Here is a 54,900-nt window from a genome sequence, read left to right on the forward strand (position 1 = left end):
AAAACGCCTATATCTCTTCCCTGATCTTTGCAGTCCTCACCAGCCTCTCCGTAGCAACCACCGCAGCCCCCTCCATCAAACCCGAAGCCCCGGCGCCTATCACGGCCCAGATGGCTAACGTCGAGCAATCCACCAAGGTCAATCTCAACACCGCCGACGCTGAAGTCCTGCGCCGCGACCTGTTCGGTATTGGCGCCGCCAAGGCCAAGGCGATTATCGCCTATCGCGACAGCAACGGGCCTTTCACGGCGGTAGACGAGTTGCTGGAAGTCAAAGGCATCGGTAAGGCGTTGCTGGAGAAAAACCGCGACAGGCTGGCAATCAACTAAGGGTGTAAATCCTGGGCAAGAGGCCGGTCATTGACCGGCCTTCTGTTTGTCCGAGACCTGTTCTTTCAAACACCCGCGTACCACTTCCATGATATGGGCTGCCAGTTCCGGGTTTTCGACGCTTCTGGCCAACACCAATGCGCCCACCAATGTCGACATCAGTACCAGGCTCTCGTGTTCCCCCTTTGGGTGCTCCAATGCTGAGTCGATCTGCGTCAACCTGGCTTCAAGTACCGCATCCGTTACCGGACTATGCTGCCCTCGCAGGCCCAGCTCCGACGACATCGTGGGCAGCGGGCAGCCTTCACCCGGCGAGGTCTGGTGCCATTGCGAAAGGTAGCTGTCGATGAACGCATCCAGCGGCCGTTTCTGGCTGAACAACATTGCGCAATGGGCATCCAGCTCTGCGGCGGCGGCCAGAAGGGCTTTGTCCACCAGTTCATCCTTGGACTTGAAATGCGCGTAGAACCCGCCGTGTGTCAGGTTCAACGCTTTCATCAAGGGCTGCAGGCCGGTGGCGCCAATACCATCGCGGCGAAATCGTACGGAGGCTTCCTTGATGATGCGTTGGTGAGTCTGGGCTTTGTGGTCTGTTGAATAACGCATAGGACGGCCTCGAGAACGAGTGCGCATTTTAGCGGAGTCGAACCTGTTTACCCATAGAGACGGCATTCAGCGGGCTTGGCATGAAAAGTGATTACATCCGTTGCATGAATTGTTCAACAATCGAGGTGCCATGATGACGCTCAGCTTGTCTCTAGCCGATCAGATTGCCCTTGAACTGCGCGCCGACATCATGAGTGGGCGGCTGCTGCCAGGTGTGGCGCTGGTCGAAGTGGACCTGGTCAAGCGCTACAACGCCTCGCGCAATACCATTCGCGAAGCGTTACACCGTTTGGGGCAGGAGGGGCTCACCCGTTATGTGCGCAACAAGGGCGTGATGGTCCGGCGTGTGGCGCGCGACGACGTGCGTGACCTGTTTGTGGTCCGCCGTACCCTTGAGCTGCAGGCCATCGCCCAGAGTGGCACGCTGACGGGCGACCACGACGTGCGTATGCAAAATGCCATCGACGCCACCACGCTGGCGCGAGAGCGCGAAGATTGGCGCGCCGTTGCCACTCATAGCCTGGTGTTCCACCAGCACATTGTCGGGTTGATGCGCAGCCCTTTATTCGATGAGTTTTTCGCCCAAGTGATTGCTCAGTTGCGCCTGGTGTTTTGTGCGGCGCCCGATGAACAACGTTTTCAGTCGCCCTGGCTGGAGCGTGATCGTGAGATCTACACCTTGCTGGCGCAGGGCAATAAACCAGCTGCGCAGGAGGCGATGAGCCTCTATCTGCACGATTCTGAACGCCTGTCCCTGGCGCTGTTTGATTACCCTTGATGGAGGATTGCACCCATGTACAAAGATTATCCGGCTGCCTATCAGGTCAGCAAAGGCTCGGCGCTGCAAGTGGACAAGGCCTTCTACGCACGTATTCGCGACCAGGCGGGTAAACGCACATTGATCGAGCAGTTCGAAGTGCCGATTCGCACGGGCAGGGCGTGGAAAGTGCCGGCCGGGCATGTGTTTCGCGTGACAACGCCGGTAGGGCCACAGGTCGGCGATTTCAACGTGTGGAACGCCAATGACCCGCGCGAACGCCTATGGGCGGCACGCACGCGGCAGTTGCAGGGCGCCCATGTCAGTACCCATGACCGGCTATGGTCGAACCTGCCGTTTCTGCGCCCCTTGGTAACCATCACCGATGACAGCCTGGCGGGCTATGGCATCGATGAACACGGTGGGCGCCTGCACGATTTGCTCGGCACTCGCTGTGACCCGTATGTGAACCGCATGCTTACCGGCGAAGACTTCCACCACCATTGCCATTCCAACTTGACCCGCGCCGTTTTGCCCCATGGCCTGACCGAATTTGACGTGCACGATGTGCTGAATATTTTCCAGTGCACCGGTCTTAATCATGACGACATGTACTTCATGAAAGCCTGCCCGGCGCAGAAGGGCGATTACCTGGAGTTTTTTGCAGAGATTGATTTGCTCTGCGCATTGTCGACGTGCCCGGGTGGGGACTTGTCGCTACCGATGTGGGGGCCGGACGCACAAGACCCATTGACCGTGTGCCGCCCGCTGGGCGTAGAGATCTATCGCTTGGAGGCGGAGTTGCTCAACGGCTGGAGCCAGCCTGAGCGTGCTGCCTACAAGGGGCAGCACGGCTTGCATATTGCCAAGGCAGCCTGGGAATAACCTGCTTCAGCGGTCCTGCGCATCCTTGGCGTCCGCCTGGGCGTTGCGCTCGACCACGCGTTTGCGTTGTTCGTCGGTGAGTTCCACCTTGTTGGCGCTGTCACGCAGCATCAGCAGCCCACCGACGATCGACCCGATCGCTACCACTAAAATCAACCACGCATACCACGGCATAAGGCTCTCCTTGAGGCGGACCAGCGTCGGAGGATGTTCCCACGCTAATAACGGCTTTGAGTAACAGGCGTTCTGAGTAGTTCATTGTAGGCCTGTTCCGCCTCGTTAACCTTAGCGCCCGGTCAACATCGCATCAGCCGGTGCGTCGGCACGGTCTTGGGCGGTCAGCTGGAAGTAGATGAACCCCGCCAGCATAAAGCCCAGGAATATCAAGCCGATCAGCGCATTGAACCAGGCCATGGCCACCAGGCACACCAGCGCCAATACCAGCGCAATAGCCGGCACGATCGGATAGCCCGGTGCGCGGAATGTGCGTTCCAGCAGCGGTTCGGTCTTACGCAGCTTGAACAGGCTGAGCATGCTCATGATGTACATCACAATGGCGCCGAATACCGCCATGGTGATCATCGCTGCGGTCAGCGTCATGCCACCCAGGTTGATCAGGCCGTCGCTGTAGATCGCGGCGATACCGACCACACCGCCGGCGATAATGGCCCGGTGCGGTGTCTGAAAACGCGACAGTTTGGCCAGGAACGGCGGCAAGTAACCAGCACGGGCCAGGGCAAAGAACTGCCGCGAATAGCCGAGGATGATGCCGTGAAAGCTTGCCACCAAGCCAAACAGACCAATCCACACCAGCATGTGCAGCCAGCCGGAGCCGGTGCCCACCACGCTTTTCATCGCCTGCGGCAGCGGGTCGTTGATGTTCGACAGGGTGCGCCAGTCGCCCACGCCACCGGCGAAGAACATCACGCCCATGGCCAGGATCACCAAGGTCAGGATGCCGCTGATGTAGGCTTTTGGAATAGTGCGCTTGGGATCTTTCGCCTCTTCAGCTGCCATGGCTGCGCCCTCGATGGCGAGGAAGAACCAGATGGCGAAAGGAATGGCCGCAAACATCCCGGCAATGGCCGGTGCGCCAAAGGTGTCGGAACCCGCCCAGCCGTTCAGGGCAAAGTTGCTGAAGCTGAACGCCGGCGCGACCACGCCCATGAACACCAGCAATTCAGCGACGGCGAGCACGCACACCACCAGTTCAAAGGTCGCGGCGAGCTTCACCCCCAGGATATTCAGGCCCATGAACACGATGTAGGCCCCCACAGCCGCGTGTTTCGGATCGAGTGCCGGGAACTGCACGTTCAGGTAAGCGCCGATGGCCAAGGCAATCGCGGGTGGTGCGAAGACAAATTCGATCAAGGTCGCCAGGCCCGCGATCAAACCGCCTTTCTCGCCAAAGGCGCGACGGCTGTAGGCGAACGGCCCGCCCGCGTGAGGAATCGCGGTGGTCAGTTCGGTGAAACTGAATATAAAGCAGGTGTACATGGCGGCGACCATCAACGAGGTCACCAAAAAGCCCAGCGTGCCGGCCACGCCCCAGCCATAGCTCCAGCCAAAGTATTCGCCGGAAATCACCAGCCCGACGGCAATGCCCCATAAATGCAGGGTGCCCAAGGTGGGTTTGAGTTGTGTGTTCATCGTGTGGCGCTCCCTGAACGGGTTGGAATGATTACTGGGTGTTGCAGCGGCCATGCCATTGCGCGAACTCATGTCGTAAAGGCGCCGAACTGTCGCCATGGGGACGGTTTGGCGTTTGAATTTTTTCGGCGTCGCACCAGATGGGTGCGGTGGTGGCCTCACCGACGCCATCGCGGGCAAGCCCGGCTCCCACAGGGAATGCATTTCAATGGTGGGAGCGGGGCATGCCCGCGATGAGGCCCGCCCAGGCGCTGAAAATCCCCCTGTAAACCCCGCATAAACCCACTCTTTACGCCGTCTTTACGCCCCGCCCATACCCTCGCTCTCGTTCCTTTACGCCACTCCTGCCGACAATTGCCCCACACGCGGCAATCGCCGCAAAACGGAGAGACTTCCATGAGCGTTCTGGACGGGGTGTCACTGCTATTGGCCGTGGCGCTGTTCATTTATCTGCTGGTTGCGCTGTTACGCGCGGATCGGAACTAGGAGCAGGCTATGCACAGTTATGACTATTGGCTGATCATCGCCTTCTTTGCCGTGGTGCTGGTGCCGGCACCGTTCCTGGGGCGGTTCTACTACAAGGTGATGGAAGGCCAGCGCACCTGGCTCTCGCCCGTGCTCGGCCCTGTCGAGCGCGCCTGTTATCGCTTGTCCGGCGTGGACGAGCACCAGGAGCAGAGCTGGCAGAAGTACACGCTGGCACTGCTGGCGTTCAACCTGGCCGGTTTTGTGTTGCTGTTTACCGTGTTGTTGTTCCAGGAATATCTCCCACTTAACCCGCAGAAATTGCCGGGTCAGGAATGGACGCTGGCCTTCAACACGGCGGTCAGTTTCATGACCAACACCAACTGGCAGAACTACAGCGGTGAAGCCTCCCTGAGCTATCTCAGCCAGATGATCGGTCTCACCGTGCAGAACTTCGTCAGCGCCGCCACTGGCCTGGCTGTGCTGGTCGCGTTGTGCCGTGGTATCGGGCGTAAATCCACCAAGACCCTGGGCAACTTCTGGGTCGACATGACCCGCGCCACCCTCTACGGCCTGCTGCCGATGTGCCTGGTGTTCGCGTTGTTCCTGGTGTGGCAGGGCGTGCCGCAAACCTTCGCGCACTATGTGAATGCCGTGACGATGCAGGGCGTGGACCAAGTGATCCCACTCGGCCCGGCAGCCAGCCAGATTGCGATCAAGCAGTTGGGCACCAACGGTGGCGGGTTCTTCGGTGTCAACTCGGCGCACCCGTTTGAAAACCCGACTGCCTGGGCCAACCTGTTCGAGTTGTCGGCGATCATCCTGATCCCGGTGGCGCTGGTGTTCACCTTCGGCCATTACGTGAAAGACCTGCGTCAGAGCCGGGCGATCCTCGGTTGTATGCTGGCCTTGTTCCTGATCGGCGGCGCGACCTCGCTGTGGGCCGAATACCAGCCCAACCCCACCCTGAACAACCCAGCTGTTGAGCAAACCGCGCCGCTGGAAGGTAAAGAGGTGCGCTTCGGTACCACTGCCACCGTGTTGTGGTCGGTCACCACTACAGCGGCGTCCAATGGTTCGGTCAACGGTATGCACGACAGCCTCAACCCGCTGAGCGGCATGGTGGCGCTGGTCAACATGATGGTCGGCGAAGTGATCTTCGGCGGCGTCGGCGCCGGTATGTACGGCATGTTGCTCAACGTGTTGATCGCGGTGTTCCTCGCCGGCCTGATGATCGGCCGCACCCCGGAATACCTGGGCAAGAAGCTGCAGGCCAAGGAAGTGCAATTGCTGGTGGTGACTTTGCTGGTGATGCCGATCGGCACCCTGGTACTGGGCGCCATCGCCGCCAGCCTGCCGGGTCCGGCGGGGGCCATCAGCAACCCCGGCCCGCACGGTTTCAGTCAATTGTTGTATGCCTACACCTCGGCCAGTGCCAACAACGGCTCGGCGTTCGGCGGCTTCAGTGCCAACACCACGTTCCACAACCTGATGATGGGCCTGGGTATGTTGATCGGCCGCTTCGGCTACATCCTCCCGGTACTGGCCCTTGCCGGCAGCCTGGCGATGAAGAAAACCGCACCGATTGGCCAGAACAGCTTCCCGACCCATGGCCCACTGTTCGTGACCCTGTTGACCGTGACCATTTTGCTGGTGGGCGGCCTGACTTTCCTGCCGACGCTGGCACTGGGCCCAATTGCTGAACACCTGAGCATGGCTGCTCCTAAATAAAGAGCTAGAGGGGATATGAAAATGAATATGCCTGCAAAAAATGCGGCCCCTGTGAGTTCTCAGGAACCGGCCAAAACCGCCATCTCCGCTCTTTGGCGTCCGGCGCTGGTCCAGGCTTTCGTCAAGCTGGACCCACGCCAACTGCAACGCTCGCCGGTGATGCTGGTGGTCGAGTTGACCGCCATCCTCACCACCGTGTTGTGCTTTGTGCCGGACACTTCGGTGCCGACCTTTGTGGCGGTACAAATCGCCGTGTGGCTGTGGTTCACCGTGCTGTTCGCCAACTTTGCCGAAGCCTTGGCCGAAGGTCGCGGCAAGGCCCGCGCCGACAGCCTCAAAGCCGGCAGCGAAGGCCTGAGCGCTCGCCGCAAAGAGGCCGACGGCAGCTTCAAGGTCGTGCCGGCCACCAGCCTGCGCAAAGGTGATGTGGTGCGCGTCGCGGCCGGGGAGATGATCCCCGGTGACGGCGAGGTCATCGAAGGTATCGCGGCCGTCAACGAGGCGGCGATCACTGGCGAATCCGCACCGGTTATCCGTGAATCCGGCGGCGACCGTTCGGCCGTCACCGGCAACACGCGGCTGGTGTCGGACTGGTTGCTGATCCGCATCACCGTCAACCCGGGCGAGTCCACGCTGGACCGCATGATCGCCCTGGTGGAAGGCGCCAAACGCCAGAAAACCCCGAATGAAGTGGCGCTGGATATCCTGCTGATCGGCCTCACGCTGATCTTCCTGCTGGTGGTGGTCACCCTGCAGCCGTTCGCCCACTTCGCCAATGGCAGCTTGCCGCTGGTGTTCCTGGTCGCGCTGCTGGTGACGCTGATTCCGACCACCATCGGCGGCCTGTTATCGGCCATTGGTATCGCCGGCATGGATCGCCTGGTACGCCTCAACGTCATCGCCAAATCCGGGCGTGCGGTGGAAGCGGCGGGTGACGTGCATGTGCTGCTGCTGGACAAGACCGGCACCATCACCTTCGGCAACCGTCGCTGTGCAGCCGTGATTGCAGCGCCTGGCGTCAGTGGTCGCGACCTGGCTGAAGGCGCGTTGCTGGCGTCCCTGGCGGACGACACGGCGGAAGGCAAATCCATCGTCGAATACCTGCGTGCTTTGCACCCTCAGGCCGAGCCAACCGTGGAGGAGCTGACCTCCGTGCCGTTCAGTGCCGAAACGCGCTTGTCCGGTGTCGACTACCAAGGCCGTGTGTTCCGCAAAGGCGCGGTCGATTCACTGCTGGCGTTCATCGGCCAACAACGCCGTGACCTGCAGCCGGCACTCTCGCGGGAAATCGACAAGATCGCCCAGAGCGGCGGCACGCCATTGCTGGTATGCGCCGATGGCAAACTGCTCGGCGCGATCCACCTCAAGGACGTGGTTAAACCCGGCATCCGCGAACGCTTCGCCGAACTGCGCAAACTGGGGATTCGCACCGTGATGGTCACCGGCGACAACCCGTTGACCGCCGCCGCGATTGCCGCTGAAGCGGGCGTGGACGACGTGCTGGCCGAAGCCACGCCAGAGAAAAAACTCGCCCGCATTCGTCACGAGCAGAACGACGGTCGCCTGGTTGCGATGTGCGGCGACGGCGCCAACGACGCTCCGGCGCTGGCCCAGGCCGACGTCGGCATGGCGATGAACGACGGCACCCAGGCCGCTCGCGAAGCGGCCAACATGGTCGACCTCGACAGCGACCCTACCAAGCTGCTGGACGTGGTGCAGATCGGCAAGGAACTGCTGGTGACCCGCGGTGCGTTGACGACCTTTTCCATCGCCAACGACGTGGCTAAATACTTCGCGATTTTGCCGGCGCTGTTTGCCTCGATCTACCCGCAGTTGGGCGTGCTCAACGTGATGCATTTGCAAAGCCCGCAGAGCGCGATTCTCTCGGCGATCGTCTTCAACGCGCTGATTATCGTGGTGTTGATTCCCCTGGCACTGCGCGGTGTGCGCGTACAGGCGGCGAGTGCGGCGGCGTTGCTGCGCCGCAACCTGCTGATCTACGGGTTGGGCGGGCTTTTGGTGCCGTTCGTGGGCATCAAGGCGATCGACATGCTCCTGACCGCGCTGCACCTGGTGTAACTGGATCGCACTTTTTGTGGAGAGGGAGCAAGCTCCCTCGCCACAGTGGTTACTCGATTTATTGAGGATTTCAAGATGACTAACATGATCCGCCCGGCCCTGAGCCTGCTGGTCCTCATGACCCTGATCACCGGCGTTGCCTACCCGCTGGTGGTCACCGGTGTCGCCCAAGTTGCGTTCCCCGACCAGGCCAACGGCAGCCTGGTGCGTGACGCCGAGGGCAAAGTGCGCGGCTCCAGCCTGATCGCCCAGGATTTTACCGGTGACAGCTGGTTCCACCCACGCCCATCGGCTGGCGCGTTTGCGACGGTCTCCAGCAGCGCCAGCAACCTGGCCCCAAGCAACCCGGCATTGGCCACGCGTATTTTTGATGACGCGAATAAACAGTTGGTGCCAGGCCAGGGGCCGGTGCCTTTGGCCTCCCTGACTACCTCCGGCAGCGGCCTTGATCCGCACTTGCCACCGGCGGCGATTGCCTATCAACTGGCGCGAGTGGCGGCGGCGCGAAATGTGCCCGTGTCTACACTGCAGCGCTTGCTCGATGAGCACATCGAAAGCCCGTTGGTGGGGCCGCCGGTGGTGAATGTGCTGGCGCTGAACATGGCGCTGGAAACGTTGTAAACCGTGGTGCCGTTATCGCGGGCAAGCCCGCTCCCACAGGGAAATGCATTCCAAATGTGGGAGCAGGCTTGCCCGCGATGACGGCCTGAAGGATTCCAAATAAACACCTGAAGGAACTCCAAAGCATGAGCGACTCCGGCCGCGCCGATGCCCTGTTAGCCGATCTGCCACGGGACGGCCGTGGCCGGCTCAAAGTCTTCCTCGGTGCGGCGCCCGGTGTGGGCAAGACCTACGCCATGCTCCAGGCCGCCCACACCCAACTGCGCCAGGGTGTGCGCCTGATCGCAGGCGTGGTGGAAACCCACGGCCGCGCCGAGACCGAAGCCTTGCTCAGCGGCCTGCCGCAGCAACCCTTGCTGCGCAGCGAATACCGTGGCGTGATGCTCGAAGAAATGGACCTCGACGGCCTGCTCGCCGCCAAGCCCAAGCTGGTGCTGGTGGATGAGCTGGCCCACAGCAACGCCCCCGGCAGCCGCCATGAAAAACGCTGGCAAGACATCCAGGAACTGCTCGCCGCCGGCATCAACGTGTTCACCACGGTCAACGTCCAGCACCTGGAAAGCTTGAACGATCAAGTGCGTGGCATCACCGGCGTGCAAGTGCGTGAAACCTTGCCCGACTGGGTGCTGCAAGAGGCCGACGAGCTGCTGCTGATCGACCTGCCGTCCCGCGAGCTGCTCGAGCGCCTGCGCGACGGCAAGGTGTATGTGCCGGAACAGGCCCGCGCCGCCATCGACGCATTCTTCACCCAGACCAACCTGATGGCCCTGCGCGAGCTGGCCATGCAAACCGCTGCTGCGCATGTCGATGACGATTTGGCCCAAGGCTACCGCCAGCTCGGCCAGGCCGCCCCGGCGGTGCGCGGGCGTTTGCTGGTGGGCGTGGACGGTGATGCGCAGGCCGAACGCCTGGTGCGTCACGCCAGCCGCGTGGCCCAGCGCCGGCATTTGCCGTGGAGCATGGTGCATATCGATAACGGCCGTGCGCACGACGAGCAATCGCGCCTGCGCCTGCAGAACGCCCAGCAGTTGGCTGAACGGCTGGGCGGCGAAGTGGTGTTGCTGCGCGCTGGCGAAGTGGCCAAGACGCTGATCCAGCATGCCGCCGAACGCCGTGCCAGCCTGCTACTCGTGGGGCAGTCGCGGATGCGCTGGCGGCGCAGGCTGTTCGGAGGGGGTTTGGCGGCACGCTTGCTGCGCAATGCGCGGGGTTTGGAGATCAACGTGCTCGACAGCGACGACATGCCCGCGCCGCCACGCCTGCCGGACGTGCGCGGGCTGGTGTGGTTCGACTATGGCCTGGCGGTGGTTGCAACCATCGTCGCGGCGGCGCTGGCCTGGGCGGTAGCCAGTGTGTTGCCGCTGCCGAATATCTCGTTGGTGTTTCTCGCTGCGGTACTGCTGGTCGGTGTGCGCAGCAGCCTGGGACCGTCGCTGGTGTGTGCGGCGCTGTCGTTCCTGAGCTACGACTTTTTGTTTATCCCGCCGAAATTCTCCTTCGCCATCCAGCGTGAAGAAGACGTGCTGACCCTGTTGTTTTTCTTGCTGATGGCGGCGCTGACCGGCAACCTCGCGGCGCGTCAGCGTCGGCAGTTGCAGGCCTTGCGCGACACCCAGGAAGAAACCAGCGAACTGCTCGACCTGTCACGCAAGCTCACTGCGGCCACCGACCGCCAGGCGGTGATCAGTGCAGCGGCCCATCATCTGGACGGCTGGAGTGATCTGGACCTGTGTCTGCTTAATCGCGACGGCCAGGGCGGCTGGAAGGTTGAAACCGGCACCGCGCTGAACCTCACCGAAGCCGAACGCGCCGCCGCCGATTGGGCCTGGCAGCATGATCAACCGGCTGGCATGGGCACCGGCACGTTGCCGTTTGGGCGTTGGTGGTGGTGGCCGCTGTCTGGCGAGGAGGGACCGTTGGGTTTGCTTGGCGTCAGCCCCAAACCCGGCCTGGAATTGAGCGGCCAACGCCGTCGCCTGCTCACTGCATTGAGCCAGCCATTGGCCCAGGCTCTGGCGCGCGCACAGCTGGCGCAGGAGCTGGAATCGGCGCGCCTGCACGGCGAAACCGAACAACTGCGCAGCGCCTTGCTGGCCTCGGTGTCCCACGATTTGCGCACGCCGTTGACCTCGATGCGCGGCAGCATCGACAGCCTGCTGGCGCTCGGTGAAGCCATCCCGCTGGAAGACCGCCGCGAATTGCTTGAAGGCACCCGCGATGAAGCCGAGCGCCTGGACCGCTATATCCAGAACCTGCTGGACATGACACGCCTGGGTCACGGCGCCCTGAAGCTGGCACGCGATTGGGTCTCGCCGGGTGATATCGTCGGCAGCGCCCTGGGCCGCTTGCGCGCGGTACTGGCGCCGTTGCAGGTACACACCGACGTGCCGGCGCAGTTGCCGTTGCTGTATGTGCACGCCGCGTTGATCGAGCAGGCCTTGGTCAATGTGCTGGAAAACGCCGCGCGTTTCTCACCGCCCCACGGCCGTTTGCAGGTGAGTGCCGGCGTGGCCAATGAGCAACTGTTTTTTTCGGTGGCCGACGAGGGGCCGGGGATTCCCGAGGACGAGCGTGCGAAGATTTTCGATATGTTCTACACCGCCGCCCGTGGTGATCGCGGTGGGCAGGGCACGGGCCTTGGCCTGGCGATCTGCCAGGGCATGGTGGGCGCTCACGGCGGGCATATCCGCGTCGAGGATGGTATAGAAGGGCGCGGCACCTGCATCAGCTTGTTCCTGCCGTTACCGACGCAACCTGGCCCGGAGCGCGAGCCTTGAGCTACCCTCTTTTCTCCACGGATTTTGATTGGACACCATGAGCCAGACCGCGACGATTTTAGTCATTGATGACGAACCGCAGATCCGCAAATTCCTGCGTATCAGCCTGGCCTCCCAGGGCTACAAGGTGATCGAGGCCGGCACCGGCAACGAGGGCCTGGCCCAAGCGGCATTGAGCAAACCGGATTTGCTGGTGCTCGACCTTGGTCTGCCCGACATGGACGGCCAGCAAGTGTTGCGCGAGTTTCGTGAGTGGTCGACGGTGCCGGTATTGGTGCTGTCGGTGCGCGCCAGCGAAGTGCAAAAAGTCGAAGCCCTGGACAGCGGCGCCAATGACTACGTGACCAAGCCCTTTGGCATCCAGGAATTTCTTGCCCGTGTGCGCGCCTTGTTGCGCCAGGCACCGGCGGGAGAGGCTCAGGAAGCGGCGTTGAGTTTCGGCCCGTTGACCGTGGACCTGGCCTATCGCCGGGTGCTGCTGGACGGTGTCGAGGTGGCCCTGACCCGCAAGGAATACGCGGTGCTGGCGCAACTGGCGCGGCATCCTGGGCGGGTGATCACCCAGCAGCAATTGCTCAAGGATATCTGGGGGCCGACCCATACTGAAGACAGCCATTACCTGCGCATTGTGGTGGGCCATCTGCGTCAGAAGTTGGCGGATGATCCGACCCAGCCACGGTTTATCGTGACCGAGGCGGGTGTGGGGTATCGGTTGTTGAATGCCTGAATGTTGCAGTGCCTGAACGGGCCTCATCGCAGGCAAGCCAGCTCCCACCTTTTGATTTGTGAATACATTCAAAGGTGGGAGCTGGCTTGCCTGCGATAGGGCCATCAGCCACATCCACACGTTCAACCCTGCTCACTCTCATACTTGTCCAAGGTATCACTGGCAATTTCCCGCCCCAACGCGATCAACTCCGGCGCCTTGTAGAACTCGAAAAACCGGCACACCCGCTTCGGCACGTTGATCAGCACGTCCGGCGGATAACCGGCAATCTTGTACTGCGCCAACGAGGTCTGCATCACTTCGAAGCTCTGGTTGATCAGGTCCAGCAGTGACGCCGGCCCGACGTTATCGATAATGAACGAGCCGGTCGCGGACTTCGGTGCGCCTTGTTTTTCCGGGGCGGCCGCAGGTTGTTGGGCCTCGGGTTCGGCCGACTCCAGCCACGGGTTGATTTCGGCGGCCTGGGACTGCAAGGCTTCCTGTTCCAGCTTCATCAGTTGCTCGGCCTGTTTGCGCCGAAACGGCAGGTGCGAACCCAGTGATTTGGCCAAGCTGTTGAAGCGGCTCTTGAACGCCGGCGGGCGCTGGATCACTGGCAGGTGGTAGTGCTTCTGGTTGGTGGCGTTGAGGTTGACTGCGATGATCAAGTCGCAATGGCTCGACACCACCGGCACGATCGGCAGCGGGTTGAGCAGGCCGCCGTCCACCAGCATGCGGTTGCCTTGCATCACCGGCGTGAACAGGCTGGGAATCGCCGCCGAAGCGCGCATGGCCTGGTGCAGGCAGCCTTCCTGGAACCAGATTTCCTGTTGGTTGGTCAGGTCGGTGGCCACGGCGGTGTAGGGAATCCGCAGTTCTTCGATATTGATCTCGCCGACGATCTTGCGGATTTGCCCGAAGACTTTTTCGCCACGAATTGCCCCCAGTCGAAAGCTCACGTCCACCAGGCGCAGCACGTCCAGGTAGTCGAGGCTCTCGATCCAGTTGCGGTATTCGTCGAGCTTGCCGGCGGCGTAGATCCCGCCGACCACGGCGCCCATGGAGCAGCCGGCGATACAGGCGATGTCGTAGCCGCGCCGTTCGATTTCCTCGATCACGCCGATGTGGGCGTAACCGCGGGCGCCGCCGGAGCCGAGCACCAAGGCAACACGTTTTTTCATGAGCTGATCCTTCGCAAAACAGTGGCCCACAATGCGCTTACCGGCCGAGGGCATCAAAATATTTTTCCAGAATAGCCATTACGCTCGGGTATGCTCTGGCGGTAGGCATTTCTGAGCAGGCACTGCTGAAAGCACTTTTGAATGGACACTTCTGATTTCAGGCGGCCCCCAAGGCACTTTTCCTTGGAGGCAACGTCTACAGCCTACGACTGTTTTTCTATATTTGAGGTGTCATTGATGAAAGCCTGGATGTGTGTGCCTGTGATCGTGTTGGCCCTGGCCGGTTGTGCCGGCAAAACCGCATACCGCGACAGCTGTGGCACGCAATTGGATGCGGCCTGGCACGAGTTGGATTTGGCCAAGGCCGAAGGCTTTGCCGGCACCGTGAGCTACTCTAAGGCTTTGTCGCTGTTGACCGGCGCCAAGACCCAGCAGCAATTCGAAGCGTTTGAAGGCTGTTCCAACAAGGCCGAGAAAGCGCGCTTCTACATTCGTGAGTCCCGCGCCGGGCGTTGATCGGTAAGCGGCGACTAGGGTTTCATCGTTAAGGGGGAAGGGATGTCAGCGCTGGTTGATCAGTTAGTCGCTCAGGTCATTGGCCTGGAAGTAGGGTTACTGAGCTGCCAGGCTCGCCTCGCCGCCGTTACCGACGATGAAGCCTTGCATGACCTGCGCACCACCGTGCGGCGCCTGCGCAGTTTGTTGCGCCCCTTGCGTGGGCTACCGGGTGTCGAGCAGCTGGAATTGGCCGCCAGCACGGTCGGCCAATTGACCACGCCGTTGCGTGACCGTGAGGTACTGGCGGCGTATTTGCAGCAGCACGGCCATCACGCGGCGGCCGACCGGCGCCTGCGTTTGCAGGCCGATGCTTACCGCCAGGTGGCGCAAAGCCCGGAACTCGCGCATTTGCTGCTGATCCTGGATGCCTTCCCGCGTTTTATCCGCGCCTCCCAACACCAGAGACTGCTCAAAGGCCTGCGCCCGCGCATCGAGAAGCGTCTGGCCAAGCAGTCGCAGAAACTCGATGACGCCCTCAAAGACCCGGATCATGACCGCCACCGTCTGCGCCTGCTGATCAAGCGCGTGCGCTACGCGGCCGAAGCCTACCCCGAACTGGACAAACTGCCGGCCAAGGCGATGCAACGCCTCAAGCAAGCGCAAGGCGCCCTCGGCGATTGGCACGATTGCTGGCAATGGCTGGCCCAGGCTGAACATCAACCCGACCTGCAGCCGTGTGTTGCGGTTTGGCAGCGCACCATGGCCATGGCTGAAGGCCAGGCGGATCGTGTGCTGGACAAGCTCAGCGCGGATTGTTTCTAAACCGGTCCGGCTTTTGGCCGGAATAGGCGCTGTGCCTGCTCAACCTGCTGGTTAAGATCCCGACATCGGTTTTCTGGATGTGAGGTTGCCATGCGCTTTTGTGATTTGCTCGATGCCGCCCGTAACAACCCGCTCGAAGTGAGCATCCCTGCCGAGTGGGCGCAGGGCCGCGCAACCTTTGGTGGCCTGGTGGCTGCCTTGCAATACGAAGCCTTGCGCGCCCAAGTGCCGGCGGATCGGCCTTTGCGCTCGCTGGCCATCACCTTTGTCGGCCCGGTAGCGCCGGATGTGCCCGCCAGTTATCAAGTCGAAGTGCTGCGCGAAGGCAAGGCGGTCAGCCAGTTGCTCGGCCGCGTGGTGCAGAACGGCGAAGTGGCGACCTTGGTACAAGCCAGCTTTGGCGCGGCCCGTGAGTCGGTAATTGATGTGTCGAGCGAAGCGCCGCCGGTGTTCAAACACTGGGATGAGTGCCAGGAACTGCCCTATATCAAGGGCGTTACCCCCGAATTCATGCGCCACCTGGCGATGCGCTGGAGTGTCGGCGGCCTGCCGTTTACCGGTAATAAATCCCGCGACATGGGCGGTTGGGTGCGTTTGCGTGGGGACGTGAAGGAAGAGCCGCTGACCGAGTCGCATATTCTTGCTCTGGTCGACGCCTGGCCACCGGCCTTGCTGCCGCACCTGACCAAGCCCGCGCCGGGCAGCACCTTGACCTGGACCATCGAGTTCATCCAGCCGCTGCAAAGCCTGACCACCCTTGACTGGTGCCAGTACTACGTCAACATCGAGCACGCCCGCGACGGCTACGGCCATGCCGCTGCCGCGCTGTGGAGCCCGAGCGGCGAGTTGATCGCCATCAGCCGCCAGACCGTGGTGGTCTTCGCCTGAGCCTCAGAAGTGCTGGCTGCCCTGGGCCTCCAGCGTGCGGCCGTGGCGTTGCAGCGCCACGCCCGCCAACACGCCGACGACGCCGATGGCAAAACTGGCCAGGCTGAAGCTGAATACGCCAGACACCATCAACAAAAAACCAATGATCAGCAAAGGCACGGCAATCAGTTGCAGGCCCAGGTTGGTGGGGTGCTGGTGAGCCTGTGGCTGAGTGCGCCATTGCCAGGCGGGGAAGTTGGGGTGACGTTTGCCCATGATGATCAATCCTCTGTCCGTTGAAACAACATGGACAAAGTTTAGGTCGCAGGCACCTGGGACGGCGAATCAAGGCTCGCTATGGAGGCCATAGCCAGCCTTGTTTGGCTTATAGCTTCAATTGCCCGATCGCCTTGCTCAACTCCCCGGCCAAGGTCGCCAGCTGATTGCTGGTGGTGGCCGACTCTACCGTCTGCTGCACGGTGTTCTCGGTGACATCGCGAATGCTCACCACCGCGCGGTTCATCTCTTCGGCCACATGGCTCTGCTGTTCGGCGGCCACGGCAATCTGGGTGTTGCTTTCGCGCATCTGGGCCACAGCACTGGTGATTTCGGCCAGTGCGGCACCGGCATCCTGGGCTTGTTGCACACAGTCGTCAGCCTTGAACGAGCTTTCCTGCATGAAGTCCACCGCGTCGCGGGTGCCGGCTTGCAGCGCCGACACCATGCGGGTGATTTCATCGGTGGAGCTTTGCACGCGCTTGGCCAGGTTGCGTACTTCGTCGGCGACCACGGCAAAACCACGGCCCATTTCGCCGGCGCGGGCGGCTTCGATGGCGGCGTTGAGGGCGAGCAGGTTGGTCTGTTCGGCAATGCTGTGGATCACGCCGACCACACCGTTGATTTTCTGACTGTCTTCGGCGAGTTTCTGGATCATTTCAGCCGTCTGCTGCACGCCGGTGGACAGGCCGGCGATAGAGCGCTGTACCCGGGTGACCACTTCCTGGCCGCTGCCGGCGAGGGTGTCGGCGGTCTGGGACAGATCGCGGGTAGCGCCGGCATGTTGAGCGATATGGTAGACGGTGGCGGTCATCTCATTGATGGCGGTAGCCGCCTGGTCGGTTTCGCTTTGCTGGCCGAGCATGCCGTGCTGTACCTCGTTCATGCTGCTGGCCAGGCGCGCGGCGCCGTCATCGAGTTGCTGGGCGGTGCGCGCCACGGTACTGACCACGCGCTGATAGCCGGCCTGCATGGCGTTGAAGGCGCTGGCCATCTGGCCCACCTCGTCCGTGCAGGCCAGGGGCACGCGGGCCGACAGGTCGCCGGTCTTCTCCACGTGCAGCATCACGTCCTTGAGGGTGTTGAGTTGGCTGAGCAGGAAGCGGATCAACAACTGCGAGGCACCGAGCATCGCCAGCATGAGGATCAACACGGCCACGGCGTAGTTGGCGAAGCGTTCGCTGAAGACCTGACTGAGGCTGCGGCCATAGGCCAACACGGCGATCTGTTGGCCATCGGCCCGTGTGACGACGTCGGCACCGATCAGTGGGTTTTCCCCGAGCAAGGGCATGTGATTGAGTTCGACCCAACCGCTGGCGGTGCTCAAGGCGGACAGATCCTGATCAGCCAACGATGGGGTTTGGCCGCGGGCAAAGGTCAGCCAATGTTCATCTTTGGGTAATGGGGTGTTGGCCGGCCAGGCACCGAGTAATCGCGCCTGGGCCTGCGCCGAGGCCCGAGATGCATCGCTGCGGGCCTGTTGCTCGAGCTGCACGGCGTAGAGCACCAGCAGTAAGGTGGTGATGAAAGCGACCGCATTCACGGCCCAGAATTTGTACTTCAGCGAGATATTGCTAAGCCAGGCACCCATGGAAGGTTTTCTCTGATAGCGGAAACAGCATTGGCAAGGTGCCATTATTGTGCCGCTACTCAGGAAAGCGTTTTTGACATGGGTCAATGCGCCGCATCATGTGTGAGCTGGCTTGCCTGCGATGGCATCAACTCGGTACACCTGACATACCAAGGTGTCTGCATCGCAGGCAAGCCAGCTCCCACATTTAATCGGGTATGGCTTCTGAGCTCACGTCGAACCCTGCGTTGCCACCGAGGGCAAACCGAAAAACGCACGGGAGCAGGCGGTGCTGTGCTCGGCCAGGTCTTCCGGCGTTTCATTGCGATGCAGTGCCACTTCACGCAGCACTTCGGGCAAATAAGCCGGTTCATTGCGGCCATTTTTCGGTTTCGGCCGCAGGGTGCGCGGTAGCAAGTACGGCGCATCGCTTTCCAGCATCAGGCGGCCACGGGGAATTTCTTTGACCAGCGGATGCAGGTGTGTGCCACGGCGCTCGTCGCAGATCCAGCCGGTGATGCCGATATGCAAGTCGAGGTCCAGGTAGCTGAACAGCGCCTGTTGCTCGCCGGTAAAGCAATGCACCACGGCGGCGCTGAGGTGGTCGCGGTAATCCTTGAGGATCTCCAGCAGGCGCTGGTTGGCGTCACGTTCGTGCAGAAACACCGGCAGTTTCAGCTCAACCGCCAGTGCCAGGTGCTCTTCAAGGACTTTTTCCTGCTGCGGACGCGGGGAAAAGTCGCGGTTGAAGTCCAGCCCGCATTCGCCCACCGCACGCACGCGGCTTTCGTTGAGCAACCCGCGCAAACGTTGGGCGCTGTCGCCGTTCCAGTCACTGGCCGAGTGCGGGTGGATGCCGGCGGTGCTGAACAGGCGTTGGCCGCTGTCATCGAGGTTTACGCACAGTTCCAGGGCTTGCTCGCTGCCTTCGACGCTGGTACCGGTGAGCACCAATTGTTGCACGCCGGCGGCGTAGGCACGGTCGAGAACGGCCTGGTGCCTCTCGTCGAAACTGGGGTTGGTCAGGTTGACGCCGATATCAATGAGTTGCATGGTGCTAGCTCCGCCTGCGGCCGGAAAGCATATCAGAGCTGTAGATTTATAAGAAAAACTAAGAACTACAACGCGTTATAGCTGTCTTTGAACGTCGCAAGTGACATTGTGGCTGGCCCGCCGCCTGCCCCGACGCCACCGTTGCGTGCCTTGCCAGCGCTTGAAGCGCTCTGTTTCTGACCTCCAGCTTCTCGTCTTTCACGAGATGGCTGGCCAGTATTCTTTCCGGAGAGCGGATGATCCGACCCTCGGCGTTGCTTATGTTGTGCCTGACGTTACTGCTGCCCATGGCGGCGGTCGCACGTCTCGACGGGCCGCTGGAAGTGACCAAGCCCGGCAAGGTTCGTGATTTGGCGCAGATCCGTTCCAGCCGCACCCTGCGTGTGCTGGTCAACCAGAGCCGTAACAGTTCCGGTGAGGTCCAGGGCCAGGCCATCGGGGTCGAATACCATCGTCTGCGAGCCTTCGAGCAATACCTGAACGGCCATGCCCGGGATGGAGAAGCAATCAACCTCAAGATCATTCCCAAGGCCAAGGACCAATTGCTCGGCGCGTTGGCCCGTGGCGAAGGCGACTTGGTGGCGCCGGGTGAATTACTCGATGTGAAGGCCGCGCACAAAATCAGCACCAGCGACCCGATTGCCAGTGGTGTGCCGCTATGGCTGGTGGGCGTGAAGGGTGAGCGGCGGTTTACCAAGCTGGAGCAATTGTCCGGGCGCACCCTGGCGTTGACCACCGGCAGTGCGGCGGCGGACGCGATCAATCAGGTCAACCAGCAACTGGCGCTGCACAAGCGCCCGCCGGTAAAGGTGGAGTGGGTTGACCCGACACTGGCCGTGGAGGATGTGTTGGAGATGGTCCAGGCCGGGATCTTCCACCTCACCATCGTTGAAAAACCAATTGCCGAGCGCTGGTCGAAAATCCTGCCCAAACTGCGTTTTGATCGGCAGGTGGTGATCAGCGAGCCGGGCGACGAATACTGGTTTGTGCGCCAGGATGCCTCGATGCTGCGGGCCAGTATCGATCGCTTCCTCAAGACTTACCATACGCCGTCCGACCAGGACGTGGCGTTCCAGCGGATCTATCGACGTCTCTACCAAGTGCGCAACCCGCTGGCCCGCGCCGACCGCCAGCGCCTGGAGAAACTGCGTCCGGTGCTGCAAAAGCACGCCCGCGAGCAGGGTATGGACTGGCTGAACCTGGCCGCGCTGGCGTTCAAGGAATCCGCACTCGACCCTGGCGCGCGCAACAGCGGCGGGCCGACCGGGCTGATGCAGATCACGCCATCGGCGGCGCAGCGGGTGGGGGTGAACAATATCGAGAGCCTGGACAGCAATGTGCAGGCCGGTGCGCGCTACCTGGCGATGATCCGCCGCAAGTTCTTCGCCAGCCCCAAACTCAACGAGCGCGAGCGCATGGCCTTTGTGCTGGCGGCTTATAACATGGGGCCGGAGCGGGTCCAGGGTATGCGTGCAGAAGCTCGCCGGCGGGGCTTGAACCCCAATCAGTGGTTCTTCCAGGTCGAACGTATTGCCATGGAACAGGTGGGAATGGGCGGCGTCAGCTATGTTAATAGCGTGAACAAGTATTACTTGGCGTTTGATCGGGAACGTGAATCCTTGGAGCCGTCGGCGCCGAAAATTGCCTCACGAAAATAATCGGTTTTATCGATAAGTATTAGGCGATTTTTGCGCTTTTATCATTGTCTGATCCGATTAATATAGCGGCCAACCAACCCCTACTTTGAAAAGGATTCTCTCCATGAGCCCACTGATCACTCGCATTCTGTCCACTCGCGCCGGTTACGGCCTGACCATCCTGCGAATTTTTGTCGGCATCGTTTTCGCCGCTCACGGTTCGCAAAAGCTCTTTGGCTGGTTTGGCGGCGGCGGCTTGGCCGGTACTGCGCAATACATGGAAAGCCTCGGCCTGACCCCAGGCACGCTGATGGCGGTGTTGTCCGGCGGTACTGAGTTCTTCGCCGGCCTGGCCTTGATCATCGGCTTGCTGGCGCGTCCAGCGGCTTTGGGCCTGACCTTCCTGTCGCTGGTGGCAATCTTCTCGGTGCATATCCATAACGGCTTGTTCATGGCCAACAACGGTTATGAGTTCGCCTTGGCCTTGCTCGGTGGTGCGTTGGCGGTACTGTTCGAAGGTGCTGGCAAACTTTCGGTCGACCGCGCCATCGCCCACTGATGACCCGCGTTACCTGCTGAAAAAGCCCGCCATGAGCGGGCTTTTTCATTGCTCGGGATTCTTGACATCGCCCCACCGGCTTCTCTAGGATGCTGCTCATGCGCCGATTTAAACAGCTAATTGCGGGGCGCCACTGGGACTCAATGCAGCCCGACAGAAGCATGCACTCATCAAGAGTCAGGTTTCGAAATACCGCTAAAGCGCTGGTTCGGTGTTGCCTCTCACCTGCCCGCAGACTTTTGAGGCAGAGACACGACACGATGAATGCACCACGCCCCCTCATACGCCTGGCTCCGATCACCGCGGACCTGACTCAACGCAACCCCAAAATCCTCTTGGGTGGCAAGCATCAGCCGACCTTGCTGCGTTACCTCGACGGATGGCCGCGCCGCACCGGGCGCCCTTCAGCATTTCTGATCCAGTTTGTGGAAGATGGCGACTCCCTGGCGCGTTTTGCCAGCAACAGCTTTGATCTTGCCGTTATCCAGGCACCCAGCGCGGGCGATGCCGAGGAAGTGATCCGCCAACTGACGCGCATCGCCCGGCAAGGGCTGATTGCGCGTCGTTGACGGCTGATCAGTGAACGACAGCCGCCGATCGACGCCGCCGATGGTAGAGGAACACTGCACAGGCGATCAGGCATAACGGCAGCGGTACTGCGCCAATCATCAGCAGCTTGAGGTTGCGTTCCGTTCGATGCACCGATGCATACGCCTGGACCTTGAGTGCCTGCAACTCCATGGGCAGCCGCAGGCGTTCCTTGTTGAGCGCCTGCAACTGGATATTGGTGTCCACTGCACGGGTGCCGAAGCCAATACTCGGTGGGTTCAGGCGTTGCCATTCTTGCTCGGTTTGCTCCAGCCGTTTTTGCAGTTCCCCGGCCTTTTGTGCATAAGCCTGTGCGGCCGCCTCGCGCAGTTGCTCCAGTGCGTGGGTGGACTGGCTGCTTGCACGGGGTTGAATGCTTGCGAGCACGTCGGGAGCCGCTAGGTTATCCAAGGTGTTCAAGACAAACATCACGTTGTTGTTGGGCGCAGAGTTGATCACAGCGTCCATCAGTAAATCGGTGTCCGCGACCACCACCACCTCGATCTGTGCGGCCTTTTGCAAGCCTGCAGGCTGCCCGTCAATGCCGTCTGGAAAGGCCGAGTAGGCGGGGCCTTCGAGGCGCGCCGCGATCACGTGGGGTTGCATGGCAGCCGGTATCCCTTCAGCCAGTAAGTCGTCTGCAGACGTTGCTGCAAAGCGGCCTGCGTCCAGCAGGGTGGAGCGCCTGGAGCTTTGTAACAGAGGCGTGAGTGTGGTGCGGCTTTTCCTCACGCGCGACAGCGCACCGCTGCTTGATACGATGACTGTATCCAGTTTCCAGGCACTCACATCGTTGGCCGCCATTGCTTGCCGTGGCAGGTTCAGCTTGGCCGGGTGCAGTACTGCTGGTGCACCTGAACCAAATGCGTGATCGACCAGCAGTTTGTCCGCCGGCATCTGTATGCCCCAAGCCGCCAGTAGCCCGTCCAGCCTTGTGTCGACGGGTTTGGCGTCTGTCTCGGCCTCGCTCACCGGGTCAATAAAGAGCATCAGTTTGCCGCCCCTCAATACAAACTGGTCAATTGCATACAGGGTTTGTTCCGGCAGGGCGCGCGGGTGCACAACCATCAGGGTTTTGATCGATTCGGGCACTGTCGGAGTGCTTGATGCCAGGCCTGTCAGATCAAAATGCTGATGCATCTGTGCCAGCAACTGTTCACCGGACGCGTTCAATGCCAACCCCGTCAATACGCCGACGGTGGGGGGCTCGGGGTGCATCAGTTGGTGGATCAGATGGCTGATTTCGTACTCAAGCAAGGGCTCGTCATCCAGGCGCAGTACATTGATACGTTGCGCGGGCTGGCCTGGGCGGGTGCCGATGAGGCCAAGAAAGCCTTGCTTGTCATCCAATCCGAACAGGCCGGCCTTGTAGGCATCCTCTGAATAAGGAGTAGGATCTATAACATGTAGGTTAATCATGGTTGCTGACGCTTTTTCGAACTCTTTGAGTAAATCTTCCACTCGTTCGCCGAAGCGGTTTATTGCCTGGCTTCTTCTGGGGTCATTACTTGAGTTGAAGTAATACAAATCCAGTGGGTGTTCCAGAGAGGCAAGCAGTTGTCGCGCAGGGGGCGATAACGTGTGGATTTTCTGCTGTGAGAAGTCCCAGCGGATATTCGGTAGTTTGCCGACCCACGCGAGATTGAATGCAAGGAAAAGCAGCAATATGACCACCAGTGTCATACCCGTACTCAGAGTAGAACGCATCGTTTGCTTTCCTTCTCAACTGGTTTTGTAGTTGAGCGTGACGGTGGATGCCGAGAGAAAGGCAAGGATCATGCTGATGTAGTACAAGCCGTCATGCAGCGTCAGTTTGCCGTTGTCGATAGCCCCGAAACGCGAAATCGGGTTAATCGAGACCAGGCTGTCTACGACCCAGATCGGCGCCTGATGCTCAAGTGCGTCGAGAACCGATGAAAGTCCGCTGGCGGCCAGTAACATCACCACCGTTATCAGGAAGACAGCCAAACGTTGGTGGGTCAGGGTAGACGTAAAGCATCCGACAGAAAGATAAGCGCCGGCCAGCAACCAACTGGCTAGAAACTGTGAAGCGATAACACGGTTGTCGGCGGTGCCGAGGTAGTTGGCGAGGATTACCAGTGGGAAAGTAAGCAGCAATGCGATTGCGCACACGACCCACGCAGCCAGAAACTTTCCGATGACCCGCTCTGCGCTGGTGATAGGCAGGGTTTTCATCATGTCGCGCATGCCGGCGTGGTGTTCGTCCGACCATAATTGTGTCGACAACATGGGAATCAGCAGCAGGTAGAGCCAAGGGTGCAATTGGAAAAACACCTGCAGGTCGCCGCTTTCCTGTTTCAGCCATTTGCTTGTGTACAACCCCAAGGTGGCGCACAACACTAGAAACGCGGCAATACCGAGGTACGTGCTGGGTGTACAGGCATAACTGGCCAGTTGGCGCTTGAAAATGACAGGCAGCAGTTTCAAAGAGTGACCTCGTGGCTCAGATGCTGAACGACTTCGTTCAGGCGACCTGGCTCCAGATTCAGTGACGTTATGTTCCAGCCGCGGCTGGCGATAAGTGCGTTGATATGGGGGTAGATGGCGTGCCCGGGCATCGCCAGAACCGTTACGGTGCCGGGCGCATGCCGGTCCTCTTCTATACCTGCCACGCCGGGTAATACGGCAAGGGCGAGTAAATCCAGGGGTGTTTCTGCGGCCAGCGTGACAGCTCGGTAATGCCGGGAGTTGCGCTGCAAATCGGGCAGCGGGGTGTCTGCCACAAGGTGCCCTGCAGCGATGACCAAGGCGCGCGTGCAAAGGCTCGACAGGTTGTCGCAATGCCGGGAGGCGATCAGGACCGTCATGTCTTCGGTCAGTGACTGGATCAGGGTCTTGAACTTGAGCAGTTGATCCGTTGCCAGCCCCTCAATCGGTTCATCGAGCAGCAGCAGGCCGGGGGTGTGCAGGATCGCCTGGGCGATAGCGACTCTGCGCTTCAAACCGACGGAAAGCGTATCGATCGGTGCATCGAGTACACGTGATAATTCCAGGCGCATGGCTGCTCGATCAACCCGGCTGCGTTTTTCAGCACCGCTGAAGCCGCGTACGGCGGCAATGAAATTGAGCACGCCTTTGACCGACATCGTTTGATGGCTAAGGCCGTCCTGGAGTTGATAGCCGAGGGCTCTTCGCGCTTGCAGAGGATGAGCCTGGGTATCAAAGCCTTCGACAGTGACATGCCCGGCCGAGGGGCTGGCCAAACCGGAGATAACATTCAGCAGTGTGGTTTTGCCTGCGCCACTCTCCCCGAACAAGCCGATACATTCCTGGCGTTGAGCGCTGAACGAGAGATTAGTGATGACGTTTCTTTTACCCAAACGCTTTGTCAGGCTGCTTATCTCGAGCATCTTTTTACCGAATAAGTTTTGCGAGGCGTAAGAACTTGTACCGTCATGCACGGTAAGCGCCGAGAAAGATACGTTTAATCATTGGACTTGGGAACAAGGGGACATACTTCTCAGATAATTCCTACGCCGAATCGGATAACTTGCTGAAACAATTGCGTTGTTCCGAGGTTAGTTAATGGCCGGGTATTTATCTGGCGCTTATATAAGGTTTACTCTTTCGCAATAAGGCCTGAATATCATGATGCTTCTTCGCACGCTTGTTCTTGAACGCAGCGGTCAGGACACGCCGGTCAACGGTGCACTGCTTTGTGGGTTTGCCGTTGCACAGACCGATTCCAATTTTTTGGTCTATAGCCTGGATGAAGAGACCGAACCTGGTAACTCCAGGGTCTACATCGCGGCGCTACGCAAGAAACTCGACCGGTACTTCCTCGGCGGGGTCGAGTCCAAGGAAGACCTGCAAGTTGCCATGCAAGTGTTCAAGCAAATCCTGATGGTGGCCGCCGCTTCCGGGACTAAGAACGGCACCGTTATCGAATCCTCGGTGCCTTTTCATTTCATTGATTTGAAAGGCTGCAAGTTACCGCCCGCCAGGCCTGAGGACCATCACTCGATGATCATCAAGAAGGCATTGGTCATGAAGGTCATTACCCTGGGCATGTCGGCACCCGTACTGCCGGCCATCGAAAGTGCTTCGTTGATCGTGCCTTCGATTCGCTTCTCGTCGCAGATGATTTCGCCGCCCAGGGCCACGAACCCAGCCAGGCCCGTCGAGCCGCCCGTTTCAGAGCCGGCCCAGGCTCAGCCATTGGAGGCTCCCGCCGCGATAGCCCCTGCGCCAGAACCTGAACCAGAGCCAGAACCAGAACCAGCGCCCGTCGAGCTCAGCGTGCCACCTGTTCAGGTCGAGCAAGCAGCGCCTGCACCGCGCCCACCTGCGCCGAAGATGGAACATGCCTCGTTGGTTGAGGTAGACAGCACGTTGTCCAGCCTGGCAAAGGTCGCCCAAGAGCTGTCGCAACAGCAACTTGCGGTGAACGAGCGCGAGGAAATGCTGACGCAGTGGCAGGCACGACTCGAGCAGGAACAGGGTGAGCTGGACGAAAGGAGCCAGGAGTTGCAGCAACAAGCAACGCAGTTGCAGGCGCGAAACCTTGAGGTTGGCCAGAAGGCTGAGAAGTTGACGCTGGCGCTGTCGCAGGTGGCGGGAATACGCCAGCGCCTGCAGAGTGTACTCCTGGAGCTTGATCAAACCCTGGACGGCCAGGCTTGAAGCTGATGTGTTCTACGGTCTGGCTACTTTTCAGGGTTCATTTATCATCAACCCCAGCCGGCCGGCGCCAGGGCATGACGCCTTGGCGTATCGGCACCATTGGACACTGTCTGGGGATGCACGCGTTTGAGTACCAAGCTGATAACCAAAGAAGGTCATGAGGCGCTGAAAAAAGAGCTGGATTACCTGTGGCGTGAAAAGCGTCCAGATACCACCCGCAAGGTGACTTGGGCGGCGTCCCTCGGTGATCGCAGCGAGAACGCGGACTATCAATACAACAAGAAACTGCTGCGTGAGATTGATCGGCGTGTGCGTTACCTGCGCAAGCGCCTGGAAGACATGCGGGTGGTGGAGTACATGCCCGAGCAGGAGGGCAAGGTGTTTTTCGGCGCCTGGGTCGATATCGAAAATGAGCAGGGCGAGACCAAGCGGTTTCGGATCGTCGGCTATGACGAAATTTATGAGCGCATGGATTACATCTCCATCGACTCCCCGATGGCCCGGGCGTTGCTGCGCAAGGAAGTCGACGATGAAGCCATGGTGCAGACGCCAACCGGCGAGGTGTGCTGGTGGATTACGGGTATCGAGTATGTGAAGTAAACGCTGGCCGGCACGCCGTCGGGCGTGCTGGCCAGCGCTGGTTTTCAACCTTCGCGTAACACCGTCAATGGGCTGGCATTCAACGCGCGACGCGTACCGAATACACCAGCGCCGCCGATCAGCACGGCACCGATCACTGGCAGCAATAGCAACCACGCGTGCGGATGCCACGCCAGGTCAAAGGCGTAACGGTACAGCACCCAGGTCACCAGCTCGGTGCCCAGGGCTGCCAGCAAGCCGCTTACCGCACCCAGCAAGCCGAACTCGATCCGTCGCGCCTTGACCAGCAACTTGCGCTCGGCCCCCAGCGCCCGCAACAGCGCGCCTTGGCGAATCCGCTCATCCAGAGTCGCCTGCAGGCCCGAAAACAGCACGGCCATGCCCGCCGCCAGCACAAACAGCAACACGTACTCCACCGCCAGGGTCACTTGGGCGAGGATGCTGCGCAACTGCTCCAGCAAGGCTTCGACCTGCAGGATAGTGACGGCCGGGAAGGCCCGGGACAGGTCGACGATCTGTTGGTCATGCCCCGGCGCCAGATAGAAGCTGGTCAGGTAAGTAGCGGGCAGGTCCTTCAAGGTGCCCGGCTGGAAAATCATGAAAAAGTTGGGCTGGAAGTTGTCCCAGTTGATGGTTCGCAGGCTCGTCACCCGTGCTTCGCGGTTCTCGCCACCGACGGTGAACACCAGGTGATCATCGAGCTTCAGCTTCAGGCTTTCAGCGACCTTGGCTTCTACCGATACCCCTGGGATGCCATCGCCCGGTTGCTGTGACCACCAAGCGCCTGCAGTGAGGAGGTTGCCCGGTGGCAGGTCGGCTGCCCAGGTCAGGCTCAGGTCGCGCTGCACAGCGCGGTCACCGCTGGAGTCTTTGCTGACAATCTCCTGCACTGGCGCGCCATTGATGCTGATCAAGCGGCCCGGCACCACCGGGTACAGCGGCGCCGCTTGTGCTTGCAACTCCAGCAGGCGGGCGCCAAAGGCGTCTTTATCGGCCGGCAGGATGTTCAGGGCGAAATAGTTGGGGGCGTCCTTGGGTAGCTGGTTTTGCCAGGTGTCGAGCAATTCGCCGCGCAGCAGGGCGATCAAGCCCATGGACAACAGGATCAAGCCAAATGCCAGGGACTGGCCGGCTGCGGCCAAGGGATGGCGCAGCAACTGGCCCAAACCCAGGCGCCAGGGCAGCGAGGCGCGAGCCAGTAGCCGGCGCAGGCTTTGCAGTAACAACAACAGCAGGCCGCCAAGGATCAGCGCGGCCATCACGCCACCGCCGAGCAATGCGAAGGTCAGCACCAGATCGAGGCTCAGGCGCCACATGATCAGGCCGAGGGTGAACAGCGCAGCGCCATACACCATCCAGGTGCTGGAAGGGATCGGCAGCATGTCACGTCGCAATACCCGCAGCGGCGGCACCCGGCCCAACGCTGCCAGGGGCGGCAATGCGAAGCCGGCGAGGGCGACCAGCCCGGTGCCGATGCCCGCCACTGCTGGCAGCAGCCCGCCGGGCGGCACGTCGGCCGGCAGCAAGTCATGCAGGAAATAGAACAGGCCAAATTGCGCCAACCAGCCGAGCACGGCGCCGGTGAGGCTGGCTAACAGGCCCAGTACGCTCAGTTGCAGGCTGAACAGCAGCATTGTTTCGCGGCGTGACAAACCCAGGCAACGCAGCAGCGCGCTGGCGTCGAAACGGCGGCTGGCGAAGCGGTTGGCCGACAGCGCCACGGCCACGCCGGCCAGCAGCACTGCCACCAGGCTGGCCATGTTCAGGTAACGCTCGGCCTTGCCCAGGGCTCCGCCGATCTGCTGGTTGCCGTCACGCGAATCCTGCAAGCGCTGGTTGGCGGCAAGGCCCGGCTTGACCAGGTCGCGATAGGTTTGCAGTGCCGTGCTGCCCTGGGGCGCACGCCACAGTTCGCGGTAGCTCACGCGGCTGCCGGGTTGCACCACGCCGGTGGCGTCCAGGTCGGCGAGGTTGATCATCACCCGTGGCGTGAGGCTGTAGAAGTTACCGGCGCGATCGGGCTCGTAGGTCAGGATGTGCGTCAGCCGCAGGGTTTTCATGCCCACGTCGATGCTGTCGCCGACTTTGAGGTCCAGCGCCGTCAGCAGCCGTGCTTCCACCCAGGCTTCGCCGGGTTTTGGGCCGCCTCCTGCAGTTTCTGCGCCGAACGGCTGCGTGGCGCTTTTGAGTTCGCCGCGCAACGGGTACTGCTCGTTGACCGCCTTGATGCTGGAGAGCTGGATGCCATTATCGGTCGCGATAACGCTGGAGAACTCAACAATGCGCGCGTGATCCAGGCCCAGTTCGGTGCCTGACCTGATTTGCTCGAAGCGGGCCGGCGAGCTGCCTTCGAGTACCAGGTCGGCACCGAGGAATTCGGTGGCACGCAACAGCATGGCGCCGTTCAGGCGTGCACCGAAGTAGCCAATGGCGGTGCTGGCCGTGACCGCCACCAGCAGGGCGAAAAACAACACGCGCAACTCACCGGCGCGGGCGTCGCGCAGTAATTGGCGCATGGCAAGGCTGAACAGGCGCAACAGCGGCAAACGTGCCATCAAGGCTCCAGGGGCGCGACCATCAGGCCGGCTTCAAGGCGGATCAGGCGCCGGCAACGGTGGGCCAGGCGCTCGTCGTGGGTGACCAGCACCAGGGTCGTGCCGCTTTCTTTGTTGAGTTCGAACAGCAGGTCGCTGATGCGCTCGCCGGTGTGGCTGTCGAGGTTGCCGGTGGGTTCATCGGCAAACAGCACATCCGGTTCGGCGGCGAAGGCCCTGGCGATAGCGACGCGCTGCTGCTCGCCACCGGAAAGCTGGCGCGGCGAGTGGGTCAGGCGTTGGCCCAGGCCCACACGCTCCAGCAGGTGGGTGGCGCGCTCGCGGGCGTCCTTGCGGCCGTCCAGCTCCAGCGGCAGCATGACGTTTTCCAGCGCATTGAGGCTGTCGAGCAGTTGGAATGACTGGAAGACAAAACCCACGTGCTCGGCGCGTATGCGTGCGCGCTGGTCTTCGTCGAGGGTGCTCAAGGCTTGCCCGGCCAGCGTGACTTCACCGCTGCTGGGCAGATCGAGGCCGGCCAGCAGGCCGAGGAGGGTGGATTTACCGGAACCGGAGCTGCCGACGATAGCCAGGCTATCGCCCTTGTTCAGTTCCAGGCTCAGTTCGTGCAGGATAGTCAGTTCACCTTCCGCGCTGGGAACCACTTTGCTAAGGTTTCGCGCGGTGAGAATGCTTGCGCCCATGGAGAATCCGATGCGAATGTGGTTTTTGAGTGCTGGCCTGGCCTTGATGTGCATGGCCCAGAACGCAGCGGCGGGTACAGTCCTGATCGTTGGCGATAGTATCAGTGCCGGTTTCGGGCTGGATACCAGCAAAGGGTGGGTAGCGTTGCTGGGACAACGGCTCAAGAGCGAAGGTTTCGACGATAAAGTGGTCAACGCCTCCATCAGCGGCGACACCAGTGCCGGAGGCCTGGCGCGGCTGCCGGCGGCGCTTGCAGAGCATAAACCGGATGTGGTGATTCTCGAGTTGGGTGGCAATGATGGCCTGCGTGGGCAGCCGCCAGCGCAATTGAAACAAAATCTTGCGTCGATGATTGACCAGTCCAAGGCCAAGGGCGCCAAGGTGCTGCTGCTGGGGATGCAGTTGCCCCCAAATTATGGCCCTAAATACACCACGGCATTTGCCGAGGTCTACGGTACCTTGGCCAAGGAAAAAAGCATCCCGCTGGTGCCGTTTTTCCTTGAGGGCGTGGGCGGCCATCCCGAGTTGATGCAGGCCGATCAGCTTCACCCGGCAGTCGGCGCACAGGGCAAGTTGCTGGAAAATGTCTGGCCGACGCTAAAACCGCTGCTATGACGCTTTTCTACCGGCAGGCTTTCGGCTAAGGTGGCGCCCCCCCGATCTGGAGCCCCCGATGTCGCGCCCTGCCTGGTCCCTGTTCAACTACCAACTGATCGAGCCTGACGAGCAGCTGGATCTGTTCGCCTGCCAGGAAGTCCGGGTGCATCTGGTTGCGCGTCAATTGGAGCTGGGTGGCTCGATCGACCGCACGCTGTGCGGCACTTTGTTGCCGGCGCAACCACGCTGGTCATCGGTGGACCGTGCGATTTTTCAGGACCAGCGCCTGTGCCCGCTGTGCCGGGCAATTCTCGAATCGCAAAAGCGTGGCACGCCGCTGATCTGGCCAGAGCTGCGCTTCGAGTAGCAGCGGGGCAGGTTGATGCCTGGATCGCGCTTCACGTATACAATCAGTGTTTTCCTACCCGTCGTTCTGCGAAGGATTTTCCGGATGTTGTCGCGCCTTTCCGTCGTTACCTGCTGCCTGTCTCTTGCTGCCTTGTGTGCAGCCGGTTCGGCGTCAGCCTTGCAGTTGCCCTTGCCCCCGCCGGGTGAAGACATCGTCGGTCAGGTCCAGGTGATCAAGGCCAAGTACGAAGACACCTTTGCCGACCTGGGCACCACCTATGACCTGGGCTATTCGGAAATGGTCGCGGCCAACCCGGGTGTGGATGCCTGGTTGCCCGGCGCGGGCACCGAGATTGTGCTGCCCACGCGGTTTATTCTGCCGCCCGGCCCGCGCGAAGGTATCGTGATCAACCTGGCGGAATACCGGCTCTATTACTATCCCAAGGGCCAGAACGTGGTGTACACCTTCCCGTTGGGCATTGGCCGTGAGGGCTGGGGTTCGCCGGTCGCGCACACCACCATCACCGGCAAAATCCCCAACCCGACCTGGACCCCGCCCGCCTCGATCAAGGCCGAGCACGCCGCCAATGGCGACCCGCTGCCCAATGTGGTGCCGGCCGGGCCGGATAACCCACTGGGGCCGTTCAAGTTCACCTTGGGCACGCCGGGTTACCTGATCCATGGTTCGAACATGAAATTTGGTATCGGCACGCGTACAAGCCACGGTTGCTTCCGCATGTTCAACAACAACGTGCTGGAGATGGCCGACATGGTGCCGGTCGGCACCTCGGTGCGCATCATCAACGATGCGTACAAGTTCGGCAGCAGTGGCGGCAAGGTCTACCTTGAAGCGCATACGCCGCTGAACGACGATGGCACGCCTTCGGTGGTCGACAAGCACACTGCGGTCATCAATGCCCTGCTCAAGCGCGAAGACCTGGCCAACAATTTGCGCGTCAATTGGGATCAGGTGCGTGATGTGGTGGCCGCCGAAGATGGCCTGCCCACCGAGATTGGGGTACCGGGTGCCAACACGCCGGTGGTGTCCAGCACGCCTATCGATCTGCAGCAATAAGCCTGTTCGATCAAAAGCCCGCCAAGGCCTTGCGCTATGGCGGGCTTTTGATTGCGCTGGATTCAGGGCTGAATTGCAGGCAATAAAAAAGCCGATCCAAGAATGGATCGGCTTGATAACAACCCCGAGGGATTATTACTTGCGGCTTGCTTTTTCAAGCATGCGCAGAGCGCGCTCGTTAGCTTCGTCAGCAGTCTGTTGTGCTTTTTGAGCAGCAGCCAGAGCTTCATCAGCTTTACGGTAGGCTTCGTCTGCACGAGCCTGGGAGCGAGCTGCTGCGTCTTCAGTTGCAGTCAGACGAGCTTCGGTTTCTTTGGAGACGCTGCTGCAACCGGTAGCCAGAACTGCGGCCAGAGCCAGAGCAGAGAATTTCAGAACGTTGTTCATCGTGTTCCCCTTCAAGGACTTTCTATTAAATGGCTACTTTCTCAGGGTGAGCTGATAGCCGGCGTACATACTACTCATTACTTGTAGTAAGTAAACTGACGTAGCGCAAGAAGCAAAAAAAATTCTTGTGCCGTATCTATTTTGGCTAATCTTTTGGAGGTTTGTATAAAAACTGCTCAAAAATTTTCATTTCGTCGGGAACTGGATCCAAGCTGAGAGGTCCGGCCAGCCTGTGTCAGGCTGGGTAAGCAGGTGTAAATTTATATATCTACGATGACACTTTTTTTCAGTTGGCCTTTGCCTGGCCCGGCATCTTTTGCGCATGTAGGCGCATCTAGAGGTGACTTTAAGAGCGGCAGTTCGTCTCAAGCTTCAACTGCCGGCAATGTTCAGGCTATCGATCATCGATTGATCGAAGCCCTTTCTGTAACCGCCAGCGGCAAGGGATGACGAGTGCGCCTTGAGCTATTGCAGCATTGGTGCCTACTATTCTCTACGTGCTGGTTGTGAGCGCTATAGGTTTTCTCGTTGTCGAAACCGGCACGGGGTGGCGTAGATGTTCCTTCGCCGGAAAAACATCGGTAAGGTAGGGGTCGAAATCCAAGACCCGCGAGGAGTAGTGATGAGCGAGGCGTTGTCCATCCACCATGACCAGGCTGGTCATCAGTTCGAGACCAATGTGGACGGTCATCGTGCCTATCTGACCTATATGGACCTGGGCAAACAGACCCTGGACATCTATCGCACCTTCGTGCCCAACGCATTGCGCGGGCGCGGCATTGCTGCTGCGTTGACCGAGGAAGCGTTGAAGTTCGCCGAAGAGGCCGGGTACACCGTGATCCCTTCGTGCTCTTACGTAGAGCGCTACATGGAGCGCCATCAGCGCCATGCCGCGAAGCTCTGAATATTGAGTGAGGCGGGACGCGGAGCGTCCATGGCTGCATTCCCACGCAGAGCGTGGGAACGATCAATCAGATGCCGCACACAAAAACGCCGGGCTAAGCCCGGCGTTTTTGTGTGCGCAGTGTAAGGTCAGGTGCGTTTGCGCTTGGGCAACACGTCCTTGAGCTTGGCATGCATGCTGCGCAGGGTGGTCTCGGTGGCTGACCAGTCGATGCAGGCATCGGTGATCGACACGCCGTACTGCAAGTCGGCCAGGTCTTTTGGAATCGACTGGCAGCCCCAGTTCAAGTGGCTTTCGACCATCAAGCCGATAATCGACTGGTTGCCTTCAAGAATCTGGTTGGCGACGTTTTCCATCACCAGCGGTTGCAGGGCCGGGTCCTTGTTGGAGTTGGCGTGGCTGCAGTCGACCATGATGTTCGGCTTGATCCTGGCCTTGTTCAGCGCCTGTTCGCACAGCGCCACGCTGACCGAATCATAGTTGGGCTTGCCGTTGCCGCCGCGCAGTACCACGTGGCCATAGGCGTTGCCCTTGGTGGTGACGATGGACACGCCACCTTCCTGGTTGATACCCAGGAAACGGTGCGGGCTGGACACCGATTGCAGGGCGTTGATCGCAACCGTCAGGCCGCCATCGGTGCCGTTCTTGAAGCCCACGGCCGAGGACAGGCCGGACGCCATTTCGCGGTGGGTCTGGGACTCGGTGGTGCGTGCGCCGATGGCCGACCAACTGATCAGGTCCTGCAGGTACTGCGGGGAGATCGGGTCCAGCGCTTCGGTCGCGGTCGGCAGGCCCATTTCGGCCAGGTCCAGCAGCAATTGGCGACCGATGTGCAAACCGTCCTGAATCTTGAACGAGTCGTCCAGGTACGGGTCGTTGATCAAACCTTTCCAGCCGACGGTGGTGCGTGGTTTCTCGAAATAGACGCGCATCACCAGATACAAGGTGTCGGACACTTCAGCCGCCAGCACTTTAAGGCGCTCGGCGTATTCGTGGGCAGCCTTGAGGTCGTGGATCGAGCACGGGCCGATCACTACAAAAAGGCGGTGGTCGGTGCCATCGAGAATGTCACGAATGACTTCGCGGCCCTTGGTCACGGTCTGCAGGGCAGCATCGCTCAAAGGGATTTCGCGCTTGAGCTGATCAGGGGTGATCAGGGTCTCGTTGGATTCGACGTTAAGGTCATTGATCGGTAAATCAGCCATCGTGTTACTCGCCAGGGTCACGGGTGCCGGCCGCCAGCTATCCCCGTGCGGCGGGCACAGCATGATTTGAATGCAGGGGGGAGGAACCTTAGCGCGTAACACAGGGCCGCGACAATGGGCAAAGCCGGCTTTAATCCAGCACCGGCGCCACAAAGGTGTCGTGGGCGAACTCACTGGCATGGCGTGAAACCCACTCACGGGCCATGGTCTCGAGCTGGGCAGGGGTTGGCTCGGCGTCTTCGTGCAGGCGGCAGTAGCGTTCGATCTGGCACACTTGCTCGCCCATGCGCGCACCGAACAAGGCATGTTCATCGGTAAAGGAAATGCCGATACGGTAGCCATTATCGACTTTGCGACACCAGGCTACATAGCCCGGATAACGGGCGCTGGCGCCCAGTGACGGGATGCGCAGATCAACCGCCGTGCCCTGGCGCCAGGCACGCGGGCAATTGCAGGCGACGCCGCCCAGGCCGATAGTGTGCAGGCGTTGGCGGGGAATAGCGGGGGCGGGACGTTGGATTAACTCGACAGCGACATCATCAGGGTGAGGTAAAAAACGACCCATGTACACGGACTCCGAGCACCGTCCAATTGACGGCAGTGGCAGCAGTATAGTGAAGGAACTGGAATTGACCGACCTGGATATTGACCAGCAATTGCTGGGATTGCCAGGTATTTCGCTGCTGGTGTTTACCAGCGTGGGCTGTTCCAGTTGCCGTTGGGCACGCCAGCAACTGCCCGGCTGGACGTTGCCGGTCGAGCGCGTGTGCTGGGTGGATGCCGGGCACAACGGCGGGGCGGTTGAGCGCTACCAGATCTTTCATTTGCCCGCGTTGTTCCTCGTGTGCGAGGGTCAATTCCTTGGGCAATTACAGGCGCGTCTTACCCGGCCCGACCTTGCGGACGCGATTAATCAAGCACTTACCCGTACTCCAGAGGATCTGCCATGACAGCACTGTCGCCCCGCATCGGCATTATCGGCACCGGCGCCATCGGTGGTTTTTACGGCCTGATGCTGGCGCGTGCCGGGTTCGATGTGCACTTTCTGTTGCGCAGTGAATATGCGGCGGTCGCCGAGCATGGCCTGCACCTCAACAGTACTGTGCACGGCAAGTTGCACCTGCACCCTGTGCAGGCCTATGCCCAGGCTGCCGATATGCCGGCGTGCGACTGGCTGCTGGTCGGCACCAAATCCACCGGCAACGTGGAGCTGGCCCCAACCCTTGCCCAGGTCGCCGCACCGGGCGCCAAGGTAGTGCTCCTGCAAAACGGCCTCGATGTTGAAGACAGCTTGCGCGAACACCTGCCATCGTCGCTGCACCTGTTGGGCGGCTTGTGTTACATCGGCGTGCATCGTTCCGGGCCGGGTGTCGTCGAGCATCAGGCGTTGGGCCGGGTGAATCTTGGCTATCACAGTGGCACGGCGGCCAACGATGAGGCGCAGCAGAAGGCCATTGTCGAGGAGGGCGCCGCGCTGTTTCACCAGGCCGGCATCGAGTCCCAGGCCATGGCCAATGTGCACCAGGCGCGGTGGCATAAATTGGTCTGGAATGTGCCGTTCAATGGCCTCTCGGTATTGCTGGGCACCGGCACCAGCGCGATGATGGCCGATGAGTCCAGCCGCGAACTGATCCAGGCCCTGATGACTGAAGTGGTGAAGGGCGCCCACGCCTGTGGCCATGAAATTCCCGGCAGTTACGTCGAGCAAATGCTCACCATGACCGACACCATGGCTGACTACCTGCCCAGCATGTACCACGACCACGTGCACAAACGCCCGCTGGAACTGGCGGCGATCTACGCCCGGCCATTGGCCGCTGCCAAAGCGGCGGGCTGTGAATTGCCATGCATGCAGGCGCTCTACCAGGCCTTGAGTTTTATTGATCGGCGCAATCGCTGAATTGGGGAGAAACACTATGGCGAAAGGATTGGGCGACAAACTGGTGCTGGCGATTTCGTCGCGGGCACTGTTCGACCTGAGCGACAGCCACAAGATCTACCTGAACGAAGGGGTGGAGGCGTATCGCAAATACCAGATCGAACACGAGGAAGAAACCCTCGAACCCGGCGACGCCTTCCCGCTGGTCAAAAAGCTCCTTAGCCTTAACGCCAGCCTCGGGCGTGCCCGCGTCGAAGTGGTGCTGGTGTCACGCAACAGCGCCGACACCGGTTTGCGCGTGTTCAATTCGATCCAGCATTACGGCCTGGATATTTCCCGCGCCGCTTTCGTAGGAGGGCGTAGTCCATATCCTTATTTGGCCGCGTTTGGTTGCCATTTGTTTTTGTCGACCCATGCTGAAGATGTGCGCAGCGCCCTGGATGCTGGTTTCGCTGCGGCGACGATTCTGTCCGGCGGCGCGCGCCGGGCATCGAGTGAAGAACTGCGCATTGCATTCGACGGCGATGCGGTGCTGTTTTCCGATGAGTCGGAGCGCGTGTATCAGGTCGGTGGGATAGAGGCGTTTCATGCCAGCGAGCGCGAGTCGGCACGCGAGCCTTTGCACGGCGGTCCGTTCAAGGGCTTCCTGGCGGCGCTCAACCTGTTGCAGCGCGAGTTCGCGGACGACGCCTGCCCGATCCGCACCGCCCTGGTCACCGCGCGTTCGGCGCCGTCCCATGAGCGGGTGATTCGCACCTTGCGCGAATGGGACATCCGCCTGGATGAGTCACTGTTCCTTGGCGGCCTGGAGAAATCCGCGTTTTTGGAGGCGTTCGCCGCCGATGTGTTTTTCGACGACCAGGCCGGTCATTGTGAGAAAGCCAGGGAGGTGGTAACCACCGGGCATGTGCCCCATGGCATCAGCAATGAGTTGAAAATCCAGACCGAGAGCTAGCTGCTAAGCTCAATCAATCCCCGCCATCCTGGCAGTCCAGGAGGTTCTATGATTCGTTCGATGTTGTATGCCACGGACCTCGGTCTGTATGCGCCGTATGTCATGCAACATGCGCTGGCGCTGGCCCGGACGTTCAAGGCGGATTTGTATGTGATTCATGTGGTCGAGCCGATCGGGTTGTTCGCCGAATCGGTGTTGCAAAGCTACCTTGATGAGAAGGCCCTGAGTGAATGGCAGAGCCAGGGCCTGAACACGGTGATGGCGACCATTGAGCAACGGGTGCTCGACAGTTTTCGCGAGGAGTTGGGGGAGGGCGAGCAAGACCTGCAGTTGATTCGCTCGGTGCGCGTGATCCAGGGGGACCCGTGCGAGGTGATTCTCGACCAACTGCGTAAACTTTCCGTTGACCTGTTGATCGTAGGTAGTCATAGCCACACAACCGCGACCGCCACACCGCTTGGGCGCACGGCGGCGCGGGTACTGCAACTGGCCACAGTGCCGGTTTACATGGTGCCGTCGCTGCAGCGTCGACGCACTGATGACACGTGATGGGTAAAAACGATAAAAAGTTCTAGATTTATCTGTCTGACCTTTAATATAGTTATATACCGTCGCTGATACCCGTGGCGTCTATCCGCTTTGAGGGACATATATGAAGCTTCAACAACTGCGCTACATCTGGGAAGTGGCGCACCACGACCTCAACGTTTCCGCTACCGCTCAAAGCCTTTACACCTCGCAACCCGGTATCAGCAAGCAGATCCGCCTGCTCGAAGACGAGCTGGGCGTCGAAGTATTCGCGCGCAGCGGCAAACACCTGACCCGTGTGACCCCGGCCGGTGAGCGCATTATCACCACCGCCGGCGAGATCCTGCGCAAAGTCGAAAGCATCAAGCAGATCGCCCAGGAATTCTCCAACGAGAAGAAAGGCACCCTGTCGATCGCCACCACCCACACCCAGGCGCGTTATGCCTTGCCGCCGGTGATCCGCGATTTCATCAAGCAATACCCCGATGTGGCCCTGCACATGCACCAGGGTTCGCCGATGCAGATCGCCGAGATGGCCGCTGACGGCACCGTCGATTTTGCCATCGCCACCGAAGCCCTTGAGCTGTTCGGCGACCTGGTGATGATGCCGTGCTACCGCTGGAACCGTTGCGTGGTCGTGCCCCAGGGCCACCCGTTGGCCAAGCTGCCGAAGCTGACCCTCGAAGCCCTGGCTGAATACCCGATCGTCACTTATGTGTTCGGCTTTACCGGCCGCTCCAAGCTCGATGAAGCCTTCAGCCATCGCGGCCTCACGCCGAAAGTGGTGTTCACCGCCGCTGACGCCGACGTGATCAAGACCTACGTGCGCCTGGGCCTGGGTGTGGGTATCGTCGCCAAAATGGCGGTCGACACCAACCTCGATAAAGACCTGGTCGTGCTCGACGCCAGCGAATTGTTCGAGTCCAGCGTGACCAAGATCGGCTTCCGCCGTGGCACCTTCCTGCGTGGTTTCATGTGCGACTTCATCGAGAAGTTTGCACCGCACCTGACCCGTGAAGTCATGGCCAAGGCGATCCAGTGCCATAACAAGCAGGAACTGGAAGAGCTGTTTGACGGCGTTGAATTGCCCGTCCACTGATATTGATTATTGCAGGTGTGGCGAGGGAGCTTGCTCCCGCTGGGCTGCGTAGCGGCCCCAAAAAGCTTGCGGGCGCTGCGCACCCGAGCGGGAGCAAGCTCCCTCGCCACGGTAAGCCCCTGTGCTTAGAGTGGTTTACTTGGCCTCGGTAACCGTGAAGTGTTGCCGGGCGCCCGCCACCAGAATCTCCACCTCATCACCCTCGAACTTGCCCAGCAGGCTTTTGCCCAGGGGCGAGCGCGGGGTGATGACGGTCACCGGCTGGCCCACCACATCGACTTTCAAGCCTGCCGCATCCGGCGCCAGGAACAGCCACTGCTGGCGGCTGTTCTCGTCCTCCAGGCCTAGTAGCGTGCCGACCTCAATCCCGCGTTGATCATCGTAGGCGCGTAGTTGCAGGTTCTGGCACAACGCCAGCGCTTGCTTGATCTCTTCGACGCGTTTGGCTTGCCCGGCCGCGAGGTAGGAAGCTTCCAGCCCCAAGGTGTCGTACTTGTTCTCCGCGATGTTTTCTTCGTGGGTCGCGGTTTCGTAGGCGGTCTGTGCGGCACGCTGAGCGATGTCGAGGTCGACGCTGAGTTTTTCCAGGATCAACTGGTGAACGGCATGTTTATTCATGGGTGTGCTGGGTCATTCGCAAAATTGCAGGACATTCGCCTTGCTCTTTTCATTGGGCGCGTTCTGGTCTTGTTGCAGCCAGAACTGGCATTTGGGGTTAGACAGGTTGCGCGCATTGTTGCGCGCCTGGTCCAGGGTTTGTTGTTGTTCCTGCTTGCGCAGGTTCTCGGTGTATTGCTCGAACATACGGTTCGGCGGCTCCGGCGCCACAGCGGCCGGTTTGCCCATCTGTTGAACGGCTTGTTGAACCGCTTGAGCCACGGGTGCGAGGCTTTGCGGGAACAGGTAGCGCGAGACCAGCCAGGCGGTCAGCACAATGGCGATAAACCCCAGCCACAGGCCAAAGGCCACGGCAGCACTGAGCTTGAACAGCGACAACGGACGTTCAGACATGTTGGCCTCCTGGCAGGCATTGACGGCGTGGCGGCGATTGTCGCACAGCCACTGTGCAGAATAATCGCGATCAAGCCTTCTGCATCGGCGCATTTATGCGGACAATCGAGCCTTTGAATGTTGGAGCCCGGAATGAAAGCCCGCTGGGATATTTTTTGCAGCGTCGTCGACAACTACGGCGACATCGGCGTGACCTGGCGCCTGGCCCGGCAGTTGGTGGTTGAGCATGCGTGCGAAGTGCGCTTATGGGTCGACGACCTGCGCGCCTTCGAACGCATGTGCCCCGAAATCGAGGTGCAGCGCGATCAGCAATGGCAGGAAGGCGTTGAAGTGCGTCACTGGTCGGCCGACTGGCCGCAGACGCCACCCGCCGACGTTGTGATCGCCGCCTTCGCTTGCCAGTTGCCGCCCGATTATATGGAGGCCATGGCCGCGCGCGAACGCACGCCGTTGTGGATGAACCTGGATTACCTCAGCGCCGAAGACTGGGTGGTGGGTTGCCACCGCCTGCCGTCGGTGAAGTTCAAGGGCGTGCAAAAGTACTTCTTCTTTCCGGGGTTTCGTCCGGGCACGGGCGGGCTTTTGCGTGAAGGCGGGTTGTTGGAGCAGCGTCAGGCATTTCAGCATGACGGCGCAGCGCGACAACAATTCCTGCAGTCGATAGGCGTCGTTCCGGCAGCCGGTGCGCGGCTGATGTCGTTGTTTGCCTATGAAAATGCCGGGCTCGCCAGCTGGCTGGACGTGTTGGCGACGGATGGGCATGCCACTCATCTGTTGGTGCCGGAAGGCCGCATCCTCGGCGACGTGCAGCGCTGGCTCGATGTCGAGGCGCTGGCGGTGGGCGATGTGCATCAACGCGATGCGCTGACCGTGCAGGTGCTGCCGTTCGTGCGCCAGGAACAATATGACCGCCTGCTGTGGTGCTGCGACTTCAACGCCGTGCGCGGCGAAGACTCGTTCGTGCGTGCCCAATGGGCGGGGCGGCCGTTGCTGTGGCACATCTACCGCCAGGACGAAGACATCCACCTGGACAAGCTCGACGCCTTTCTGGCGCTGTACACCGCCGCGTTGTCGCCCGCCGCCAAGGTCGCTGTGGTGACCCTGTGGCAAGCCTGGAACGCTGATGGCGATATGGCACAAGCGTGGAAAATGCTCATGGAACACTGGCCGGAGGTACACCTGCACGCGCAAACCTGGTGTCTGGAACAAGGCTTGCAGGCCGATCTTGCGACGGCGCTGGTACAGTTTTATGAAAGTTGGATATGATACGCCACCTTGAATTTTGTAAATCCCATCCAAATTTCGGATATATGCAATGAAAACTGGTAAAGAACTGAAACCCGGTACAGTGATCCGTCTCGAAAACGACCCTTGGCTGGTTCAGAAAGCTGAGTTCACCAAGTCTGGTCGTAACAGCGCAATCATGAAGACCAAGCTGAAGAACCTGCTGACCGGTTACAAGACCGAGATCGTCTACAGCGCCGATGACAAACTGGACGACGTGATCCTCGACCGCAAAGAAGCGACCCTGTCCTTCATCAGCGGCGACACCTACACGTTCATGGACACCACCGACTACACCATGTACGAGCTGAACGCTGAAGATATCGAAGCCGTTCTGCCGTTCGTGGAAGAAGGCATGGAAGACGTTTGCGAAGCGATCTTCTTCGAAGACCGTCTGGTTTCCGTAGAGCTGCCGACCACCATCGTGCGTAAAGTTGCCTACACCGAAGGTTCCGCTCGCGGCGACACTTCGGGCAAGGTGATGAAGCCTGCCAAACTGGCTAACGGTACCGAGCTGCAAGTTGCTGATTTCATCGAAATCGACGACATGATCGAGATCGACACCCGTGAAGGTGGTTCGTACAAAGGTCGCGCCAAGAAGTAATTCTGGCCCAACCGTACGACAAAAAAAGCCCGACCTGGCGTCGGGCTTTTTTGTGCGCGTGTGTAAATCAGACCGTCACGTGCAGGCGCACATCGACGTTGCCACGGGTGGCGTTGGAGTACGGGCAGACCTGGTGCGCGGCGTCGACCAGGCTTTGCGCCTCGTCTTGTGCCAGGCCCGGCAGGCTGACGTGCAGGTCGATGTCCAGGCCGAAACCGCCGGGGATTTGGCCGATGCCGACGTGGGCGGTGATCGAGGCGTCATCCGGGATTTTGCGTTTTGTCTGGCTGGCGACGAATTTCAGCGCGCCGATAAAGCAGGCCGAATAGCCGGCGGCGAACAGTTGCTCGGGGTTGGTGGCCTGGCCGCCAGCGCCGCCCAATTCTTTTGGGGTGGAGAGTTTGACGTCGAGGATGTTGTCGCTGGAAACAGCGCGACCATCACGGCCGCCGGTGGCGGTGGCTACTGCGGTATAGAGCGTTTGCATGGTGTCGTCCTCTTTTGGTTTAGCGCTAAATGTTTGCGCGCTAAGTAGTTGGTGAGGCGAATATATAGCGCTAATATTTAGCGCGCAAGATAAATATAAAAATATTTGATGGGCTCAAAAAAACAAATGTGGGAGCGGGCTTGCCCGCGATGGCGGTGAATCAGTTAGCACATCTGGCGACTGACACACCGCCATCGCGGGCAAGCCCGCTCCCACATTCAGATTTTTAGTGTTTGGAAAATCGCGTCAGACAGCACCCTGCAAATTACTACGCAACGCAATCAGATCCGCCTGTAGCTTGCGCAACTGCTCAAGCTGCATACCGCTCGCCCCCAGAATGCACTGCGGAATCCCCATTGCCTTTTCCTGCAAGGCACGTCCCGCTTCGGTCAGTTCCACCACCACCACCCGCTCATCTTCACGCTTGCGGGTGCGGCTGAGCAGGCCTTCGGCTTCCAGGCGTTTGAGCAATGGCGTGAGGGAGCCCGGGTCGGTGAGCAAGCGGTGGCTGATTTCGCCGACGGTCAAGCCATCCTCTTCCCACAGCACCATCATGGCCAAGTACTGCGGGTAGGTCAGGCCGAGGGCTTGTAGCAGCGGCTTGTAGACTTTGGTCATCAGCAACGAGGTGGAGTGCAGGGCGAAACACAGCTGGTTGTCCAGCATCAGGTTTTCGCACGGGTTGGGATTTTTACTCATGGTGCTGCCTTAAAAAGCGTGTATGCCCAGGAATCTAGCGGGCAAACCTTTAATGCGCCAGATAATTCTGGCGCACCGGTCAGACCAGGCCGCTTTGCAGCGCCAGATCCCATGGCGGCACAGGGCTGAAACGCGATTTGAGGTATTCCAGCAGCAAACGGCTGCGCGCATTCGGTTGCTGTTCCAGGCGCAACGCGTAGATGCCAGCGGTTTCCGGGCTGGGCAGGCCGTTTTCGCAAAACAGCGGCAGCAACTCGCCGCGCACCAGGTATTCGCTGGCCAGCCACGTGGGCAGGTGGGCGATACCCAGCCCGGCAAGGGCGCCAGACAGTAGGGCTTCGGCGTTGTTGGCGCTCATGCGGATACGCCGCGGTCGGTAGAGGGTGCGGCGCCCATCCAGTTCGAAGCGCCACGCGAACATCGGCGCCAGGCCGTCCCAGTCCAGGCCATCGTGCTCGCTCAGCTCGCGTGGGTGGCTGGGCGTGCCATGGCTTTTGAGGTATGCCGGGCTGGCACAGGCGATGCGCACAATGCTCGCCAGGGGCGTGGCCACCAGGCGAGTGTCAACGATATGCCCGGCGCGCAGCACCAAATCGACTTTGCCCAGGTGCGCGCCCTGCATATCGACAAAGCTGTCGATCAAGTGCAGGTGCACATCGAGCCCAGGGTACACATTCAAAAAGTCGGCAATTACCGGCGCCAAGTGCCGTCGACCAAAGGCGGCCGGGGCGTCCACCCGTATCAAGCCTTCCGGCGCATGGCTCAAGGACACGGCTTCGGCACGGGCCAGCTGCAATTCGCTGACGATCCGCCGCGCCCGCTCGGCGAAGGCCAGGCCCGCCGGCGTGGGCAGCACCGCGTGGGTGCTGCGCTGGAACAGGCGGCTGCCCACCGAGCTTTCCAGGCTGTCGATGCGCCGCGCTACCGCCGATGGTGTCAGTGGGTGGCGGCGCGCGGCGGCGGAAAAACTGCCGGTCTCCAATACATCCAGAAACAGGCTCAGTTGCTCGGTCAGAGTGTTGGGGTTCATGGGTGTGCGCTTATGCGAGATTGGCACAGCCATTGTGCGTTGCTGTGCGTTTCCACGCTATAGCCGACTGCGTAGCATGCAAGGCCTGGGCTTCTGGAGTGGTGAGCGGTGATGGATTTGGCGATGTATCTGGTATTGGGCGCGGCGCTCGGTACGGTCGGCGGGTTGTTTGGCATTGGTGGCGGGCTGATCGCAATTCCGGTACTGGGCGTGTTGTTCGGCCTGGATCAACAGATTGCCCAAGGCACGGCCTTGGTGATGGTCGTGCCCAACGTGATGCTGGCGTTGTGGCGTTACCATCAACGCAACCGGATTGAATTGCGTCACGCGCTGCCGCTGGGGGTCATGGGCTTCAGCTTTGCCTGGCTGGGTTCGATCTGGGCGGTGGGCCTGGACGCCGGGGCCATGCGCATCGGCTTCATCGCGTTCTTGCTGACGCTGGCGGCGTACAACCTGCTGCGCCTGTTCACCCGCAACGCACCGCCGACTGCGCAAATGCGTTATTCCTGGCCATGGCTTGGCGTGCTGGGTGCTGCGTCCGGTTCCATGGGCGGCTTGTTCGGCGTGGGCGGCGCGGTGGTTGCCACGCCGGTACTGACCAGCCTGTTCGGCACCACCCAAGTGGTTGCGCAAGGCTTGTCGCTGGCCCTGGCATTGCCCAGTACCAGTGTGACGCTGGTCACCTACGCCTGGCACCATGAAGTGGACTGGATGATCGGCGTGCCGCTGGCGGTGGGTGGCCTGCTGAGCATCAGTTGGGGCGTGAAAGTCGCCCATGCGTTGCCGGAGCGTGTGTTGCGCGGGCTGTTCTGCGCTTTCCTGGCGGTGTGCGCGGTGATGTTGACCTTTAAAGTCTGAAGCCTTCGACGATGTATTGCGCCAGGCATTCGGTGATCGGCGAGGTCATTGCCGGGTTGCGTAACAAGTGCAGGTTCATCGAGGGCAGTGGCGGGAAGCCGTCGTCGCTGCTCAGGATTCGCAAGTCGTCGGTCACCAGGCTTTCCATGCACACCATCACTGCCAGGCCAGCGTTAACCACCGCCTGGATCGCCGCCACATTAGAGCTGTGGTAGGCCATGCGATAATCACGCCCGGCCGCATCCAGCGCTGCACGGGTCCACTGGTAGTAAAGGCAGTCAGTACCGGAACCGGCCAGGGGCAATGCATCGTGCTCGTCCACGCAGAAGCAGGGCGCGGCCGCCCACACCATGCGCTCGGTGCGCAACAACTCGCCGATTTCCTTGCCGGGTTCACGGCTGATGACGGTCAGCGCCAAGTCTCTGCGCTGCATCAACACCGATGACGACTCACAGTGCATCTCGATCTGGATCAGCGGGTAGGCCTTGGAAAACTGTTTGAGAATGCCCGGCAGAAAACGCATCACGTAGTCATCCGGCGTGCCGATGCGCACCAATCCCACCATATGCGGTTCGCGCAGGGTGTTGAACACTTCACTGTGCAGTTTCAGGATGCGCCGTGCATAACCCAGTAATACCTCGCCTTCCGGCGTGAGCCTTACTTGGCGGCCATCGCGCTCGAACAACTTGCGTTGCAGCACGTCTTCTTCCAGCCGCTTCATCTGCATGCTCACCGCCGATTGCGTGCGGTTGACCAACTCGCCGGCGCGGGTAAAGCCGCCCTGGTCGGCGATGGCGACGAAGGTGCGCAGTACGTCGGTGTCAATGCTTGGGTAGCTGGACAATTGATCAATCTCAGAGATGTATTGCATAAGAAACATTCGTTGGATTGATCATAAGGCCAGGCACACACTTGTGCCATCCCCACTGGAGGGCGAGAAGATGAAAGGTCAGAAAGGTTTTGTGTTGCTGGGCAAGCGCCCGTTTTCCGTGCTGCTTCGCAGCATTGCCCGCTGGCAGGCGCTGCATGAGGAGCGCCATGCCCTGGCAAGCTTGAGCGATGAAGCGCTTAAGGATATTGGGCTTAACCGCAGCGATGTCGAGCAGGAGCGTCATCTGCATTTCTGGCAAGACCCGCTGCGAAAATAAGCCAGGATGCAGTAGGGTGGTCGGCGAGCTCACACGGAGAGACCCATGCCCGCCGACCTGTCGTTTTCCCTCAAGCAAGCACGCCGCATGGCGCTGGTGGCCCAGGGATTTTCCGGGCGCCAGGCGCCAGCATTGATCAAGGCTGCGCACCTCAACCGTTTGATTGAGCGGTTGGGTGTATTGCAGATCGATTCGGTCAACGCCGTGGTGCGCTCCCATTACCTGCCGCTGTTTTCGCGCCTGGGCCATTACTCCCCGTTGATCCTTGAACACGCTGCCTGGAGCCAGGGCCGGCGCCGCTCGTTGTTTGAGTATTGGGGCCATGAGGCCTCCTTGCTGCCCATGGCGCTGTACCCGTTGATGCGCTGGCGCATGGAGCGGGCAAAGTTAGGGCAGGGCATCTATTCGCAGATGGCGCGCTTTGGGCGTGAGCAGCAGGCCACCATTCAGCGCGTGCTGCACACGGTCGAGCAGCAAGGCGCATTGGGCGCGGGCAGCTTGTCGACCCGCGAGGAGCGTGCCGGCCCCTGGTGGGATTGGAGTGAGGAAAAACACGCGCTGGAATGGCTGTTCGCCGCCGGTTTGGTCACCGTCGCGGGGCGGCGCGGTTTTGAGCGGCTCTATGATTTGCCGGAACGGGTCATTCCCGCCGATATTCTTCACGCGTCTGTGAGCGAAGCCGAAGCTCAGCGCGGTTTGCTGCTGCACAGCGCGACTGCATTGGGCGTCGCCACCGAAAAAGACCTGCGCGACTATTTCCGCCTGGACCCCGCCGACAGCCGTGGCCGCCTGGCCGAGTTGGTCGAGGATGGGCAGTTGCAGGTGTGCCAGGTGCAGGGCTGGAAGCAGGCGGCTTACTGCCTGCCTGAACCCAAAGTGCCACGCAAAGTGCCCGCAAGCGCCTTGCTCTCGCCGTTCGATTCATTGATCTGGGAGCGCAGCCGCACCGAGCGTCTGTTCGATTTTCGTTACCGGCTGGAGATCTACACCCCGCAACACAAACGGGTGTATGGCTACTACGTGCTGCCGTTTTTGCACAATGAGCGGATTGCCGCGCGGGTTGACCTGCGCGCCGAACGCGCCAATGGGCGCCTGGCAGTGCACGCGGTGCACGAGGAAGAACCGGGGCTGGATGAGGAAGGGATGCAGGCGTTGGCCCTGAATCTGCGGCAGATGGCGGGCTGGCTTGGGTTGGAGCAGGTGCAGCTCAACTGCCAGCGGCCGAGTGCGGCGCGGCTTCGGGTGGCGATGTTGCAAATATGAGTTGTCGAGGGCTTTTGTGGCGAGCGGGCTTGCCCCGCGTTGGGCTGCGAAGCAGCCCCATCACAAACACCTCGGTATATCTGGAAGAACGGGGTGGCTGGTTTCAGGGTGGCTTCGCCACCCAACGCGGGGCAAGCCCGCTTGCCACAACAAGCCTATGAGTCAGCGTTTAACTTGCTTCAACGTCTCGGCAATCAAAAACGCCAATTCCAGCGACTGATCGGCATTCATCCGTGGGTCGCAATGCGTGTGATAACGGTCAGACAAGCCATCTTCGGTAATCGGCCGCGCGCCGCCAATGCATTCGGTGACGTTCTGCCCGGTCATCTCGATATGGATCCCGCCGGCATAGCTGCCCTCGGCCTGGTGGACCTGGAAGAACTCCTTCACCTCGCCAAGAATCTGCGCAAAGTCGCGGGTCTTGTAGCCGCTGCTGGCCTTGATGGTGTTGCCGTGCATCGGGTCCGAACTCCACAGCACCTGCTTGCCCTCGCGCTGTACCGCACGAATCAGGTTGGGCAGGTGGTCGCCGACCTTGCCGGCGCCCATGCGCGCAATCAGGTTGAGGCGGCCTGGGTCGTTGTCCGGGTTGAGGATGTCGATCAGGCGGATCAGGTCCTCAGGCTTCATGCTCGGGCCGACCTTGACCCCGATCGGGTTGTTGACCCCGCGCAGGAACTCGACGTGGGCACCGTCCAGCTGACGGGTGCGGTCGCCGATCCAAAGCATATGGGCCGAGCAGTCGTAGTAGTCGTTGGTCAGGCTGTCGCGGCGCACGAAGGCCTGTTCATAGTTCAGCAGCAGCGCTTCGTGGGCGGTGAAGAAGCTGGTTTCGCGCAATTGCGGCGAGCTGTCCATACCGCAGGCGCGCATGAACGCGAGGGTTTCGTCGATGCGATCGGCCAGTTGGCTGTATTTTTCGGCCAGCGCGGAGTTGGCGATAAAGTCCAGGTTCCACTTGTGCACCTGGTGCAGGTCGGCAAACCCGCCCTGGGCAAACGCGCGCAGCAAATTCAGGGTGGCAGTGGACTGGTGGTAAGACTGCAGCAGGCGGTCCGGGTCTGGCACGCGGCTTTTTTCGTCGAAGCCGATACCGTTGACGATGTCGCCACGGTAGGCGGGCAGGGTGACGCCGTCGATGGTTTCATCGTTGGCCGAACGCGGCTTGGCAAACTGGCCGGCCATGCGTCCAACCTTGACCACCGGGCAACCGGCGGCGAAGGTCATCACGATCGCCATCTGCAGCAGCACCTTGAAGGTGTCGCGGATTTTTGCAGCAGAAAACTCGGCAAAGCTTTCGGCGCAGTCACCACCTTGCAACAGGAAGGCGCGGCCCTGGGTCACTTCGGCAAACTGACGGCGCAATTCGCGTGCTTCCCCGGCAAATACCAGTGGCGGGTAGCTGGCCAGGCTTTGCTCCACTTGCAGCAAGTGCGCAGCGTCCGGGTACTGGGGTTGTTGCTGGATCGGCAGGGCGCGCCAGCTGTCGGGGCTCCAGGGTTGGCTCATCATGAACTCGATAGGTTGATTGACGGTCGGGCGCCAATGTTAGCAGCAATTAGTGCGTGACCTGTTGCCGCCGCTTGGCCGACAATCGCGCCTTTGCCGTGCGGTAAACCCTTTAGGAGTAGTGATGAGCGAGGAGCGTGTCGAGCGCCTGCTGGCTGAAGTCCATGATGATTTCGGCATGATTCGTGTGCTCGAAGTGGCTGATTACCGTTTTCTCGAGTTTGGCGATGCCATCGAGCAAAGCTGCGTGTTTACCGCCGACCCGAGCTGGCTCGAGTACGACTACACCCGCGCGATGTTGATTGGCGCGTTGTGCCATGAGCAACCGGAAAGCGCGCTGTTCCTCGGCCTGGGCGCCGGTACGCTGACCCAGGCGTGCCTCAAGTTTCTGCCGCTGGAAGACGTCGAGGCCATCGAGCTGCGCCCGGATGTGCCGCGCCTGGCCATCGAGTACCTGGGGCTGGATGACGACCCGCGCTTGTACATCCGTATTGGTGACGCGTTGCAATTGCTCGATACCGCCGAGTCGGCCGACTTGATTTTCGTCGACTTGTATACGGATGTTGGCCCAGGCGTCGGGCACCTGGCCTGGACCTTTCTGGAAAACTGCCAGAAAAAACTCAACCCGGGTGGCTGGCTGGTGATCAACCAGTGGGCGACCGATGACGGTAAACCATTGGGTGCGGCGTTGTTGCGCGGGTTGTATCACCGGCATTACTGGGAACTGCCGGTGAAGGAGGGCAATGTGATTTTGCTGGTGCCATCGGAGCTGGATCAGGAACTGGATATGGCAGCGTTGTCGGACCGCGCCGAGGCGTTGGCGCCGCGGTTGGGGTATTCGTTGCAGGCGTTGATCAAGGCGATTCGGCCGGCGACTTAGTTGCCCGTACTGACGCCATCGCGGGCAAGCCCGGCTCCCACAGTTGAATAGCATTTTCCGGTTGAAATGCATTCCACCTGTGGGAGCGGGCTTGCCCGCGATGAGGCCCGCACAGCCTACTCAAATCCCCTTGAACACCCCCGGCCGCTTCTCAACCATCGCCCGCACACCTTCTTTGGCATCTTCACTGTTCAACAATTTCTCCACCACCACCTGCAACCCGGCCGCCGCCACGGCTTCACCTTCCATGCGTGCCTGGCGCGCCGACATCAACGTCGCCTGCACGCCCAGCGGTGCCTGGCGGGCAATGCGGCTGGCCAGTTCGATGGCGCGCGGCAGCAGGTCTTCACTGGCCATCACTTCCTGCACCAGCCCCAGACGCAGCGCCTCATGGGCGTCGAACTCATCGCCGGTCAGCAGCCAGCGCATCGCGTTGCCCCAGCCGGCGATCTGATGAAAGCGCAGGGTCGCGCCGCCAAACGGGAAAATCCCGCGCTGCACTTCCATCTGCGCAAAGCGCGTATTGCTGGCACAGAGGTTGATATCCGCCGCCAGCATCAATTCGATGCCGATGGTCAGGCAGTAACCCTGGGCCGCGACGATCACCGGTTTATTGACGCGGGGGCCGGCAAACACGCCCCACGGATCGCAGCCGCCCAACGGTGGTTGCCAGCCTCCCGACATCACGCCACTGACATTGGCCAGGTCCAGCCCGGCAGTAAAATGTTCGCCGTGGGCGAATACCACGGCCACGCGAGCGTCGTCGTTTCGATCAAATTCGCCATAGGCCAGGCTCAGCTCATTGAGCAGGTCCAGGTCAAAGGCATTGCGCTTGGCCACTCGATCCAGTCCCAACAGCAGGACATGACCCTGTAATTCACGGCTGACGCGACTGCTGCTGGCTTGATTCATCGGGGGTGGCCTCGGGGGCTTGGGTAGGGTTTTAGACCAGTGGGCCTTAATGGGCAGGTGAACCGTTTAAGTGTTGTGACCAACAGGGCCGGGCCTTTGAAAAATAGACCTTGGCGCGGGTATACGCAAAGAAGGTGACGCAGCGCGGTATATCGGCACTTTCGGATAAAAAAAGCTCCCTTTTTCAGCTATTTCCGGTATAGTGCGCGCCGGCCTTTAACCGGGCCGCGTTTAGGTAGCGCAATTCCCCGAAGTCAGCTTCGGCTGCACGTCCGCACAGCGGACTCTCCCTTGACGAATCTTTTTCATTCATTCGTTTTCGCAAATCCCCGCCGACAAAGCAGCCAGGGCGACTCTTGAGTCTCAACACGGCATGCGCAGCTTTGGAGCATGGGTCTTTGCGGATGCACTTAGAGGCAGACCCATGACCCAGGAAACCGGCGGCTTCGCCGCTTTTAATCTTAACCCGAACATTCTCGCTGCCGTCATCGCGACCGGCTACGAAGAACCTTCGGCTATTCAGCAGCAATCGATCCCGATCATCATGGCCGGGCAGGACATGATTGGCCAGGCGCAAACCGGTACCGGTAAAACCGCCGCGTTCGCCCTGCCTATCCTGCACTGCATCGATCCTGCCAAGCGCGAGCCGCAAGCCCTGATCCTGGCGCCAACCCGTGAGTTGGCGCTGCAAGTAGCAACCGCTTTTGAAACCTACGCCAAGCAAATGCCAGGCGTAACCGTTGTGGCCGTTTACGGCGGCGCGCCTATGGGCCCACAACTTAAAGCAATCCGTAACGGCGCACAGATCGTTGTCGCCACGCCGGGCCGTCTGTGCGACCACCTGCGTCGTGACGAGAAAGTGCTGTCGACCGTGAACCACCTGGTTCTGGACGAAGCTGACGAAATGTTGAAGCTGGGCTTCATGGATGACCTGGAAGTCATCTTTAAAGCACTGCCACCGACCCGTCAGACCGTACTGTTCTCGGCCACCCTGCCACAGTCGATCCGTGCCATTGCCGAACGCCACCTGCGCGATCCGCAACACGTGAAGATCCAGACCAAGACTCAGACCGTTACCGCGATCGAACAGGCTCACCTGTTGGTTCACGCTGACCAGAAGACCTCGGCTGTATTGAGCCTGCTGGAAGTCGAAGACTTCGACGCCCTGATCATGTTCGTGCGCACCAAGCAAGCGACCCTGGACCTGGCCAGTGCCCTGGAAGCCAAAGGCTACAAAGCCGCTGCGCTGAACGGTGACATTGCCCAGAACCAACGTGAGCGCGTGATCGACTCCCTCAAGGATGGCCGTCTGGACATCGTTGTGGCGACCGACGTCGCCGCCCGTGGCCTCGACGTTCCACGTATCACTCACGTGTTCAACGTTGACATGCCTTACGATCCAGAGTCCTACGTTCACCGTATCGGCCGTACCGGCCGTGCGGGTCGCGAAGGTCGTGCACTGCTGCTGGTGACTCCGCGTGAGCGCCGCATGCTACAAGTGATCGAGCGTGTAACCGGTCAGAAAGTTGCCGAAGTCCGCCTGCCGGATGCCCAGGCCGTTCTCGATGCTCGCATCAAGAAACTGACCAACAGCTTGTCGCCGCTGGTGGCTGACGCTGAATCGACCCACGGCGACCTGCTGGACCGCCTGACTGCCGATATCGGTTGCACCCCACGTGCCCTGGCTGCAGCTCTGCTGCGCAAAGCCACCAACGGTCAGGCCCTGACCCTGGCAGCGATCGAGAAAGAACGCCCACTGGTACCGAACAACGCGCCACGCGGTGATCGTCCAGAGCGTACCGGTGACCGTCCAGACCGTGGTGATCGTGAGCGTCGCGCTCCGGTTCCATTGGCTGAAGGTCGTGCTCGCTGCCGTACCGCGCTGGGCGCGCGTGATGGCATCGCCGCCAAGAACCTGCTGGGCGCTATCCTCAATGAGGGTGGCCTGGCACGTGAAGCCATCGGTCGCATCCAGGTTCGTGACAGCTTCTCCCTGGTGGAGCTGCCGGAAGACGGTCTGGAAAAACTGCTGGCCAAGCTCAAAGACACTCGCGTTGCCGGTAAGCAGCTGAAGCTGCGTCGCTACCGCGAAGATTGATCCGCCTTTGGGCTGATTGATCGCATATAAAAAATCCCCGACTGGTTCGGGGATTTTTTTTGCCTGGCATTTCTTTCGGATCAGCACCCGATCAAATGTGGGAGCTGGCTTGCCTGCGATAGCGGTGTATCAGTGGCAAATAGGCTAACTGAACCACCGCTATCGCAGGCAAGCCAGCTCCCACCTTTAGATCTCTGTTAGCCGAAACGATAGATGTCCATCCCCAGCGCGCCCAAGGTGAACCCCTGATGCGCCACACTGAAATCCCCTCCGGCGCCCCGTGCAAAGTACAACGGCAACAAATGCTCATCGCTGGGATGGCTGCGCACGGCATGCGGCGCCTGGCGGCGGTAGTCGTGCAGGGCCGCTTCATCGTTGGCGGCAAGTTTATCCACCACCCAATCGCGAAAATCCCGCGCCCACGGCTCGATGCTCTCAGGGCCGGCGCGCCAGTTTAGCTCACCCAGGTTATGGGTGATGCTGCCGGAGCCGATCAACAGCACACCCTGTTCACGCAGGCTCGCCAGGGCATGCCCGACTCGGGTTTGCAGCGCCGGGCCCATGCGGCTGGGCAAGGAAACCTGCACCACCGCAATATCCGCCGCCGGGTACATCAGTGACAGCGGCACCCAGGTGCCGTGGTCGAAGGGGCGGCGTTCATCGAGTTGCGCGTCGAGGCCATCGGCTTGCAGCAGCCCGACGATTTGCGCGGCCAGCTGCGGGTTGCCCGGCGCCGGGTACTGCACGGCAAACAGTTCGGGAGGGAACCCACCGAAGTCGTGCCAGGTTTGCGGGGCGGCGCTGCCAGTGACGAGTAATTGGTCGCTTTCCCAATGCGCCGATACCACCACAATCGCTGTTGGCCGTGGCAGTTCAGCCGCCAGACGCCGCAACGCCGGGCCACTGGCGCCGGGTTGCAGGGCAAGCATGGGCGAGCCGTGGGAGATAAACAGGCTGGGGAGCATAAGTCGGGTCCTGAGGGTTAACATAGGCCCATCTTCAATCAGATCATTGATCTAAATCTAATATAAGTTTTAGCGCCTTTTGATCGATTTTTCAGGGTGATTTATGGAGCCTAAGTTTTGGCAAGAGCGCTGGGCGCGCAATCAGATTGGCTTTCACCTGCCTGACGTCAACCCTTACCTGCAACGGCATTAGCCGAAACTGGTACTGCCGGTTGGCGCAAAAGTGCTGGTGCCGTTGTGTGGCAAGAGCCTGGATATGATCTGGCTCGAAAGCCATGGGTATCGCGTAATGGGCGTGGAATTGTCGGAGCAGGCGGTTGAAGCCTTCTTCAATGAGCAATCGTTGACGCCGCATATCCGCCAGCAAGGCGCGTTCAAGGTGTATGCGTCCGGCTTGATCGAGGTGTGGTGCGGCGACTTCTTCGCTGTCGACGCCGAGGCGGTGAGCGATTGCACTGCACTCTATGATCGCGCGGCGTTGATCGCTCTGCCGCCGCTGATGCGGGCGCAATATGCTGAGCATCTGAATACGCTTCTGCGCCCTGGTTGCAAGGGGCTGCTGATCACCCTGGACTATGATCAGACGCAGAAGGCTGGGCCGCCATTTGCGGTGACTGACGAGGAAGTCAGGGTGTTGCTGGGCTTGCGTTGGGGCCTGAATGTACTTGAAAAGCAAGACATCCTGGGCGAGAGCTGGAAGTTTGTGCAGGACGGCGTTACGCGGCTGGAGGAGCGTGTGTATCAACTGACTCTGCGTTGACTATTGCATCGCCATTGCGGGCAAGCCCAGCTCCCACAGTGAATGCGTTCCAATGTGGGAGCCGGGCTTGCCCGCGATGGCGTTATCAGCACCTACAAAAAAGGGGCGATCAAATCGCCCCTTTCTGTGTCGCATCAGCCCCGACGACGCAGCGCGTCGATACGCTCCTCCAGTGGCGGGTGGCTCATGAAGAAGCGGGCAAAGCCTTGCTTGATGCCACCGTTGATGCCAAACGCGGTCAGGCTGTCGGGCATGTGTACCGGCAGGCCCTGTTC

The 54,900-nt window shown here is 60.6% G+C and carries 57 protein-coding genes and 2 pseudogenes (2 of these 59 running past the window's edge); 34 read left to right on the forward strand and 25 right to left on the reverse strand.

Translation table 11 applies throughout. From position 1 onward, the window contains the following. Positions 1–329, forward strand: partial view of a helix-hairpin-helix domain-containing protein gene (locus HBO23_RS17320; RefSeq protein WP_017136089.1) — the 3' portion only. Its footprint begins 4 nt before the window's first position; only the last 329 of its 333 coding nucleotides appear in the window; its start codon lies off the left edge, out of view; the stop codon is at positions 327–329. Positions 330–356: 27 nt separating this feature from the next. Here HBO23_RS17320 and HBO23_RS17325 read toward each other — a convergent pair whose 3' ends face one another. Beyond that, the gene (locus HBO23_RS17325) at positions 357–935 is read right to left on the reverse strand and encodes a TetR/AcrR family transcriptional regulator (RefSeq protein WP_099549088.1); all 579 of its coding nucleotides are present in this window, start codon (positions 933–935) and stop codon (positions 357–359) included. A 133-nt stretch (positions 936–1,068) separates the two neighbouring features. On the opposite strand from HBO23_RS17325, the gene HBO23_RS17330 reads away from it, so the two are divergent. Together HBO23_RS17330 and HBO23_RS17335 are read left to right on the forward strand one after the other, a co-directional pair. After that, positions 1,069–1,713, forward strand: a complete 645-nt coding sequence (locus HBO23_RS17330; protein ID WP_170039027.1) for a GntR family transcriptional regulator — start codon at positions 1,069–1,071, stop codon at positions 1,711–1,713. Between the two features lie 15 nt (positions 1,714–1,728). Further along, entirely contained in the window at positions 1,729–2,577 is an 849-nt protein-coding gene (locus tag HBO23_RS17335) for a DUF1989 domain-containing protein (RefSeq protein ID WP_169985679.1), read from the forward strand. A 6-nt stretch (positions 2,578–2,583) separates the two neighbouring features. On the opposite strand, the gene HBO23_RS17340 is transcribed toward HBO23_RS17335, so the two are convergent. Together HBO23_RS17340 and eat are read right to left on the reverse strand one after the other, a co-directional pair. Beyond that, the gene (locus HBO23_RS17340) at positions 2,584–2,751 is read right to left on the reverse strand and encodes a DUF2897 family protein (protein ID WP_017136085.1); all 168 of its coding nucleotides are present in this window, start codon (positions 2,749–2,751) and stop codon (positions 2,584–2,586) included. Between the two features lie 111 nt (positions 2,752–2,862). Next, positions 2,863–4,227, reverse strand: coding sequence for an ethanolamine permease (gene eat, locus HBO23_RS17345; protein WP_017136084.1), 1,365 nt, complete (start codon positions 4,225–4,227; stop codon positions 2,863–2,865). Positions 4,228–4,623: 396 nt separating this feature from the next. Here eat and kdpF point away from each other — a divergent pair, with 396 nt between their 5' ends. The 6 genes from kdpF (at position 4,624) to HBO23_RS17375 (ending at position 12,627) form a co-directional block, all read left to right on the forward strand. Continuing rightward, positions 4,624–4,713 carry a K(+)-transporting ATPase subunit F gene (gene kdpF / locus HBO23_RS17350; RefSeq protein WP_003218754.1) on the forward strand — a complete coding sequence of 30 codons (90 nt, stop codon included), beginning with the start codon at positions 4,624–4,626 and terminating at the stop codon, positions 4,711–4,713. 9 nt (positions 4,714–4,722) lie between these two features. Next, positions 4,723–6,423 carry a potassium-transporting ATPase subunit KdpA gene (gene kdpA, locus HBO23_RS17355; protein WP_170038953.1) on the forward strand — a complete coding sequence of 567 codons (1,701 nt, stop codon included), beginning with the start codon at positions 4,723–4,725 and terminating at the stop codon, positions 6,421–6,423. 21 nt (positions 6,424–6,444) lie between these two features. Further along, a complete protein-coding gene (gene kdpB, locus HBO23_RS17360) occupies positions 6,445–8,502 on the forward strand; it encodes a potassium-transporting ATPase subunit KdpB (protein ID WP_026013603.1) in 2,058 nt (685 codons plus the stop codon). A gap of 75 nt (positions 8,503–8,577) precedes the next feature. Continuing rightward, entirely contained in the window at positions 8,578–9,123 is a 546-nt protein-coding gene (gene kdpC, locus HBO23_RS17365) for a potassium-transporting ATPase subunit KdpC (RefSeq protein ID WP_017136081.1), read from the forward strand. A gap of 125 nt (positions 9,124–9,248) precedes the next feature. Further along, positions 9,249–11,900 carry a sensor histidine kinase KdpD gene (locus HBO23_RS17370; RefSeq protein WP_170038955.1) on the forward strand — a complete coding sequence of 884 codons (2,652 nt, stop codon included), beginning with the start codon at positions 9,249–9,251 and terminating at the stop codon, positions 11,898–11,900. A 37-nt stretch (positions 11,901–11,937) separates the two neighbouring features. Continuing rightward, positions 11,938–12,627, forward strand: a complete 690-nt coding sequence (locus HBO23_RS17375; RefSeq protein WP_053255124.1) for a response regulator — start codon at positions 11,938–11,940, stop codon at positions 12,625–12,627. Positions 12,628–12,749: 122 nt separating this feature from the next. Here HBO23_RS17375 and HBO23_RS17380 read toward each other — a convergent pair whose 3' ends face one another. Then, positions 12,750–13,787 (reverse strand): patatin-like phospholipase family protein, encoded by a 1,038-nt coding sequence (locus HBO23_RS17380; RefSeq protein ID WP_099549110.1) that lies wholly within the window; start codon positions 13,785–13,787, stop codon positions 12,750–12,752. Between the two features lie 237 nt (positions 13,788–14,024). Between HBO23_RS17380 and HBO23_RS17385 the strand changes: the two genes are divergently transcribed. The 3 genes from HBO23_RS17385 to HBO23_RS17395 all read left to right on the forward strand — a co-directional run bounded on the left by HBO23_RS17385 (position 14,025) and on the right by HBO23_RS17395 (position 15,995). Beyond that, on the forward strand, positions 14,025–14,303 hold the full coding sequence (locus tag HBO23_RS17385; protein ID WP_010176194.1) for a hypothetical protein: 279 nt from the start codon (positions 14,025–14,027) through the stop codon (positions 14,301–14,303). 42 nt (positions 14,304–14,345) lie between these two features. After that, on the forward strand, positions 14,346–15,107 hold the full coding sequence (locus HBO23_RS17390) for a CHAD domain-containing protein (protein ID WP_170038957.1): 762 nt from the start codon (positions 14,346–14,348) through the stop codon (positions 15,105–15,107). A 90-nt stretch (positions 15,108–15,197) separates the two neighbouring features. After that, positions 15,198–15,995 carry an acyl-CoA thioesterase domain-containing protein gene (locus tag HBO23_RS17395; protein WP_169985685.1) on the forward strand — a complete coding sequence of 266 codons (798 nt, stop codon included), beginning with the start codon at positions 15,198–15,200 and terminating at the stop codon, positions 15,993–15,995. Positions 15,996–16,001: 6 nt separating this feature from the next. Here the strand turns inward: HBO23_RS17395 and HBO23_RS17400 are convergent. The 3 genes and pseudogenes from HBO23_RS17400 to HBO23_RS17410 all read right to left on the reverse strand — a co-directional run. After that, positions 16,002–16,250 (reverse strand): annotated as a pseudogene (locus tag HBO23_RS17400) (terminase); the annotation flags it as partial. A gap of 109 nt (positions 16,251–16,359) precedes the next feature. Then, a complete protein-coding gene (locus HBO23_RS17405) occupies positions 16,360–17,841 on the reverse strand; it encodes a methyl-accepting chemotaxis protein (protein ID WP_170038959.1) in 1,482 nt (493 codons plus the stop codon). Between the two features lie 210 nt (positions 17,842–18,051). Continuing rightward, positions 18,052–18,873, reverse strand: a complete 822-nt coding sequence (locus HBO23_RS17410; protein ID WP_099549080.1) for a TatD family hydrolase — start codon at positions 18,871–18,873, stop codon at positions 18,052–18,054. 236 nt (positions 18,874–19,109) lie between these two features. Between HBO23_RS17410 and HBO23_RS17415 the strand changes: the two genes are divergently transcribed. The 3 genes from HBO23_RS17415 (at position 19,110) to HBO23_RS17425 (ending at position 21,638) form a co-directional block, all read left to right on the forward strand. Beyond that, positions 19,110–20,531 (forward strand): transglycosylase SLT domain-containing protein, encoded by a 1,422-nt coding sequence (locus tag HBO23_RS17415; protein WP_017136131.1) that lies wholly within the window; start codon positions 19,110–19,112, stop codon positions 20,529–20,531. 103 nt (positions 20,532–20,634) lie between these two features. Beyond that, a complete protein-coding gene (locus tag HBO23_RS17420) occupies positions 20,635–21,069 on the forward strand; it encodes a DoxX family protein (protein ID WP_017136132.1) in 435 nt (144 codons plus the stop codon). A gap of 260 nt (positions 21,070–21,329) precedes the next feature. Continuing rightward, complete coding sequence (locus tag HBO23_RS17425; RefSeq protein ID WP_003172695.1) at positions 21,330–21,638, forward strand: hypothetical protein; 309 nt, start codon at positions 21,330–21,332, stop codon at positions 21,636–21,638. 7 nt (positions 21,639–21,645) lie between these two features. On the opposite strand, the gene HBO23_RS17430 is transcribed toward HBO23_RS17425, so the two are convergent. Genes HBO23_RS17430 through HBO23_RS17440 form a run of 3 tightly spaced genes read right to left on the reverse strand, consistent with a single transcriptional unit; the run spans position 21,646 to position 25,028 of the window. Next, positions 21,646–23,364: a Gldg family protein gene (locus HBO23_RS17430; protein WP_170038961.1), complete on the reverse strand. Its 1,719-nt coding sequence runs from the start codon at positions 23,362–23,364 to the stop codon at positions 21,646–21,648. 15 nt (positions 23,365–23,379) lie between these two features. After that, complete coding sequence (locus HBO23_RS17435; protein WP_170038963.1) at positions 23,380–24,105, reverse strand: ABC-2 transporter permease; 726 nt, start codon at positions 24,103–24,105, stop codon at positions 23,380–23,382. After that, the gene (locus HBO23_RS17440; protein ID WP_099549078.1) at positions 24,102–25,028 is read right to left on the reverse strand and encodes an ABC transporter ATP-binding protein; all 927 of its coding nucleotides are present in this window, start codon (positions 25,026–25,028) and stop codon (positions 24,102–24,104) included. The genes HBO23_RS17435 and HBO23_RS17440 overlap by 4 nt, the downstream gene beginning before the upstream one ends. Positions 25,029–25,266: 238 nt before the next feature. Here HBO23_RS17440 and HBO23_RS17445 point away from each other — a divergent pair, with 238 nt between their 5' ends. Both HBO23_RS17445 and greB read left to right on the forward strand, forming a co-directional pair. Beyond that, positions 25,267–26,301, forward strand: coding sequence for a hypothetical protein (locus HBO23_RS17445; protein WP_170038965.1), 1,035 nt, complete (start codon positions 25,267–25,269; stop codon positions 26,299–26,301). 126 nt (positions 26,302–26,427) lie between these two features. Continuing rightward, positions 26,428–26,901: a transcription elongation factor GreB gene (gene greB / locus HBO23_RS17450; protein WP_056857197.1), complete on the forward strand. Its 474-nt coding sequence runs from the start codon at positions 26,428–26,430 to the stop codon at positions 26,899–26,901. 44 nt (positions 26,902–26,945) lie between these two features. On the opposite strand, the gene HBO23_RS17455 is transcribed toward greB, so the two are convergent. Together HBO23_RS17455 and HBO23_RS17460 are read right to left on the reverse strand one after the other, a co-directional pair. Continuing rightward, the gene (locus tag HBO23_RS17455; RefSeq protein WP_170038967.1) at positions 26,946–29,456 is read right to left on the reverse strand and encodes an ABC transporter permease; all 2,511 of its coding nucleotides are present in this window, start codon (positions 29,454–29,456) and stop codon (positions 26,946–26,948) included. After that, a complete protein-coding gene (locus tag HBO23_RS17460) occupies positions 29,456–30,139 on the reverse strand; it encodes an ABC transporter ATP-binding protein (protein ID WP_017136140.1) in 684 nt (227 codons plus the stop codon). Before HBO23_RS17460 ends, HBO23_RS17455 begins: the two co-directional genes overlap by 1 nt. Positions 30,140–30,149: 10 nt before the next feature. On the opposite strand from HBO23_RS17460, the gene HBO23_RS17465 reads away from it, so the two are divergent. The 3 genes from HBO23_RS17465 (at position 30,150) to HBO23_RS17475 (ending at position 32,160) form a co-directional block, all read left to right on the forward strand. Next, positions 30,150–30,755 carry an arylesterase gene (locus tag HBO23_RS17465; RefSeq protein WP_017136141.1) on the forward strand — a complete coding sequence of 202 codons (606 nt, stop codon included), beginning with the start codon at positions 30,150–30,152 and terminating at the stop codon, positions 30,753–30,755. A gap of 58 nt (positions 30,756–30,813) precedes the next feature. Further along, positions 30,814–31,104, forward strand: coding sequence for a hypothetical protein (locus tag HBO23_RS17470; protein ID WP_017136142.1), 291 nt, complete (start codon positions 30,814–30,816; stop codon positions 31,102–31,104). An 84-nt stretch (positions 31,105–31,188) separates the two neighbouring features. Beyond that, a complete protein-coding gene (locus HBO23_RS17475; RefSeq protein ID WP_017136143.1) occupies positions 31,189–32,160 on the forward strand; it encodes a L,D-transpeptidase family protein in 972 nt (323 codons plus the stop codon). Positions 32,161–32,295: 135 nt separating this feature from the next. Here the strand turns inward: HBO23_RS17475 and oprI are convergent, their stop codons facing one another. Beyond that, a complete protein-coding gene (gene oprI, locus HBO23_RS17480; RefSeq protein WP_003172710.1) occupies positions 32,296–32,547 on the reverse strand; it encodes an outer membrane lipoprotei OprI in 252 nt (83 codons plus the stop codon). 622 nt (positions 32,548–33,169) lie between these two features. On the opposite strand from oprI, the gene HBO23_RS17485 reads away from it, so the two are divergent. Beyond that, positions 33,170–33,451, forward strand: a complete 282-nt coding sequence (locus HBO23_RS17485) for a GNAT family N-acetyltransferase (protein ID WP_003189869.1) — start codon at positions 33,170–33,172, stop codon at positions 33,449–33,451. Between the two features lie 128 nt (positions 33,452–33,579). Here the strand turns inward: HBO23_RS17485 and HBO23_RS17490 are convergent, their stop codons facing one another. Beyond that, positions 33,580–34,656, reverse strand: a complete 1,077-nt coding sequence (locus HBO23_RS17490; protein ID WP_017136144.1) for a 3-deoxy-7-phosphoheptulonate synthase — start codon at positions 34,654–34,656, stop codon at positions 33,580–33,582. 130 nt (positions 34,657–34,786) lie between these two features. Then, positions 34,787–35,221, reverse strand: a complete 435-nt coding sequence (locus HBO23_RS17495) for a PilZ domain-containing protein (RefSeq protein ID WP_170038969.1) — start codon at positions 35,219–35,221, stop codon at positions 34,787–34,789. Between HBO23_RS17495 and HBO23_RS17500 the strand changes: the two genes are divergently transcribed. From HBO23_RS17500 to cysB, 5 genes are all read left to right on the forward strand, one after another. Continuing rightward, positions 35,220–35,606, forward strand: coding sequence for a hypothetical protein (locus HBO23_RS17500; protein ID WP_017136146.1), 387 nt, complete (start codon positions 35,220–35,222; stop codon positions 35,604–35,606). The genes HBO23_RS17495 and HBO23_RS17500 overlap by 2 nt on opposite strands. Continuing rightward, positions 35,603–36,556, forward strand: coding sequence for a putative 2-dehydropantoate 2-reductase (locus HBO23_RS17505; protein WP_170038971.1), 954 nt, complete (start codon positions 35,603–35,605; stop codon positions 36,554–36,556). The genes HBO23_RS17500 and HBO23_RS17505 overlap by 4 nt, the downstream gene beginning before the upstream one ends. Positions 36,557–36,572: 16 nt before the next feature. Next, positions 36,573–37,490: a 5'-nucleotidase gene (locus HBO23_RS17510; protein ID WP_017136148.1), complete on the forward strand. Its 918-nt coding sequence runs from the start codon at positions 36,573–36,575 to the stop codon at positions 37,488–37,490. Between the two features lie 48 nt (positions 37,491–37,538). After that, complete coding sequence (locus tag HBO23_RS17515) at positions 37,539–38,039, forward strand: universal stress protein (RefSeq protein WP_017136149.1); 501 nt, start codon at positions 37,539–37,541, stop codon at positions 38,037–38,039. A gap of 103 nt (positions 38,040–38,142) precedes the next feature. Next, on the forward strand, positions 38,143–39,117 hold the full coding sequence (gene cysB, locus HBO23_RS17520; protein ID WP_003189876.1) for an HTH-type transcriptional regulator CysB: 975 nt from the start codon (positions 38,143–38,145) through the stop codon (positions 39,115–39,117). A 135-nt stretch (positions 39,118–39,252) separates the two neighbouring features. Here cysB and HBO23_RS17525 read toward each other — a convergent pair whose 3' ends face one another. Together HBO23_RS17525 and HBO23_RS17530 are read right to left on the reverse strand one after the other, a co-directional pair. Next, a complete protein-coding gene (locus HBO23_RS17525; protein WP_069788694.1) occupies positions 39,253–39,735 on the reverse strand; it encodes a GreA/GreB family elongation factor in 483 nt (160 codons plus the stop codon). A 12-nt stretch (positions 39,736–39,747) separates the two neighbouring features. After that, positions 39,748–40,128 (reverse strand): hypothetical protein, encoded by a 381-nt coding sequence (locus HBO23_RS17530; RefSeq protein ID WP_026013615.1) that lies wholly within the window; start codon positions 40,126–40,128, stop codon positions 39,748–39,750. A gap of 132 nt (positions 40,129–40,260) precedes the next feature. Between HBO23_RS17530 and earP the strand changes: the two genes are divergently transcribed. Beyond that, positions 40,261–41,394 (forward strand): elongation factor P maturation arginine rhamnosyltransferase EarP, encoded by a 1,134-nt coding sequence (earP, locus tag HBO23_RS17535; protein WP_017136151.1) that lies wholly within the window; start codon positions 40,261–40,263, stop codon positions 41,392–41,394. Positions 41,395–41,443: 49 nt separating this feature from the next. Then, positions 41,444–42,016, forward strand: a complete 573-nt coding sequence (locus HBO23_RS17540; RefSeq protein ID WP_017136152.1) for an elongation factor P — start codon at positions 41,444–41,446, stop codon at positions 42,014–42,016. A gap of 67 nt (positions 42,017–42,083) precedes the next feature. Here HBO23_RS17540 and HBO23_RS17545 read toward each other — a convergent pair whose 3' ends face one another. The 3 genes from HBO23_RS17545 to HBO23_RS17555 form a co-directional block, all read right to left on the reverse strand. Next, positions 42,084–42,503, reverse strand: coding sequence for an organic hydroperoxide resistance protein (locus HBO23_RS17545; RefSeq protein WP_076017342.1), 420 nt, complete (start codon positions 42,501–42,503; stop codon positions 42,084–42,086). Positions 42,504–42,749: 246 nt separating this feature from the next. After that, entirely contained in the window at positions 42,750–43,202 is a 453-nt protein-coding gene (locus tag HBO23_RS17550; RefSeq protein WP_017136154.1) for a MarR family transcriptional regulator, read from the reverse strand. A 79-nt stretch (positions 43,203–43,281) separates the two neighbouring features. Continuing rightward, the gene (locus HBO23_RS17555; protein WP_058422841.1) at positions 43,282–44,232 is read right to left on the reverse strand and encodes a LysR family transcriptional regulator; all 951 of its coding nucleotides are present in this window, start codon (positions 44,230–44,232) and stop codon (positions 43,282–43,284) included. Between the two features lie 108 nt (positions 44,233–44,340). Between HBO23_RS17555 and HBO23_RS17560 the strand changes: the two genes are divergently transcribed. Further along, positions 44,341–45,090, forward strand: coding sequence for a sulfite exporter TauE/SafE family protein (locus HBO23_RS17560; protein WP_065929730.1), 750 nt, complete (start codon positions 44,341–44,343; stop codon positions 45,088–45,090). Here the strand turns inward: HBO23_RS17560 and HBO23_RS17565 are convergent. After that, positions 45,080–45,961 (reverse strand): LysR family transcriptional regulator, encoded by an 882-nt coding sequence (locus HBO23_RS17565; RefSeq protein ID WP_032865497.1) that lies wholly within the window; start codon positions 45,959–45,961, stop codon positions 45,080–45,082. The two genes, HBO23_RS17560 and HBO23_RS17565, sit on opposite strands and share 11 nt — an antisense overlap. Before the next feature lie 70 nt (positions 45,962–46,031). Here HBO23_RS17565 and HBO23_RS17570 point away from each other — a divergent pair, with 70 nt between their 5' ends. Both HBO23_RS17570 and HBO23_RS17575 read left to right on the forward strand, forming a co-directional pair. After that, entirely contained in the window at positions 46,032–46,238 is a 207-nt protein-coding gene (locus tag HBO23_RS17570; protein WP_026013616.1) for a DUF1127 domain-containing protein, read from the forward strand. Positions 46,239–46,283: 45 nt separating this feature from the next. Further along, positions 46,284–47,501, forward strand: a complete 1,218-nt coding sequence (locus tag HBO23_RS17575; protein WP_170038975.1) for a winged helix-turn-helix domain-containing protein — start codon at positions 46,284–46,286, stop codon at positions 47,499–47,501. A gap of 162 nt (positions 47,502–47,663) precedes the next feature. Here HBO23_RS17575 and HBO23_RS17580 read toward each other — a convergent pair whose 3' ends face one another. Beyond that, positions 47,664–49,010: a 3-deoxy-7-phosphoheptulonate synthase class II gene (locus tag HBO23_RS17580; RefSeq protein ID WP_017136160.1), complete on the reverse strand. Its 1,347-nt coding sequence runs from the start codon at positions 49,008–49,010 to the stop codon at positions 47,664–47,666. Positions 49,011–49,134: 124 nt separating this feature from the next. On the opposite strand from HBO23_RS17580, the gene HBO23_RS17585 reads away from it, so the two are divergent. Beyond that, positions 49,135–49,890 carry a spermidine synthase gene (locus tag HBO23_RS17585; RefSeq protein ID WP_017136161.1) on the forward strand — a complete coding sequence of 252 codons (756 nt, stop codon included), beginning with the start codon at positions 49,135–49,137 and terminating at the stop codon, positions 49,888–49,890. Between the two features lie 120 nt (positions 49,891–50,010). On the opposite strand, the gene HBO23_RS17590 is transcribed toward HBO23_RS17585, so the two are convergent. Then, a complete protein-coding gene (locus tag HBO23_RS17590; protein WP_017136162.1) occupies positions 50,011–50,802 on the reverse strand; it encodes a crotonase/enoyl-CoA hydratase family protein in 792 nt (263 codons plus the stop codon). Between the two features lie 424 nt (positions 50,803–51,226). Here HBO23_RS17590 and HBO23_RS17595 point away from each other — a divergent pair, with 424 nt between their 5' ends. After that, on the forward strand, positions 51,227–52,900 hold the full coding sequence (locus HBO23_RS17595; protein WP_017136163.1) for a DEAD/DEAH box helicase: 1,674 nt from the start codon (positions 51,227–51,229) through the stop codon (positions 52,898–52,900). 197 nt (positions 52,901–53,097) lie between these two features. On the opposite strand, the gene HBO23_RS17600 is transcribed toward HBO23_RS17595, so the two are convergent. Continuing rightward, positions 53,098–53,865: a class III extradiol ring-cleavage dioxygenase gene (locus tag HBO23_RS17600; RefSeq protein ID WP_170038977.1), complete on the reverse strand. Its 768-nt coding sequence runs from the start codon at positions 53,863–53,865 to the stop codon at positions 53,098–53,100. 103 nt (positions 53,866–53,968) lie between these two features. Here HBO23_RS17600 and HBO23_RS17605 point away from each other — a divergent pair. Continuing rightward, positions 53,969–54,625, forward strand: a pseudogene (locus HBO23_RS17605) (thiopurine S-methyltransferase). A 134-nt stretch (positions 54,626–54,759) separates the two neighbouring features. Here HBO23_RS17605 and htpX read toward each other — a convergent pair. Further along, positions 54,760–54,900, reverse strand: partial view of a protease HtpX gene (htpX, locus tag HBO23_RS17610; protein WP_017136167.1) — the final stretch only. The gene runs 747 nt beyond the window's last position; 141 of the gene's 888 nt are visible here — the last part of the coding sequence; its start codon lies off the right edge, out of view; its stop codon occupies positions 54,760–54,762.

Source organism: Pseudomonas sp. WS 5532 (assembly GCF_012985445.1).
Taxonomy (GTDB): Bacteria; Pseudomonadota; Gammaproteobacteria; order Pseudomonadales; family Pseudomonadaceae; genus Aquipseudomonas; species Aquipseudomonas edaphica.

Coding starts and splice junctions, on each gene's coding strand:
- HBO23_RS17325 (WP_099549088.1), bottom strand. CDS start 935: ATGCGTTATTCAACAGACCACAAAGCCCAGACTCACCAACGCATCATC.
- HBO23_RS17330 (WP_170039027.1), top strand. CDS start 1,069: ATGACGCTCAGCTTGTCTCTAGCCGATCAGATTGCCCTTGAACTGCGC.
- HBO23_RS17335 (WP_169985679.1), top strand. CDS start 1,729: ATGTACAAAGATTATCCGGCTGCCTATCAGGTCAGCAAAGGCTCGGCG.
- HBO23_RS17340 (WP_017136085.1), bottom strand. CDS start 2,751: ATGCCGTGGTATGCGTGGTTGATTTTAGTGGTAGCGATCGGGTCGATC.
- eat (WP_017136084.1), bottom strand. CDS start 4,227: ATGAACACACAACTCAAACCCACCTTGGGCACCCTGCATTTATGGGGC.
- kdpF (WP_003218754.1), top strand. CDS start 4,624: ATGAGCGTTCTGGACGGGGTGTCACTGCTATTGGCCGTGGCGCTGTTC.
- kdpA (WP_170038953.1), top strand. CDS start 4,723: ATGCACAGTTATGACTATTGGCTGATCATCGCCTTCTTTGCCGTGGTG.
- kdpB (WP_026013603.1), top strand. CDS start 6,445: ATGAATATGCCTGCAAAAAATGCGGCCCCTGTGAGTTCTCAGGAACCG.
- kdpC (WP_017136081.1), top strand. CDS start 8,578: ATGACTAACATGATCCGCCCGGCCCTGAGCCTGCTGGTCCTCATGACC.
- HBO23_RS17370 (WP_170038955.1), top strand. CDS start 9,249: ATGAGCGACTCCGGCCGCGCCGATGCCCTGTTAGCCGATCTGCCACGG.
- HBO23_RS17375 (WP_053255124.1), top strand. CDS start 11,938: ATGAGCCAGACCGCGACGATTTTAGTCATTGATGACGAACCGCAGATC.
- HBO23_RS17380 (WP_099549110.1), bottom strand. CDS start 13,787: ATGAAAAAACGTGTTGCCTTGGTGCTCGGCTCCGGCGGCGCCCGCGGT.
- HBO23_RS17385 (WP_010176194.1), top strand. CDS start 14,025: ATGAAAGCCTGGATGTGTGTGCCTGTGATCGTGTTGGCCCTGGCCGGT.
- HBO23_RS17390 (WP_170038957.1), top strand. CDS start 14,346: ATGTCAGCGCTGGTTGATCAGTTAGTCGCTCAGGTCATTGGCCTGGAA.
- HBO23_RS17395 (WP_169985685.1), top strand. CDS start 15,198: ATGCGCTTTTGTGATTTGCTCGATGCCGCCCGTAACAACCCGCTCGAA.
- HBO23_RS17405 (WP_170038959.1), bottom strand. CDS start 17,841: ATGGGTGCCTGGCTTAGCAATATCTCGCTGAAGTACAAATTCTGGGCC.
- HBO23_RS17410 (WP_099549080.1), bottom strand. CDS start 18,873: ATGCAACTCATTGATATCGGCGTCAACCTGACCAACCCCAGTTTCGAC.
- HBO23_RS17415 (WP_017136131.1), top strand. CDS start 19,110: ATGATCCGACCCTCGGCGTTGCTTATGTTGTGCCTGACGTTACTGCTG.
- HBO23_RS17420 (WP_017136132.1), top strand. CDS start 20,635: ATGAGCCCACTGATCACTCGCATTCTGTCCACTCGCGCCGGTTACGGC.
- HBO23_RS17425 (WP_003172695.1), top strand. CDS start 21,330: ATGAATGCACCACGCCCCCTCATACGCCTGGCTCCGATCACCGCGGAC.
- HBO23_RS17430 (WP_170038961.1), bottom strand. CDS start 23,364: ATGCGTTCTACTCTGAGTACGGGTATGACACTGGTGGTCATATTGCTG.
- HBO23_RS17440 (WP_099549078.1), bottom strand. CDS start 25,028: ATGCTCGAGATAAGCAGCCTGACAAAGCGTTTGGGTAAAAGAAACGTC.
- HBO23_RS17445 (WP_170038965.1), top strand. CDS start 25,267: ATGATGCTTCTTCGCACGCTTGTTCTTGAACGCAGCGGTCAGGACACG.
- HBO23_RS17455 (WP_170038967.1), bottom strand. CDS start 29,456: ATGGCACGTTTGCCGCTGTTGCGCCTGTTCAGCCTTGCCATGCGCCAA.
- HBO23_RS17460 (WP_017136140.1), bottom strand. CDS start 30,139: ATGGGCGCAAGCATTCTCACCGCGCGAAACCTTAGCAAAGTGGTTCCC.
- HBO23_RS17465 (WP_017136141.1), top strand. CDS start 30,150: ATGCGAATGTGGTTTTTGAGTGCTGGCCTGGCCTTGATGTGCATGGCC.
- HBO23_RS17470 (WP_017136142.1), top strand. CDS start 30,814: ATGTCGCGCCCTGCCTGGTCCCTGTTCAACTACCAACTGATCGAGCCT.
- HBO23_RS17475 (WP_017136143.1), top strand. CDS start 31,189: ATGTTGTCGCGCCTTTCCGTCGTTACCTGCTGCCTGTCTCTTGCTGCC.
- oprI (WP_003172710.1), bottom strand. CDS start 32,547: ATGAACAACGTTCTGAAATTCTCTGCTCTGGCTCTGGCCGCAGTTCTG.
- HBO23_RS17485 (WP_003189869.1), top strand. CDS start 33,170: ATGAGCGAGGCGTTGTCCATCCACCATGACCAGGCTGGTCATCAGTTC.
- HBO23_RS17490 (WP_017136144.1), bottom strand. CDS start 34,656: ATGGCTGATTTACCGATCAATGACCTTAACGTCGAATCCAACGAGACC.
- HBO23_RS17500 (WP_017136146.1), top strand. CDS start 35,220: ATGTACACGGACTCCGAGCACCGTCCAATTGACGGCAGTGGCAGCAGT.
- HBO23_RS17495 (WP_170038969.1), bottom strand. CDS start 35,221: ATGGGTCGTTTTTTACCTCACCCTGATGATGTCGCTGTCGAGTTAATC.
- HBO23_RS17505 (WP_170038971.1), top strand. CDS start 35,603: ATGACAGCACTGTCGCCCCGCATCGGCATTATCGGCACCGGCGCCATC.
- HBO23_RS17510 (WP_017136148.1), top strand. CDS start 36,573: ATGGCGAAAGGATTGGGCGACAAACTGGTGCTGGCGATTTCGTCGCGG.
- HBO23_RS17515 (WP_017136149.1), top strand. CDS start 37,539: ATGATTCGTTCGATGTTGTATGCCACGGACCTCGGTCTGTATGCGCCG.
- cysB (WP_003189876.1), top strand. CDS start 38,143: ATGAAGCTTCAACAACTGCGCTACATCTGGGAAGTGGCGCACCACGAC.
- HBO23_RS17525 (WP_069788694.1), bottom strand. CDS start 39,735: ATGAATAAACATGCCGTTCACCAGTTGATCCTGGAAAAACTCAGCGTC.
- HBO23_RS17530 (WP_026013615.1), bottom strand. CDS start 40,128: ATGTCTGAACGTCCGTTGTCGCTGTTCAAGCTCAGTGCTGCCGTGGCC.
- earP (WP_017136151.1), top strand. CDS start 40,261: ATGAAAGCCCGCTGGGATATTTTTTGCAGCGTCGTCGACAACTACGGC.
- HBO23_RS17540 (WP_017136152.1), top strand. CDS start 41,444: ATGAAAACTGGTAAAGAACTGAAACCCGGTACAGTGATCCGTCTCGAA.
- HBO23_RS17545 (WP_076017342.1), bottom strand. CDS start 42,503: ATGCAAACGCTCTATACCGCAGTAGCCACCGCCACCGGCGGCCGTGAT.
- HBO23_RS17550 (WP_017136154.1), bottom strand. CDS start 43,202: ATGAGTAAAAATCCCAACCCGTGCGAAAACCTGATGCTGGACAACCAG.
- HBO23_RS17555 (WP_058422841.1), bottom strand. CDS start 44,232: ATGAACCCCAACACTCTGACCGAGCAACTGAGCCTGTTTCTGGATGTA.
- HBO23_RS17565 (WP_032865497.1), bottom strand. CDS start 45,961: ATGCAATACATCTCTGAGATTGATCAATTGTCCAGCTACCCAAGCATT.
- HBO23_RS17570 (WP_026013616.1), top strand. CDS start 46,032: ATGAAAGGTCAGAAAGGTTTTGTGTTGCTGGGCAAGCGCCCGTTTTCC.
- HBO23_RS17575 (WP_170038975.1), top strand. CDS start 46,284: ATGCCCGCCGACCTGTCGTTTTCCCTCAAGCAAGCACGCCGCATGGCG.
- HBO23_RS17580 (WP_017136160.1), bottom strand. CDS start 49,010: ATGAGCCAACCCTGGAGCCCCGACAGCTGGCGCGCCCTGCCGATCCAG.
- HBO23_RS17585 (WP_017136161.1), top strand. CDS start 49,135: ATGAGCGAGGAGCGTGTCGAGCGCCTGCTGGCTGAAGTCCATGATGAT.
- HBO23_RS17590 (WP_017136162.1), bottom strand. CDS start 50,802: ATGAATCAAGCCAGCAGCAGTCGCGTCAGCCGTGAATTACAGGGTCAT.
- HBO23_RS17595 (WP_017136163.1), top strand. CDS start 51,227: ATGACCCAGGAAACCGGCGGCTTCGCCGCTTTTAATCTTAACCCGAAC.
- HBO23_RS17600 (WP_170038977.1), bottom strand. CDS start 53,865: ATGCTCCCCAGCCTGTTTATCTCCCACGGCTCGCCCATGCTTGCCCTG.